The organism is Maribacter arenosus (genome assembly GCF_014610845.1).
GTDB classification, from domain to species: Bacteria; Bacteroidota; Bacteroidia; order Flavobacteriales; family Flavobacteriaceae; genus Maribacter_A; species Maribacter_A arenosus.
In genome coordinates this window covers 576,716-634,386 of record NZ_JABTCG010000001.1, presented here as the reverse complement: position 1 = coordinate 634,386, position 57,671 = coordinate 576,716, and the positions used below count along the sequence as shown (strand labels likewise).

The window sequence follows — 57,671 nt, the reverse complement described above, 5'->3', positions numbered from 1 at the left end:
ACCAGAATTGTGAACACCCATGTGGGGATAAATAGGTAGAAAAAGGACATCACATTAAAAGCATTCAATCCAAAACCGAAAATCAATCCTAATGCCCATGATGCGACAGCGGGCGTGCTAAACGTTAATTTACGGTAAGACGACCAATATCGGGTATATCCTATTCTGGGAAAAATCTGATGTTCAGCGAAGACAATAGCACCTACGGGTACCACTAATAGACCGGCATAGGTCAGTAAAGGAAGTATTTGAGAAAAAACAAAAGGAAAACATCCTATCGCAATCGTTAGCAAACCGACGGTAAGGGTGGTTTTTCGCCGGGAATGGTTGTAGAATATGGCCTGTGCCGCCAATCCAGCCCTGTACAGGTTGGTAATGGCGGTTGTCCAACCGGCAACGATTACAATAACAAATCCGGACCAGCCCAACGCATAGTATGCAACATCACCCGGGTCTAGTTCTACAATGGACTTTCCTAAAATAACTGCAGCTCCCGCACCCATAATACCAGCGGCAATCCATGCGACATAATGGCCAAACATCATTCCAGTACTTGTAGCCAGGCCATAAACTTTCTTTTTCGCAAATCGCAACAGGGCCATGTCGATCAAGCCGAAATGCGTTATGGTATTGGCTGCCCAAGCAAACCCAATTACCTCGATCAATCCGATGCCAGGTTCACCATTGCTGTCTATACCCGTCCATATCGACTGATTACCAAGGGCAATAAAATCATTCCATCCACTTGGTAAGGTCTTGCCTAAAACATCTATAGATAGGGCGGGCAGTAGTACCATAGCCCCGCTGGTAAACATTACGAAAAGCCAAGGAGCACAAATTCCCGAAAATTCGGAAACGGCATTAAATCCATACATTGCTATGAAGACTACTACAATACCGACGCTGATCACTATCAAGATAAACCATAGATTGGTAGGATACCAGTTAAGTTGTGCGGGAATGTCAAACGCAAACCGAACGGCTGTAGCCGAAACGGTCACCATTGCGGCCGATATTACCGAAAAGATGATGACATTCGCCCAATTATAAAGCTTGGTCATCGAATCGCCGGCAATCTTATTGAGATAAGTATATAAACTCAATCGCGTATCAACAGCAATTGGGGAGGTAATGAGCGTCCAACTAAGCACGGCCAATATGTTCCCGATCAACAAACCCAATAAAATGTCAATTGTTTTTGCGCCTAAGGCAACAAAAGTCGCCCCAATAACGAACTCGGTCGCAGCCACATGTTCGGCTGCATAGAGTCCGGCAAAATGAGTCCAATCGTGTAGTTTATGTTTGGCAACTGGTAATTGTTCTTCTTCAAGGTTTTCAAACTGTTGAAACTCTTTGGATGTGCCCATTTTTTTTTTGTTGGCGTTTGATTTTGGTTAATTGAAGATTCTAGTTCTTTTGGATTACCATGCAAATATAATCGTATTGGTTATGTGCACTAAAACCTTAAGATTTGAATCCTAATCTCCTGATGATTGGCCAAGTTAAGTTAACGAAAGCCAAGTTCGGTAATTCACTCTCGATAATCAAGATAAATAATACACGATTTATTAAGGGTTATTAACGAAAAAACAACCGATTCCTTCCCTAACTCCATTCAGGAAACTGGGTGCGATTCAGATCTAAGGTCGCTATGGTTTGCATATCCGCTTCATTCAACTCAAAGTCAAAAATATCCAAATTTTCAACCATATGGGCCTTTTGGGAGCTTCTAGGGATGGTAACTACATCCCTTTGGTAGTGCCATCGCAAACATACTTGGGCGTTGCTCTTGTTGTACTTTTTACCTATGCGAGCTAGTATAGGGTTGGTGAACATCCCATTACGTCCCGCCGCAAATGGCGACCATGCCTCCATTTGTACCTGTTTTTGTTTTAAATAGTCATGGGCTTTATGCTGCTGAAAGTAAACATGGCTTTCAATCTGGTTTACCGTAGGTTTAACTGTGGAATAAGTCAACAATTCATCAAGTTGGTCAGGTTCAAAATTACTCAGGCCAATAGCCTTGATCCTACCTTCTTTATAGAGGTCCTCCATGGCTTTCCATGTCCCTTTTACATCCCCTCTGGGTCGATGTATAAGATAAAGGTCTAAATACTCCAGACCCAACTTTGTTAAAGAGGTCTCAAAAGCTTGTTTTGTAGTCTCATACCCTGAATCGCTAACCCAAAGTTTCGAAGTGACGAACAGTTCATCCCTAGGTATACCACTCAGTTTTATTCCTTCCCCAACAAATTCCTCATTGCCGTAAACGGTAGCGGTATCAATCAGTCGATATCCCACTGAAATTGCTTCTGCAACACTTCGCACGCAAATATCGCCCTTCAAGGAATGGGTTCCTAAACCGATCATTGGCATGGAAAGACCGTTATTGAGGGTTGCTGTAGGCATTGTACTAATCGTTTTGCTACTGTCCTGGGCCGCGAGTATTTGATAACCGCTTAAAGGCAAAAAAATAGCGGTGGCTGCAAACAATGCCCCGGTCTGCATAAATTCACGTCGTTTTATACCGTTGGAATGTTTTTTTTCATTCATTTTAAGCGTGCTTTATTGAATAGAGCTTTTATGCTAACGAAGTTAGGTGTTTTTGGTCTCCTTACCAAAGACAATATCCATAATGGGTTATCCTAATATTCGGTGGTCAGTGATCTATAATCGATAGCGAATGTTTGATAAGACGGCCATCTAGTGCACAAGGAAGTTCAATGATTGACTCAAACCCATTAAAAACCTGTTCAGATTCCGTTTTGTCCCGGTTTTAGTGCGAATGGGTACGCTTTTTTATTTTCCACACATAATCCAAATCATCCTTTTTTAACATGATATAAACCGCCAAGGCTAAAATCAAGGAACATGGAAACCCAGAACCTATACCCAACGGTATTATGGCCAAAAGAAATAGAATTGCGCAAACACTGGCAACTTGTACCCACCAACCTTGAAGGAGCATGCCTAGAGCAATCAATCCCTGACCTACTGATATCACAGTGATTATACCGGTTATATGCCCCTTAAACCAATCATTGATAAAATCACGGACCCAAACAAATGGTGTCATGGAAGCATAATTTAAATAATCTTCCGGATGGTGATGGGCAGTGGTATAATTCAACCAACACGCCCATGCAAATAGCAGCGAGAAAACCAAGCGCGCCAGTTTTGGTCTGCGAAAGGAGGCAATCAAGAGTAGAATTGCAATGGTATTGGAGGCCATCCACTGGATAAAGTATTCCCTTAAAAGGTCCATATCAATTGATCAACTAATCGATAAAAATCAATAATCGGATCTACAAATACAATGATATCCGTCATCAGTAATCCTAAGTGTTGCCGATTACACTGTAAATAGAAACTTTATATCTGATTATCAGGGTATTTGTAAAACCATTGACATGAATTTTAATTAATTTTACCCAAATTAAAAGTAAGATTCCCGAAGTTTCAGGAGTTGCGATAAAAAGTGCTTTTTATGACCGTAAATATCGATGCAAGCTGGAAACAAGCCTTGAGCGACGAATTTGTTCAACCTTATTTTCAAAATTTGGTCAGTTTTGTGAAGTCCGAGTATAGTGATCATACCTGTTACCCACCGGGTAAACAAATATTTTCCGCTTTTGATCACAGTCCATTTGAAAGAACCAAGGTCGTAGTCATAGGGCAGGATCCCTACCATGGCCCTAGGCAGGCGAACGGACTTTGTTTTTCGGTACAAGACGGTATTCCCCATCCACCATCGTTGATCAATATTTTTAAGGAAATCGAAACCGATTTGGGAAAACCCTATCCACAAAGTGGTAATTTGGAGCCTTGGGCCAACCAAGGGGTATTGCTATTAAATGCCACATTAACCGTTAGGTCCCATATGGCCGGTAGCCACCAAGGGAAAGGATGGGAGGCTTTTACCGATCGCGTCATCAAAACTATTTCAGATGAAAAGGAAGGGGTTGTTTTTTTGCTATGGGGTGGTTTTGCCAAGAAAAAAGCCTCATTGATCGATAAGAACAAGCATTATATCCTTACCTCCGGACACCCATCACCTTTAAGTGCGAATCGAGGGTATTGGTTCGGGAATAAACATTTTAGTAAAACCAATGAAATTCTAAGGAAGTTGGGTAAAGCCCCTATTGATTGGTAGTATCGATTACGACAATCGCATCCTGAAAACCTCCGAGCCTTTCCGGTTCCGGAATGGGCTGAATTTCAGGTTTAATACGCATATATTCCTGCCAGCGGTACGATTCCAAAACATCGGCCATTTCAGCGGTTTCATGACTCGATACTCGCTTCAGTAATTCATACTTGGCCTTTGGCGACAGATTATGATCTTCTTCAACGGCTTTTTTCTTTACTAAAAATCGAGCTACGGTTTGTTGAAATTCTAGGGCCTGATCGGCACCCATGACTAATCTTGGTTGATATTCAGCGGTGATGTCGGCCGCCTTAAATCGAATGTTCCTGTCGATTTGTAAGGCATAATACGTTTGTCCCATGGCATTAAGGGTGACCATCATAAAGGAAATTGAAAGTATAAATCGTGTTATCGAAATGGTAAGGCTTTTCATGACAATACAGGATCAAATCAGAGTACAATTTATATTTTATCCTAAAGTTAAAAAGCTAACTTTTCTTTGTCAAGGCCTTAATTATTAAAATTTTCTAAAATTTCCGAAGGCTTTATTTTCCTGTCAATCAACTTTAAATAAAGTAATGTATCTTGTACTATTTCAAGTGTTTGCGTTTGTAACTGCGTTTGACTCCATCGTGTTATAGCGAGCCATTCTTGAATATTGGTCAATTTTTGTTCATAGCGATTGGCAAGGGTTCGGTCTATACTCGGAATCTGTTTGAACTCCGTGGTATACAGATTGATTATTTCTAGAATATGGTATAAAACGGACTGGTTTTCAGTGATGAATTTATCAGTTGCAGCAATCATAAAACAAGGCCAAGGCGTAGGGCAGTCGCCCAAGCGTCGAAAGGTACCATTATCTACCAAGGGTTTGGTCGTAAAATGTTCCCACATAAAATAATCAGCCCTGCCAGAGGCCAATGCCTCAACGGCGCCATCCAGATTGTTAATCACCTCAAAATCCAAATTATCGATATCCCAACCTTGATTTTTGGCATTTACGAAGGCCATAAGATGGCTGCCACTACCAAACCGGCTAATGGCTGCCGTAGTATTCTTTAAATCAGCGATGGCCTTAAAATCACTTTTAGCACCAACGTGAATACCCCAAAGCAGGGGAGTGGCGATATACTCCTGCACAATTTTGGCCGGATTACCTTCCGTGATGCTCTTTATAAGCCCTTCCGTTAATATTATCGCCAAATCAGTCTCATGATCTTCAAGCATTTGGCACATTCTACCGGTACCTTCGGGAATATCTGTCCATTCAAGGTCAATTCCTCGTGCTTCAAATGCCCCTTCTTCAATGGCTAAATGCCAAGGTAGATTGAAATGCTCAGGTACGCCGATGATTTTCACTTTTTTCATGGATTCAATGTTTCTGATTTAATATAAAGCTCTGACTAATCTTAATAATCCTATCAATCATAAAACCGATAATAATTTATCAGATTCCATTTAATAATATTTTAAGTACGTTGGGTTTGTTAATTGAGAATTAACCATCTGTTAATTTTTCCAGGGCATACCGGATCAAACTATCTATGGTTTGTAGCGGGTTTTTGGAAAATTCTCCCAGCACTCTATTGGCAATGATACAGTTAAGGGAAACGGCCTGGTGTCCCATTAATTTTGATAGTCCATAGATGGCAGAGGACTCCATTTCCAGATTAGTGATACGCAACTCCTTATACCTAAAGGAGGTTAGTTTGTTATTTATGGTGTTGTCTTGCAAGTCTAACCGTAGTTTACGGCCTTGTGGACCATAAAAACCACAATTAGTGATAGTTACGCCATATCGTATACGATTTGAGGAAAGCTTGTCGCGCAGCGAATCATCGCTTTTCACCAGATATGGCCACGGTTTCCTCGCAGACCATGAAGTATATTCTACAAAAGCCTTGGCGAAATCCTCGTCAAAAATTCCTTCACATTTATAAAAGTGTAAAACCCCGTCAAAACCAAGGGCATATTCACTTAGCACAAAAGAATCCACTGGGATATCCGCTTGAATGGCCCCAGACGTTCCGATACGGACGATTTTAAGCTGTTTGAATTCCCCTTTTATCGTCCTAGAATTAAAGTCGATGTTGGCCAGGGCATCCAATTCATTCAGGACAATATCAATATTATCGGCTCCGATACCCGTTGATAAAACAGTTATGAGTTTACCATTCAATAAGCCTGTATGGGTATAAAATTCACGTTTTTTTTTCTTGACTTCGATGGTGTCAAAATATTTAGAAACTTGGGCCACACGATTTTGGTCGCCCACGACGATAATTGTGTCCGCTATATCTTCTGGTAATAAATTAAGGTGATATATGCTGTTATCAGCATTTAGGATGAGCTCGGAAGCTTCTAACATACTATAATTTTAGTATTCTGCCTGATTCCGTGTTGTAAAGGAAATTATATTTTAAAGCGCCTCCCAAATAAGCATCATTATCTTGTATGCAGGCATAGTAACTTGTTTGTCCGTCGAGGATTTCTTTACCTTTTTTTGTCAACCGGACTGGATTGAACGAATGATATAACGGTTTTAAAGTGGTGATGATTCTTTCCACTTGGGTATCCCCATACCCATATACCCCTTGATTGGTTAAAATAGTGGATAATAATTGTCGCTTTGATTTGGGCTTCTCGTCAACCGATAACCGTAAAACGTTATTTTCAATATCATTTAACCCATTTTTAATGGAAGGAAATCGTCTTAGATGAGCCTTTATGACGTCGGAAAGATAATTAAAGCCGTAATTTTCAAAATCACTGAGGTTTTCCAATCGTATAGGATTATCACTGCAATATAATTGCCAAACATAATCGGCATACTCAATATCGTCTTGTTTTAATTCCGTTCTATTTTCGAAAAGTTGAACCAAGTAAGCATCATCCAATTCCCCAAAACCGTACAATTTATCGGTATCATCTTCATTACCACTGCATACCAAGGAAATATTAGCGTATTTACGGTGGGTCTTTAACCAGCTAATGACGGCCAACATATTGATCTGGCAGAAAAGGTCATACTCGAACCAAAGTACGATTTCATCCTGTTGCTTATGGTTGCAAAGCGAACGGTATTCCTTCAGGGTCTTTTCAATAAACCAAGATTTGGAAACCTTATAATTTTTATTCAGAAATTCAAAACGTGTTTTCCAAAAGGACTCACTCCCTACATTGGTCAATGTCTTACCTTCACAAAGCATTTCACGCCATGTGATAATATCGCCTTTTAAGTCCATGGACTTCAACCTATTGGTCAGGCTATCACCATTGGTTATATGTAATAGGGAACTCATCGTTAGGTGTGGTTTAGGTTTTGTCCAATAAAAGTAACATTTAATCGAAAATTACAAAAAAAATTAACAAATATTTACGCAACCCTTGAAAAAATAGCTAAACTAAAGGTCTTTTTATCCTCCCACCCGTTTTACATTAAACCCTTTATCTTGAAGTAATTGCATTATTCTATCACGGTAATCACCTTGTATGATGATACGGCCATCCTTAAACGTGCCGCCAACGCTTAATTTGGTTTTCAATTCTTTGGCCAGTTTCTTGAAGTCGCTATCGGCACCGTTATAGCCTTCCAAAATCGTAATGGGTTTGCCTTTGCGTTTCTCATACTTACAGATGATCGGGTCATCTTGAAGCCAAATATCCGGCTTTTTTGGGGTACTCGATTCTTCGGATGAAACGTGGTCAGGGAATAGGTTTTTTAATTGATCGTTTAAGTCCATGGTCTACTTTTTTATCAATCCCAATTCAATCAAACGTTCGTGCAAAAATTCCCCGGCTGTAATATCCTCGAATTGTTTGGGATGTTCCGCATCAATACAATTAACCAGACAGTTTAAGGGCATTTCACTGATTGGATGCATAAAAAACGGAATGGAATATCGGGAAGTGCCCCATAGTTCCTTAGGCGGATTCACTACTTGATGGATTGTGGATTTGAGTTTGTTATTGGTCAATCTAGATAGCATATCACCCACGTTTATCATCAATTGGTCGGGTTTGGCGATGGCATCGATCCATTCCCCCTTATGGTTCATGACTTGTAATCCACGACCATGGGCACCCATTAAAAGGGTAATCAAATTGATATCCCCATGGGCTGCCGCCCGAACGGCATTTTTGGGCTCTTGGGTAATAGGGGGGTAGTGGATGGGCCTTAGGATAGAGTTGCCATTTAGTATAAATTCATCAAAATAATATTCATCCAGCCCTAAATGCAATGCCAAGGCACGAAGTACATATTTAGCTGTTTTTTCTAACATTTTATAGGTTTCTTTGCCAACCACATTGAACTTTTCCAACTCTGTGACCATGACATTGTTAGGATATTCGGCTTCCAGTTTGGGGTTATCAACTACATATTGACCAAAATGCCAGAATTCCTTCAAGTCCCCTTCCTTTCTGCCTTTCGCATGTTCCTTTCCGAAGGAAGTGTAACCACGCTGCCCACCAATACCTTCGATCTCGTATTTATCCTTTATATCCTGCGGAAGGTTAAAGAAATTCTTTACTTCTGCATAAAGGTCGTCAACCAAGCTGTCCGGAAGAAAATGACCGCTTAAGGCCACAAACCCGATTTGCTCAAAGGCATTCCCTATTTCGGTAATGAATTTCTGTTTTCGCTGGGGGTCTCCAGAAACAAAATCCTGTAAATCCACACTGGGTATAGTATTCATAAGTTCTTTTTTAACTGAAGCCAAATTACAAATTTATGTTGGATTTAAAGGATGGCTCATTTGGTGTGCCTGCTTTCTTTTTTGTTACATTTATGCCACTTTTTAATATCCTCTGCATGACAGTTGACATGGACTATGGCAAATACACCCTGGATAATGGGTTAAAGTTGAAACTTTATACATCGATGTTAAAGCCTCGAATGATAGAGGAGAAAATGTTGATTTTATTGCGACAGGGCAAAATATCCAAATGGTTCAGTGGTATCGGACAGGAAGCGATTTCGGTCGGTGTGGCCATGGCAATGGATCCAAAGGAATATATTCTTCCCATGCATCGTAATTTGGGCGTTTTTACATCCCGCAACATTCCTTTGCATCGGCTTTTTTCACAGTGGCAGGGAAAGGCCAGTGGCTTCACCAATGGGCGTGACCGAAGTTTTCATTTTGGCACCCAGGAATATAAAATAGTGGGCATGATCTCGCATCTAGGCCCCCAATTGGGCGTAGCTGATGGTATTGCTCTTGCCGAATTATTAAAAAAAAGAAAACGGGTAACCGCTGTCTTTACTGGTGAAGGTGCAACCAGTGAGGGAGACTTCCATGAAGCATTGAATATTGCTGCAGTATGGGACTTGCCCGTACTTTTCTGTATTGAAAATAATGGATATGGCTTGTCTACGCCAACAAATGAACAATTCAAATGCGAACATTTGGCCGACAAGGGCATTGGCTATGGTATGGAGTCACATATTGTAGACGGAAACAATATTTTAGAGGTCTATACGAAGATCGGTGCGCTTTGTAAAAGTATACGGGAAAATCCACGCCCTGTTTTGGTAGAGTTCAAAACTTTTAGAATGCGGGGTCATGAAGAGGCCAGTGGCATGAAATATGTCCCACAGGAACTATTGGATCAATGGGCAGCCAAGGATCCTTTAGAAAACTATGTGCGATACTTGAATACTGAAAATATCCTATCAGCAGAAGCAGAGGAAACCTATAAAAAGGAAATCTTACATGAGATTGATGATAATTTGAAACTTGCATTTGCTGAAGAAGAAATTGAAGCGGATACGGGAAAGGAATTATTTAGTGTTTATAAGGAATATGACTATGAAGAGGTCAAACCCGGTGCCATAATAAAGAACATTCGATTGGTCGATGCTATTTCAGATGGGCTAAGGCAATCTATGGAAAGGCATGGTAATCTCGTGATTCTCGGGCAGGATATCGCCGAATATGGTGGTGTTTTTAAAATTACCGACGGGTTCATTAATACCTTTGGTAAAGATCGGGTTCGAAATACCCCGATTTGTGAATCGGCCGTGGTTTCGGCCGCCATGGGACTTTCGATAAATGGAATGAAAGCCGTTATGGAAATGCAGTTCGCCGATTTTGTAAGTTCCGGTTTTAATCCTATTGTCAATTATTTGGCTAAATCGCATTACCGATGGGAAGAGAATGCCAATGTGGTTATTCGTATGCCGTGCGGGGGTGGGGTAGCCGCAGGACCTTTTCATTCGCAGACCAATGAGGCTTGGTTTACCAAAACCCCTGGTTTAAAAGTGGTCTATCCTGCTTTTCCATATGACGCAAAAGGTCTTTTGGCCACGGCTATCAATGACCCTAATCCTGTATTGTTTTTTGAACATAAGGCATTATACCGTAGTATATATCAAAACGTGCCCACGGATTATTATACCCTTCCGTTAGGTAAAGCCAGCCTTTTGAAGCAAGGGGAAGATATAAGTGTCGTGAGTTATGGGGCCGGCGTACATTGGGCCCTGGAAACCTTGAAAGATAACAAGGACATTAGGGCAGACCTTATCGATCTACGCTGCTTACAACCTTTAGACATCGAGGCGGTATTCACTTCGGTAAAAAAGACAGGAAAGCTAATTATTCTTCAAGAAGACAGCCTTTTTGGCGGTGTCGCCAGTGATATTTCAGCTTTGGTTATGGAAAATTGTTTTGAGTATCTCGATGCCCCGGTAAAACGTGTTGCCAGTTTAGAAACCCCAATTCCATTCGCCAAGAGTCTGGAAGACAATTATTTGCCCAAAAAACGGTTTGAGGTCGCTTTATTGGAATTGTTGGCGTATTGAAACCATAAATGAAGCGATGATAGGGCAACTTATTAATTGAGTTAAATATTCTTCGAAAAATTACATCCAAGAACTTCTTGTTCACGTATATTTAAACGTAACCCAAAAATTCAAAAATGAAAAAAATAATAGTATTGTTTGGGGCGATAGGATTGCTTTTATCATCCTGTTCTGTCTCAAAAGTTGCCCGTGAAAAACGAAATCTTCTAAGTGGAACCTGGATTCTGGAGGATGTTTCTTATGAAAATAACACCGGGAATTTCTCGTCAATCCTTTTCAATGATGCCAAGGATATCTGTTTTGAGGGAAGTAATTGGTTTTTTAGGGATAATAATAGTACTGGTCGTTATACTATAGCCCCTTCGAGCTTATGCGCTGGTGGAGATCGTTATATTCGGTGGTCGGTGATCGATCGGGACGAAAATTATACCAGTCAATTGCAATTCAAATTTATAGATGCTAAGAACAAGGATATTTCGGGTGGATTGGGATATCGTCTTAATATTGCCTCATTATCCGCTACCGACATGACTTTAAAATCGAACAATCAAGTTGATGGTGAAAGCATTACCATCGTTTATAATTTTACCAAAAAATAGAACATGAAAAATTTAGCAAGAAACAGTGTTTATATAATCCTAAGCATGGTATTGATTACTGGGTGTAGTGCCACCCGTAATGCCAATAATAAGCAAAAAGGCGCGGTTATAGGGGCCAGTGGAGGTGCCGTTATCGGAGGGGTACTTGGGAACAACATAGGAAAAGGGAACAATACAGCTTTAGGCGCCATTATCGGTGCTGTCGTTGGTGGTGTTGCCGGTGGATATATTGGGGATCGAATGGACCGCCAAGCCGAACGCATCGAGGAAGAAATCCCAGGGGCGGAAGTAACCCGTGTAGGTGAGGGTATTAATGTAACATTTACCGAGGAGGCTGGAGTTTACTTTGACACCAATAAATCATACGTTAAAGGAACATCAGCCGCCACATTGGAAAAACTAGCCGGTATATTCAAAGAATATCCCAAAAGCAACATTCTCGTAGAGGGACATACCGATAGTGCCGGACCTGACGATTACAATATGAAGCTTTCGCAACAAAGAGCGGAATCGGTTACCAATTACCTTATATCCCAAGGTATAAGTGCGGATCGTTTTACTATTAAATGGTATGGCGAAAATCAGCCTAAGGCTGATAATTCCACCGCAGAAGGTAAATCAAAAAACCGTAGGGTCGAACTGGCCATTGTTGCCAGTGAGGAGCTCAAGCAAGAAGCCATCGAGAAAACCAAGGGGTAATAAGCAAAAAGTTTTAATAGGAATCCCGGCACATATTGCCGGGATTTTTTTATGGAATTATGTACCTTACCAAAAGTGTACGTACATGATATCATTATAATAGGAGGGGGCCTAGCAGGACTTACGGCAGCAATCGATTTATCCTGCCAGGGGTACGAAGTGGTTCTTTTTGAAACCAATACCTATCCTCATCATAAGGTTTGTGGGGAATATATTTCCAATGAAGTACGTCCGTACTTAAAACGATTGGGAATAGATCTATCAGCAGAAGGTGCCGTTGAAATTACCGACTTCGAAATAAGTACGGTCAATGGGTATAAGGCAGTGGCCCGATTGCCTTTAGGGGGTATGGGCATGAGCCGATATGCCTTCGACAACCTGTTGTACCAAAAAGCGATTGAACAGGGCGTTTCATGCAACTTTTTGAAAGTGACCGAAGTTGAATATAAAAACGACCGATTTAATATTAAGGCCGGTAATAAAATGTTTTATGCCAAAGTGGTCATTGGCGCATATGGCAAACGGTCGGTTTTAGACAAATCCCTAGGGCGTGATTTTAGTTTTAAGAAAAATGCTTGGTTGGCAGTCAAAGGGCACTTTTACCATCCAAGTTTTCCACAGAACTTGGTCGCACTTCATAACTTCGAAGGTGGATATGGAGGCCTATCAAGAACCGAGAGCGGTGCGGTTAACTTTTGCTACTTGGCCAATTACCAGAGTTTTAAAAGATATAATGATATTGCGAAGTTCAATCAAAATGTAGTAGCTGAAAACAAGTTTTTGAAACAATTCCTGAACGAAGCCCAACCCGTATTTGACAGTCCCAAAACCATCGCCCAAATTTCATTTCAAAAGAAATCGCCTGTTGTCAACAATATCTTGATGTGTGGTGACACAGCAGGACTCATTCACCCGCTTTGCGGTAATGGCATGGCGATGGCCATCCATAGTGCTAAACTTGCTTCAACGGTTATAGGCGAATATTTTGGTAAAGCCGCATACAGCCGCTCACAAATGGAGCATGACTATGCGAAAGTTTGGAATAGAACTTTTAAACAGAGATTGTGGTATGGAAGAAAACTACAATATTTATTACTGGGAAAAAGGTATTTTGAGGTTGGTGTAAGAATGGTAGGGAGTTCAAAAAACCTTTTGGGGTTCCTAATTCAAAAAACCCATGGGCAAATTATAGAATAATGAGCGATTTTAGAAACCGAAGCGACCGGAAAGAGCTACTGGATGACTACCAAGGAACGATAGAAGAACTGGCTATTGTTTTAAAGGATATAAATAGGGTGAATCGTTTGCTAGGTGGTTACTCCATTACACTAAACGCTGTATTGAGGCTGATTCAGGAATATCCGAAAAAATCATATACGATTTTGGATATAGGCTGTGCTGAAGGAAATATGCTCCGTGAGCTTGCAAAGACCGCCAAAAAGCGAAATATAAAACTACACTTGATTGGGGTGGACCTCAATAGCGATGCTTTGACCTTGGCAAGATCATCATCGGCAAATTTTCCGGAAATAACCTACCATGCAAAGGATATCCTTAGCGCAGATTTTTCCGATTTTGGCTGTGATATTGTAATTACCACCTTGACCATGCATCATTTTAAAAATCCTGAAATACTGAATTTTATCCAAAAGTTTACCCGGTTATCGACTATTGGGGTCGTTATAAATGACCTACAGCGCAGTGTCATTGCCTATTATCTATTTAAAGTTTTTAGCCTTATTTTTATAAAAACAAAAGTTGCTAGGATAGACGGATTGATCTCCATAAGGCGGGCCTTTCAGAAATCGGAACTTTGGGAACTGGCCAATTCGTTGCCCAATGTCGATCATGAAATTGCTTGGAAATGGGCTTTTCGATATGTCTGGATTCTAAGAAAGAAGCAACAATCGAGTTCCTATGAATAAATCACGAATTGTTGCCGTAACTAAAGAATTGCCGATATACTGCCGGGAAACAAAGGATATATTGCCATTTGTTGAAATATGGTTGCAAGGACAGGATCCGCGATTTAAACGTAAGGTGGTTAAAATATTTGAAGGTGCTGCCGTGGATAAGCGATATGGTATTATGCCTATAGAAGAGGTATTTCTATCTACTTCTTTGGAGGAGAAGAACGCTATTTATATTCGTGAAGTTAAGAATTTGGGAACAACCGTATTAAAAAAAGCCTTGGAAAAGGCAGATTGGCGACCAGATTCATTAGATTATATCATTACGGTAAGCTGTACTGGCATCATGATACCTTCGCTGGATGCTTATTTGATCAATGCCTTGGATTTGCGACAGGATATTGTTCGGTTGCCTGTAACGGAAATGGGCTGCGCCGCTGGGGTTTCAGGTTTGATTTATGCCCATAATTTTCTAAAATCAAACCCAAACAAAAGAATTGCTCTGGTATCCGTGGAGAGTCCAACAGCTACGTTTCAATTAAATGATTATTCAATGGCAAATATGGTAAGTGCGGCTATATTCGGTGATGGCGCGGCCTGTGTACTTCTGTCTTCCGAGGACAATGCACAAGGCCCACGTATTATAGGGGAGGAAATGTACCATTTTAAGGATGCCACCCATCTCATGGGTTTTGATTTGACCAATCACGGATTAAAAATGATATTAGATCCCGCGGTACCAGAGACGATTGCGCAACACTTTCCGGCTATAGTACACCCTTTTCTAGAGAAAAATGGAAGTGACATTAATCGAGTAGACCATTTGATCTTTCATCCAGGGGGCAAGAAAATAGTCAAGACCGTTGAAGAACTTTTTGGTGCACTGGGTAAGAATATTGATGATACCCGAGAGGTGTTACGACTTTATGGTAATATGAGCAGTGCGACCGTGCTCTATGTTTTGGAACGCTTTATGGCAAAAGAAATACCCAAAGGCGATCAGGGACTTATTTTGAGTTTTGGGCCCGGTTTTTCAGCCCAAAGGGTACTTCTGGAGTGGTAACGTTATAGTACAGGAATAAACAAACATAAAATGAAGAAAGATTGGGCACTTATATTGGGAGGGAGTAGCGGTTTAGGATTGGCTACGGCTAAAAAATTGGCTCGTCATGGTTTTCATATCATTGTTATTCACCGGGATAGAAGAGCGGATTTGGAGGAAATTAACATTGAATTTAATAAAATATCCACGTTTGGGGTTCAATGCAAGGCATTTAATACGGATGCCGTCCAAAGCGATAAGCGAAAGGAACTGATCCATGAGATTCAGGCCTTGCTTCCTGAAGGTCATAAAATCGGGGTGTTGGTGCACAGTATAGCGAAAGGAAGTTTAAAACCTATGTATGCAGACAGACCCCAAGCCTTGAACGATCAAGACTTAAAAATAACCTTTGAGGCTATGGCCTTGAGTCTATATGACTGGACAAAAGATTTGGTGTATGCCAATTTGTTTTCAGCGGACACCCGCATTATATCCTTTACCAGTGAGGGCAATACACGGGCACTACCGGGTTATGGTGCGGTATCGGTGGCCAAGGTGGCATTGGAAGCACTTACACGAAACATTGCTTTGGAATTTGCGCCAATTGGCATTAAGGCCAATTGCATTCAAGCAGGAGTTACCGAAACCAAGTCCTTTGCAATGATTCCAGGCCATCAACAAATCAAATCCAAAGTATTGGAACGTAATCCCAACAAAAGGCTGACCACCCCTGAGGATGTTGCCAATGTAGTCTATTTGCTTACCATGGATGAAGCTAAATGGATTACAGGGACTACTATAAAGGTTGATGGGGGCGAAAGCTTAAGATGAATTAACTCAATACCCTATGAATACAGATTTAATCGTAGACCAACTGCCTTATGTAGCTCCTTTCCTTTTTGTCGATACCGTGGAGCGTATCGATGATATGGGCGTAGAAGGGAATTTTACGTTTCGAAAGGAATTGGATTTTTATAGAGGCCATTTTAAGGACAACCCCGTGACACCAGGGGTTATCCTGACCGAGTGTTGTGCCCAAATAGGTTTGGTCTGTTTAGGTATCTTTCTTTTGAATGGGTCAAAAGGAACACCAAACTTAAAAATTGGGCTTAGTAGTTCCCAAATGGAGTATTATAAACCTGTAATGCCAGGGGAGAAAGTAAAGGTGGTTTCAAAAAAAATCTATTATAGATTCCATAAATTAAAATGCGATGTACGTATGTACGATTCAAAAGAAAGTCTGGTATGTAAAGGAATATTGGCAGGAATGTTAAAGAGGGATGTTGATGAATAGGCGCGTAGTAATTACGGGATTGGGGGTATGTGCTCCCAATGGGGTAGGACTATTCGATTTTACCAATGCCTTAAGGGATGGTAAAAGCGGTATCCGGTTTCAATCAAAACTGGAAGAATTGGATTTTGGATGCCAAGTTGCTGCAGAGCCTTTGGTGAAGGATAATATATTGAACAATTATTTCACCCCATTACAACAAAGAGGGTTGAACGCAACAGGAATTGTGTATGGTGTGATTGCAGGCGTTGATGCTTGGTTGGATGCAGGGTTGGATAAAAACACCACCAATGAACCTCGTTGGGAACACGGTGTGCTCTTCGGTACAGGTATTCTTGGGGTAGATAAGTTTCGCGAATCCATACACCTTGTAGATGATAAACAGGTGAGGCGACTTGGGAGTACTACGGTATTGCAGACCATGGCAAGTGGAATAAGTGCGTACCTCGGGGGCATTTTGGGCTGTGGAAATCAAGTTACCACGAATTCCTCTGCCTGCACGACGGGAACAGAAGGGGTATTAATGGCTTATGAACGCATTGCTGCAGGAAAGGCAGACATTATGCTTACAGGTAGTTGTAGTGATAGTGGCCCTTATGTTTGGGGCGGCTTTGATGCCATGCGTGTATTGCCCCGAACGTATAACAAGACTCCGTCCAAAGCAAGCCGACCTATGAGCGCTTCAGCAAAAGGATTTGTTCCTGGCAGTGGGGCAGGGGCCATGGTACTGGAATCTATGGAAAGTGCTGAAAAAAGAGGTGCCAGGATTTATGCAGAGGTCTTGGGAGGCGAAATCAATTGTGGTGGTCAAAGGGGTGAGGGATCAATGACCGCGCCCAATTGTGTTGCTGTACAACGTTGTATCAGCAATGCGATTAAAAATGCTGGAATAACTTCAAATGATATAGACGTTATCAATGGACACTTGACGGCCACTTCAAAAGATGCGGTTGAAATTGGGAATTGGAGCGCTGCCCTAGAACGGAAAGGATTTGATTTCCCTTATATCAACTCCTTTAAAGGTACCATAGGGCATTGCTTGGCCGCCGCTGGGAGTATAGAATGCGTGGGTACTGTATTGCAGTTTAAAGAAGGTATGATTTTTGGGAACGTAAACTGTGAGGATGTCCATCCTGAGATCCTCGATGTCATCTCGGAGACTAGAATTCCACATAAATCGATGCCCCTACATCCCAAGATCATCGCTAAGGCCAGTTTTGGTTTTGGGGATGTCAATGCTTGTGTTATATTTAAGGAGTTTCAATAGTGTATTGTACTAAGAGGCTAGGTTTGAAAAAATGTGAGGTCAATTCAGTACCATGCCTCAAACTTTATTAACCAAAAAACTGCTGTTATGGGGGAAGAAACCAAATTTCATATCTTAAGGGACATTATAAAAGTGTACCTACCGGAAGACTTATCGGTTGATGCAATTGTCCCAACTAGTAATTTCTTAGATGAATTGAATATAAATTCGGCCCATTTGGTGGATATCGTATTGGATGTGGAAGACGCCTTTGATATACAATTGGAAAATGAGGATATGGATCGGATGCAAACTGTTAATGATGCCCTTGATATTATTGCCAAGAAAGTACAAGCTAAATTGACCTAACCAATAGATACTGGATTAGTCTTTTACAATCCATGGCCTTTGGGGTTTTAAACGTATACCTTTTATTCGTTTACGGATTTTTCAGGTATAAGCAAGGAAGCCATAATTCCAACTACCAGGGAAACCGAAATAACGGTCAAGGAAACCCATTCTGGTAATTCGATGTTGTGGGAAAACAACATTTTGAGTCCCACGAAGGCCAAGATCACCACAAGGCTATAATTGATAAAACGGAACTTCGCCAACATTCTTGAAATAAGGAAATACATGGAGCGGAGTCCAAGTATCGCTAAAATATTGGAACTAAAAACAATAAATGGATCTGCGGTTATCGCCAAAATTGCGGGAATACTATCCAAAGCGAACAATACGTCGGTCAGTTCGATGATGATGAGCGCTACAAATAAAGGGGTAGCGGCGGTGATGCCCATCCGTTTTACAAAAAAGTGATTGTCCTTAATGGTACTGGTAATAGGGTATATCTTTTTGATTTGCCTAAAGACCCAGGATTTCTTTGGTTCGAAATGCGAATCGTCAGATCTCAACATTTTAAACGCCGTATACAACAGGAATACCCCAAAAACATAAATGATCCAATCGAATTTGGTGATCAGTGCCACCCCAAAAAGAATCATTAACCCTCGAAATACGATGGCTCCAAGAATACCCCAAAACAAAACCCGATGTTGGTATAGTGGTGGAATTTTAAACGCCTGGAAAATAACGGCAATGACAAAAACATTATCGATACTCAGGGACAGTTCAATAAGATAGCCCGTTATATATTTAAGAACGGCATTGTTCGGTGTAAGCCCCGTAGGATTATCCACCATTCCTGATGAAAACAACCAATAGATCACTCCACTGAATGATAATGCCACCGTGACCCAAATGGCGGTCCAAATACCGGCTTCCTTACTTTTGATAACATGTTCCTTTTTATGGAAAACACCTAAATCCAATGCAAGGAAAACAATAACCAAAGAGATGAATAATATCCAAACCCACATAACTCAATCCTAAATTTAGAAGGCACGAAGTTAAGTAGTATTTTTGAATTGGAATAATGAACTTTTTCGAGAAGTTTCTTATTTGGCCCAAAAATTGCAATAGCAATAAAAAAGGCAGAATCGCTGCCATAATAAACCGATTTTTTTTACCTTTTCAGGAATTAAAAAGACTTTCATCAAAGCATGTTCATTAAAAAATAAAAATATGAAACGAATTATTTTACTTTTCACGGCAATGTTATTAACCCAAATAGGTGCCGCCAACACTTTTCCACAGGAAGGTGATGGTGTCATTAAGGCCAAGGCTAAGGAATTGACAAAAAAATATACGGCTGAGGTTGGACTGGAGGCCGATCAATTGGAAGTTTTTGAGCAAACCCTTACCGGATATCTTATGAAAAGGGCAAAAGTGGGGAAATTGAATGTTTCGGATACGGATAAATTGGTCATGTTAAAACAATTGGCTTCCCAAGAGAATGAGGATATGGAAGCATTGCTTTCCAAAGGGCAGTATAAGAAGTATATCAAGGCCAAGACAAAGTTACAACCTTAAACCACTTTTTATTTTAGGCTAAAAGAACCGATAGGACCATATTCCTTTGTAAATGGTCTTATCGGTTTTTTTGTGTGATTTTAACTCGTTTAATGTAGAAAACTCGGATTAGATTCGTCGTACAAATTACGAACAGACCCGAGCAAGGATGATTTTGTCGATAAATAGGCCGATATACTCGTTAAATGCGATATTGAGGTCGTAAGGCCCAAACCCCATTTTTTGTATATTGGAGGATGGGAAAGCATGGTATTAAAATGAAAAACACCAGATATGGGATAGTTGGCTGCGTAATCTTTCTTATGGGATTTAATCATGTAATCGCACAGGAGTACCAACCTTCAAAAATCGAGGTAAAAAAACATACGGTCATGGAACTGTACGAGCCAGATTTGGTTTTAAGCGTTGATGAGCGTAAACAGTTAAAGAAGAAACGCAAAAATACCTTGGAGCGTCGAAAACGTATTTTGGATACCTTGACCATTACAGAGCGACGCAGACAACGACTTTTGAAGGCACTCCATAAAAATCCATTCTCAAATCAATTGAACAAGGCTTTGGCCGATATCGAATTTGAGGAAGAAGGCATGGATAATTAGCCATTTAAAACTAGCTCGAATTAAACAAAACCTCTAAAATATCAGAGGTTTTTTTTATACTTTAAAGGGAAATCTTACTTTTAATAATTGCTAATAAACCGTTAAATATTGATAATGTGCTCTTTAGAATGTAGATGAAAGCAAATTAATTTGTAACTTAATGCATCAAAGAAATAGTTTTTGTTTAACCCCATAAATCAAATCCTATGAACGCACGCTCTCACACTGTAAGTTCTACAAGCCTTGAACCCAAGGAAAATATGCTGGTTATTCAATTGGAACGTAACTTGATGGATGTTGACCAATTACGCAACAAGCTGAACGCGTACTATTGTGAACCTCAAACTTATAGTCATTTTGAACGGATAGAATCGTTGAAAAACGGATTGGAATCCATCAGAATGACGAACAAAGAAATTATTAATTCCCTAAAAGGACATAAGGAATCGGTTAAGGGTTATTTGGATAAGGTAAAAGAACAATATGCCAACTTCAATGAGCTTAGACAAGGGGTTGAGGAATATTTAGGATTGGTACAATCCAGATATGCACATTAAATGGGGCAATTATACTATATAAAAAGCCCTGACGGTAACGTCAGGGCTTTTATTTATTTTACTTATAACCCAAATTATCCTAAATAGGTTTTTAAAAGTTTGCTTCGGGAATTATGACGTAACTTTCTAATGGCCTTCTCCCTTATTTGGCGTACACGCTCTCGGGTAAGGTCGAATGTTTGGCCAATTTCGGCCAAGGTCATTGATTGCTGGTCACCAATACCGTAATAGAGTTTCACAACATCGGCCTCCCTTGGAGACAAGGTATCCAGCGCCCTGTTGATCTCGGTATTCAGTGACTGTTGCAATAATAACTTATCGGGCCTTGGTGATTCCCCGGAACGCAACACATCATAAAGATTGGAATCTTCCCCTTCCCTTAGTGGGGCATCCATGGAGACGTGTCTCCCCGAATTTTTAAGCGATTGCTTAACTTCGGTAACGGTCATTTCAAGTTCTTTGGCAATTTCCTCAGGGGAAGGTGGGCGTTGATGGGCCTGTTCCAAATAAGAAAAAGTCTTTTTTATTTTATTTATCGATCCTATCTTGTTCAGAGGAAGTCGAACCACCCTTGATTGTTCTGCCAGGGCCTGCAAGATAGACTGACGTATCCACCAGACGGCATAGGAGATGAATTTAAACCCTCGGGTCTCATCAAAACGTTTAGCGGCCTTAACGAGTCCTAAATTGCCTTCATTGATCAAATCGGGCAGTTTTAGACCTTGGTTTTGATACTGTTTGGCTACCGAAACTACAAATCGTAAATTGGCCGTGGTCAATTTTTCAAGGGCAACTTGATCCCCTGTACGTATTCGTTGTGCCAATTCTACCTCTTCCTGAGCGTTTATCAATTCAATTTTACTGATATCCTGCAAGTATTTATCCAATGATTTTGACTCTCTATTGGTTACCTGCTTGATGATCTTAAGTTGCCTCATATGTGTGTGATTAGTGTTTTAAATTGAACATTATACAAGAGTTCATAATACATTAAAATTCTGTCTTTTCCAAAGGATACCGTGAATGTTATACAATATTTATGAGAAGTTTTTGATTTTAGGTCGAACTGGACTGTTGTTTTCTAAGAGCAAAGTGTATTTTTGAAATCCAAGAACATGGTATGAGTAAAAGAGCTCTTAAAAAATATTTGACAGATCTGAAAAAGAAAGAGCTAGAAGCACAGCTCATGGATCTTTATACCCGATTTCCGGTAGTAAAAGAATATTACGATTTCATTTTCAATCCGAAAGAGGACAAAATGATCCAAGAGGCCAAGGCTAAGATTTCGAACGAATATTTTCCTTTAAAAAGAAGGCGGCCCAAAGCACGCCGTTCCGTGGCGCAGAAATATATTAAACATTTCATCAAATTGGGAGTGGAGTCACACTTGGTGGCCGATCTTATGTTATATAATCTTGAAGTGGCCCAAGCCTTTTCTATGGATCGCAATGTACCAGATTCGTTTTATAAGAGCATGCTGAATTCGTTCAACGAAATGGTCCGTTATATTTCTTTAAATGCTTTATTACCTAATTTTAGGGATAGGATCGTCAAAACATACAATTTTACGCAAGAAAACAAGTGGGGTAACGAGGAAGGTTTTTCCCGGGCTCTTGATATTTTGGATTGATATGGGAATAGTAATTATTAGACAAGACGACAAAATAGGTATGTGGAAGGAAGCATTGCAATTATATGCACCCCAAATACCTGTTTATAGTTATTTGGAAGACCACCCAAGGGAAGCCATAAAAATGGCGTTGGTCTGGAAACATCCTAAAGGCACTATCGTGGGGTATCCCAACTTGGAATGTATCGCATCTAGCGGTGCGGGGGTAGATTTCTTATTCGAAGATCCACAGTTGCCTTCCCATATTCCAATAACGCGGGTGGTTGATGAATACTTGGCGATGGATATGTCCGAGCATGTTATTGCCTTGATCCTTGCCCAGTTAAAAAATTTGTATCACTATAAGGTGGATCAAGGTAATACGATTTGGAAACCTATCGCGTACAAGCGCATTGCCGATATGACCGTCGGAATAATGGGACTTGGGGCCTTGGGATCGGTACTGGCCAAGGATTTGGTCCGTTTTGGTTTTAGGGTCCAAGGCTGGTCCGGTTCAGAAAAGAATATAAAGGGAGTCAAGACATTTACGGGTTCCCACGCACAGGCGGAATTTCTGCAATCGACCCAGATCTTGGTATGTTTGTTACCTTTGACCCCTTCAACTACGGGTATCCTGAATGCTGAACTTTTTAATCAATTACCAAAAGGGGCGCACGTTATCAATGTGGCCCGCGGTGGTCATCTTGTTGATGAGGACCTTCTGAAAATGCTCGATAATGGTCATCTAGCGGGGGCTTGTTTAGATGTGTACCATCAAGAGCCTTTGCGTTCGGATCATCCTTTTTGGGAACACCCCAAGGTTCATATGACCCCGCATTACGCCAGCGTTTCAGATACCAATTCGGTGGTGCCCCAAATCATTGAGAATTACCGTAGGCTAATCAGTGGCGAAGCCTTATTGAATCGGGTATCCGATACCAAAAAGTATTAAAATATACTGGACTTGACATCCCGAACGGTGATTGGTGTGAAACAATGCGGTTTTGGATTGAGTTTATACCCATTGACTTATTCTCACCTGCGATCACCATCCTAAAGGAAACGACAGGATCGTCTTTTCGAGGCTTCAACTTGGTTCAGGTCAAACACCGGCAAGAATCCAATTTCAATTAATCGTTGTAGTTTAAGGGTTAAATCGTTCTTCATCAACCATGTAGAGAAATTCTTTCAGAATGCCGTTTTTATTTTTCGAGAATTTCCGCTTTTAAATTTCGTGCAGGTATTTATTTCTGTTAATTTTGCAAAATTGGACTTTGCCGAAGCGAAAAGGAAATCCAGTATAAGAATTACAAAAATACCTGTTTGGAGATACAAAAAAATACAACGGAAAAGACGCTATACGATTATCAGCTGGAAGACCTCAATACGATTTTCGATTATTTGGAGGAAGCACCTGATAATGTTAATCTGCTATACCAATTGCCAACGGGTGGGGGCAAAACGGTTGTTTTTTCTGAAATAGCCAAACGGTATATCTCCAAAACCAATAAAAAGGTCGTTGTACTAACACATCGCATAGAATTAAGCCAACAGACTTCCCGCATGCTCAGTGGTTTTGGGGTCAAGAACAAAATCATCAATAGTGAGGTAAAGGAGCTGAGAGACCAAAACAAGTATATGTGTTTTGTGGCCATGGTAGAGACCTTGAACAATCGTTTACAGGACGATAAGGTTGAAATCAACAATATAGGCCTTGTGATCATCGATGAGGCCCACTACAACTCGTTCCGCAAGCTCTTTAAATATTTTGAGAATGCTGTCATTTTAGGGGTTACAGCAACGCCATTAAGTTCCAACATCAAACTCCCGATGAAGGACAATTATAAAAAGTTGATCGTGGGCGAGTCTATTGCCTCATTGATAAAAAGAAAGTTCTTGGCGAAGGCCAATATGTATAATTATGATGTGAGCCTGCAGGGTCTAAAGCTTGGGATTAACGGGGATTATACGGTAAAGTCATCGGATGAACTCTATGGTAACCAAAGCATGTTGGGCAAACTGTTGAGTGCCTATAATGAGATTTCGAAAGGGAAAAAGACCCTTATTTTCAACAATGGTATCAATACCTCGATCTATGTGTATGAGACCTTCAAAAAAGCCGGTCTCCCCATTAGGCACTTAGACAATAAAAATTCAGCTGCAGAGAGGAGGGAAATTCTAAAATGGTTTTCAGAGACCCCTGATGCCATTCTCACCTCGGTCAGTATTTTGACCACTGGTTTCGATGAACCTACCGTTGAAACCATAATGCTAAATAGGGCTACCCGTTCCTTGACCCTATACTTTCAAATGATCGGTCGGGGCTCTAGGATATTGCCTGACAAGGAGGAATTTACCGTGGTAGACTTAGGAAATAATGTCGCCCGTTTCGGGATGTGGAATGCGCCTATCGATTGGCAGGAAATCTTCCATTTCCCTGATTTCTATCTTGAAAACATAAAGAACGATGAGGAAATTGAACGGGAGTTCGTTTACGAGATGCCACAAGAGTTACGTGAAAAATTTGCAGCTTCCAAAAATATTGAGTTCGATGTAAAGGCCGAATACAAAAAGATCTTTGCCCAAGGTTTAAAATCAAAACTTGTTTTGGAAAACAGTATAGAACAACATGCCAAAATTTGCGTTGAAAATGCCGAGGATGTCTTTGATGCCCGTATACTGGCCAAATCCTTGAAAGAGGAAATCGCCTATCGGGTACGTCAATATTCCTATTGCATAATGAACAACACCAAGAATTACAAAGAATGGTTAGAAGAGGATTATGAACGTAGATTACGTTCAAGGATTTCCAAACTATTCGCTGAGCGGATGTGATCCAGGCCTAAGTAAAGTTGGTGATTCGAAATGCAGCGAACAATGGACCAAAAAGTACGGTCCATGATTGCTGTAGCCATTCAATACATCGATAAACCCTATAAATCCGATGCCGGAAATACCAAAACAACTCCTTATTATCGGCTATACTTGGCCTGAACCTATTACAACGGCGGCCGGTAGACGTATGATGCAATTAATACGCATTTTTCAGGAACAATTGTATGACATTACCTTTGCCAGTACGGCAACGAAAACCAAATATTCGACAGATCTGGAGGCCCTCGGGATTAAAGTGCAAAAAATATTTTTGAACGATTCCGGTTTTGATACGTATGTAAAAGAGTTAGCCCCCAACATAGTTTTGTTCGACCGTTTTTTTACTGAGGAGCAGTTCGGTTGGCGTGTCACGGAATTCGCCCCGAATGCCCTGAGGATCCTCGATACCGAAGACCTACATTCCCTACGGCAAGTAAGGGAGCGGCATTTTAAAAAGAATATCCGCTTTACGGTTGAAAAGTGGTTGCGGAACGATATGACCAAACGTGAAATGGCTGCTATCTATCGTTCTGACCTTTCTTTGATCATCTCCACCTATGAAATGAAGCTGTTGCAACAAGCGGTTAACATCGACAAAAAATTGTTGTTGCATCTACCTTTTCAATTGGATCCCATTACCGATTCCAAAATGGCCAATTGGCCAGGCTTCAATGCCCGAAAGGACTTTGTCTGTATCGGTAATGGCAAGCATGCCCCCAATATTGATGCGATGGTTTGGTTAAAACAAGAGATTTGGCCCTTGATCCGAGAGGCCTTGCCCGATGCCAAGATACATGTATACGGTAGCTACTTTCCGCAGCAGTTGCAAGAAATGCATCATCCGTCATCAGGATTTTATATCGAAGGCTGGATTGAAAGTGTGGAAGAGGTTATGAAAAAACACAGGATCAATTTGGCGCCCTTGCGTTTTGGCGCTGGGATTAAAGGGAAATTGATAGATGCCATGGGCTACGGTACGCCCAGTATTACCACCAGTATCGGAGCAGAGGGGATGCATGGGGATTTACCTTGGAGTGGTTGGGTTACTGATGATGCCGAAAGTTTTGCCAATGCTGCTGTTGCCCTATACAACCATGCATCCGACTGGCGGCAATCACAAGAAAACGGGGTAGCTATCATCAACACATTCTATAACAGAAAAGTATTGGATAAAAGGCTTTTGGACAACATTGAATCCCTTGAAAACAACCTAGTAAAGCTCCGGGAAGCAAATTTCTTGGGAGCACTATTAAGGCACCAAACACTGAATAGCACTAAGTATTTGTCTAAATGGATCGAGGAAAAAAACAAGGAATAGGTTGGTTTATGAGCGATTTTATGGATTAGCACTTTTCTTTCTGAACATGACCACCGCGCTCAGGGATAAGCCAAGATAATAATCGTTTAGGATTCTCGTAAATAACCTAGACCTCGGTACCCTCCCGAACGACTTTGACAGGATAGTCACTTATAGCTATCATAGCTTAGCGGATTGTTATTTAGTTTTAAGACTAGCGTAGAACTCCTTTTCAAAGAGTCGATAAAAACCATAAGATGTTTTATCGTTAAAAGGGAGAAACTGCGTAAAATAAACGATCGCAATCCCTTTATCATTATCCAACGTGTAATAGGAATTAGCAACTCCTGCCCAATATGCCGAGCCTTTCGTGCGCACCATCTCATTATCGCTATTTTCAATTGCCCAAGCTAAACTAAAGGTGTCCGATTCATCTAGAAAATGCCCTACTGTATCCGGCAGTCCGCCTTCTGGGATATCAAAATTGAGGGTAAGGCCGTTGGGAAGCGCATTTTTGAACAATAACCCAACTGTTTCAGGTTTAAGGATTTGACCACCTTCATATTTACCTTTATTCATAATGCAAGTAAGAAATGTGAGGTAATCTTTAGGACACCCGAATAAACCTTCACCACCAATAAATTCCGTAACGGGCACTGCTGGAATGCGAGGGTATTCTTTAAATCCAATGGAATCTCTCATTCCCCAGGAAACAATCTTTTCTTTCAAGTTATCAGGAACATTAAACCAAGTACTATTCATTTTTAATGGTCCAGTAATATTCTTCCTTAAGTAATCTTCGAGGTTATCCCCACTTATTTTTTCAATAATTTTTCCTACCCAATCTGTATTTCTTCCATAATGCCATTGTTCACCGGCTTCGAACAATCTTGGTAAGTCATCGTGTTCCCATCCTGTTTTATCAAAGGTTTGCAGACGCTCATCAAATAAATCATATCCAAATCCGGCAGTATGGTTTAGTAGATGTCTTAAAGTTATGCTTTTACTGGCTTCAACAATATCCCCTTCTATTGTTAATATCGGTATAGAGGTCATTTCTGGCATTAACTCATCCAAAGGCTCATCTAGATCTATCAAACCTTGTTCAACGAGTTGTAATGCAGCAACAGACGCAATAGCCTTCGTCATTGAATAGATTCTAAAGATATTATTTTCATGTATCGTGTCTTTTCCACCCCATACCGATGGACCATATGCATACCAGCCCATTTTTCCGTCCTTAGTGCTATAACCCATAATTGCAGCAGGAAGATTGCTTTTTTGAAAATAGGCATTCAGGGGTGATGAATCAACTACAATTTTACTTTGTTGTTCCTGGGTTTTACATCCGGTTAATATCGAAATGATAATCAGTGAAAAAAGTAATCGCTTCATAATTTAGTGGTTATAGGTTAGCATAAATGTTTGCCAATGTATTAGGATAGGAATCGGTTTTAATCATTTATATCCACCGATGTTGAAACAAGTTCAACACGGGTAACGAAGTTAGTAGAAATTTCGGTCATGCTAAGTACGTAAGAATAGGGAGTTATCAATGGTTTTCAACAACACTGATTTTGCTCCTTTCTGGTTGTAAATATCCTCTCTTTATGGCATAGTAGAAATCCGATATGATTACCTTTGTGGGATACTGGAATAAAAATAATACAATGAAAAAGGGGCTAAGAATTACATTGATTTCGTTGGGTTCATTGATAGCTTTAGCGTTGATCTTGGCGCTCATAGGATGGATCTATATTAAATCCTCCTTCCTCACATTTGAAAAGGACTTTGTTGAAAATAAAGACCTTCAGGAGATAACCATAGATGGTTACACGTTCATTGACCGAAATAACAATGGGGCTTTGGAAATTTATGAAGACGATCGAAGGTCTACCGAAGAACGGGCATCTGATTTGCTTTCCCAAATGACCATAGAGGAGAAAATACATCTGCTTAAAGGTTCGGGTATGGCATCTGGAGTAGGAATGGTTGAGCCGGGTGAAGGAATTCCCGGAGCTGTTGGGACTATTGTGCCAACCCCGAGATTGGGTATCCCTACAGTTTACCTTTCCGACGGACCAGCTGGACTGCGTATTGAGCCTTCTCGCAAGGGGGAAGAGCGGTCGTATTATGCAACCGCATTTCCTATAGGAACGTTGCTTTCTTCCACATGGAATGTTGACCTCGTCGAAGAAGTGGGTAGAGCAATGGGGAATGAAGCCAAGGAATATGGGGTTGATGTAATTCTGGGACCTGGAGCGAATATTCATCGGCATCCACTTTGTGGCCGGAATTTTGAATATTATTCCGAAGATCCCGTGCTGACCGGGTTTATCGGTGCGGCCATGGTCAATGGAATAGAATCTAACGGTGTAGGTGCTTCGGTGAAACACTATGTGGCCAACAACCAGGAAACCAACAGGAATTTCAATGATACCAAGATATCTGAAAGGGCCTTACGAGAGATTTATTTGAAGGGATTTGAGCTCATTGTAAAAAAGTCCCAACCATGGACGGTCATGTCATCCTATAACATGGTGAATGGTACCTATACTTCCCAAAGCAGGTATCTGCTTACCGATGTTTTAAGGGACGAATGGGGATTTAATGGTCTGGTAATGTCAGATTGGTTTGGGGGTCAAAATGCTGTTGAACAGATCAAAGCCGGGAACGATTTATTGGAACCCGGTACCAAAAAACAGTGGAAAGCATTGTTGAATGGCTATAAGGATGGGGCATTGTCCGACGAGGTAATCGATACATCTGCAAAACGTATTTTGAAACTTGTGATTGAATCACATAAAATGGATAATTCCGAATACACCAACAATCCCGATCTTGCAGCCCATGCACAAATTACCAGGCTATCTGCTTCAGAAGGCATGACGCTATTAAAGAATGATGGCGTTTTGCCGATTACCGAAAATGTCAATGTAGCACTATTGGGCTCAACTTCGTATGACTTCATAGCAGGGGGAACCGGTTCTGGCGATGTGAATGAGGCGTATTCCATTTCTTTGGAGCAAGGCTTGTTGAACGTTGGCGCAGAGCTGAAATCCATGTCGCTTGAAAGCAAGGCCATTATGGGGCAAGGCCAGCAAAATGTCGGATTTGAAATCAATGAAAAGGCTAAGGGTATTTTTGAAGAATTCAAAGGATTGCACGAGGAAGAATTTGTTAAACCCGAGGGTTTTTCTGCCATGTTGACGCCTTACAGCCCACCACAGATCGATTACACAACGGAACAATTGAATGAGATTGCAAGAACTTCCGATATGGCCATTATATCAATAGGTAGAAATGCGGGTGAAGGAGGGGACAGGGTTGAAGCGGATGATTTCTTGTTGACGGAATTAGAAAGTAGGTTGATAAAACGTACTTGTGAGATTTACCATGCAGCTAGTAAGAAGGTGGTGGTTATACTCAATATTGGTGGAGTCATAGAAACAGCTTCATGGAAAAATCAACCTGATGCCATTTTACTGGCCTGGCAAGGTGGACAGGAAGGCGGAAACTCGGTAGCTGATATTTTAGCAGGAAAAGTGAATCCAAGCGGGAAGCTACCTATGACCTTTCCAATCCATCTTGATGACCATGCCTCCAATGCCAATTTTCCTTTGGATGGGGAACCCATGAAGGTTGTGGATATGTTCTTAGGAAAGGAAGAAAAGCCTGAACATAAAAAAATAAGAAACAAAGATTATACAGTATATGAAGAAGGGGTTTATGTGGGGTATAGGCATTTTGATAAAGCCAAAATAGAGGTGTCCTATCCTTTTGGATATGGCCTTTCCTATACCGATTTTGAGTTTAGCGATATAGAGGCTAATAAGGAGAATGGTATGATTACAGTTACTTTGAAAGTTAAGAATATCGGTAATCTACCTGGGAAAGAAGTAGTGCAGTTTTATGTTTCCAAACCGAATTCGACAATAGATCGTCCAATCCAAGAGCTAAAGGCCTTTTGGAAAACCCCTACGCTAGAATCTGAAGAAATCGTTGACGTGATGGTACAGATACCTATATCCGAATTGCGATACTGGGATGAGGATAATATGGGTTGGTCGATCGAAAAGGGTAACTATACCATACGTGCGGGTTCTTCCTCTAGGGATTTGCGACTCTTTACGGAAATCGAACTCTAAAAGTAGCCGTTGGCGACCTTGTCCGATGAACACCTCCCATATCTTGCGAAAAAAAAGTAACTTTATCGTATAGGCCATTAATTTCCAACATGATCATCTTTAAAAAAATCTGGGATTATCTATCATACATACTGTTCATGGTCATGGTCGTTTTTATGGGTTGCGAGACACATGATACCATGGGTTCGGCAAATAATGTTTCCACCGATGAAATAAATTTTATCAGTGAAACGACAGCAATTGGCGGAGGGCGTGTTTATAATAGCGGTAGGGCAGTAGTGAATTCGAAGGGCATTTGTTGGAGCACTGAACCGATGCCCACGACACAGCATAAGAAGACGGTGGATGGCACAGGCGATGGTAGTTTTGTGAGTGAGCTTACCAATTTATCCCCAGGCACTACCTACTATGTCAGGGCCTATGCCAGTAATACAGATGGTACTTCTTATGGGGATGAGGTATCCTTTATCACCAAGAATTCAGACCTTCCCTTACTACGCACGAGCCCTATTTCAAATGTAACATCAACCTCAGGTAAAAGTGGGGGTACGATTACTTTTGAAGGAAAAAGCAGTGTAACGGCAAGAGGGGTTTGTTGGAGTGTGAACAACCTACCAACACTTTTGGACCATAAAACTTTGGATGGGCAGGGAAAGGGCGATTTTACAAGTAAGATTACCGGTATGGATCCTGATAGCACCTATTATGTCCGGGCGTATGCAACAAATAGCGAAGGCACCGCCTATGGTAACTCAGTCTATGTAAAGCCCTATAAAAGAACCGTTTCGGATGTAGAAGGGAATGTATATGCTACAGTGACAATCGGAACACAGGTATGGATGGCCGAAAACCTGAAAACCACATCCTATCAAAATGGAGATCCCATCGAAAACATTTCGGACAATGGGTTATGGAATACTACGAAAACAGGTGCCTATTGCAACTATGACAACAATGCCGAACATGTCGACTCCTACGGGCGACTTTATAACTGGTATGCGGCCAGTGATCCAAGAAATATTGCGCCAAAAGGATGGCATGTCGCCACCTATGCCGATTATCAGGTATTGATCGATGAACTGGGTGGGCCATTTAAAGCAGCGGAAAAAATGACTATGGGGGTTTTTAAAGGATTACCAGGCGGAAAACGCAATAGGGATGGCGTTTTCTATGACATAGGAATATACCCTTATTTTTGGACCGCAACCGAATATCATGAGGGCAGCGCATGGGCCCGGTATATTCTACTAGATCCGGGGGAGTTGGATATCATCAATCTTAGTAAAAACTACGGATTTTCGGTGCGTTGTGTTCGGGATTGAACCTATTTTTAAAAAGGGATCACAGAGCTTTGGAATGGTTTTCATCTTAAATGTACCTTGGAAGAACATCCTGAACAAGATAGGTTGTCGCTGGACAAACAGCCACCAAACCATGGCAAATACCAAATAATTATCGAGATTTATTGAAGAAAACAAAAAACAGCGTACCAATTCTTCGTTTTTATACCGATGAAATACGCCTTTTTTCGGTAAGCTGTTTTTGAGGGACTTCCCGTTTATCGAGGGAATTTTGCACTTAATCCTAATTTTGGTCAAATAACGATAAATAGGGGCATTCAGCGATTTGCTACCCTGTGAAATGCACTTGTTGCTGTTATAATTATATAACAAAACAAGTCATGAAAGCAATAGCAACCATCATCTTTATCATCTTCTTCGGAATCGTTGCCCAAGCGCAAAACAATACCCAAGAGGTTAAGGTTGAAACTATTGAAATGACAATCGTGAATACTACGGCCAAGGAAACTACTACTGAAGTTGCCCGCTTATACAAATTCAAAAACTCTAGAATTAAAAAAGAACTTTCTTTTACCACTAAAAGAAACAAGGCTAAAATGGCATAAGCGATTCAAAGAAGGCTTATTTATTCTAAAGGATTGGAAAAAGAAATGGGGAAGTTTCAATATCGATATATATTGGAATGATAGCCTTAGGTGGTACTCAAATCTTTCAATTCACAAAAAGTAATTCTGATTACAGCCCATTAACATAACTATATCCCTGCTTCCGTTAATATAATTTAATGGATGCTAGACCTTATTTTCGATGGAATAATTTTGCGATATTCTTTCCTATTTCATCAAGTTTTTCGATTGGCTCAGTTAAAGAGGGATTGTTTAAGTCGATTATCTCATTATCAGTAATTCCAATTTGTTTTGGGTATACGAGAATAAAACTATTTGATTGGAAATATTTGTTCAGGTATCCTGGAATGTTTGCCATATTTTCATCGTAAGAGGGCTTATTGACCCTACTCATAACAATAATTAGATTATCATCTATTTTAATATCACGTGAAATAAGTTCGAGATCATTCCAGTTTTCCAAGTGTTTAAAATCTGCATCAATTGGATTTATTGATTGTATTTTCTTCATTAGTTTTATAGTTGCATCGTTTGCATAAAAAACAAGTTTTGAACCTGTATTTTTAGAAATGTTCCAAATCTTCGAAAGCCAGAATGGAAAACCGATTACTTTTTCGGCATTCGCAGGAACTATAATAATATGCCTTTTAATCGTCGAAATGGGCTGAACAGGTTTATATATAAAAGTAGTAGTGTTACATTTTGATAATATGCCTTCGGATAGATTGCCAAGAAATGAATCTGAAATCCCTTTTTTAATATGTAGGCCTAAAACCAAATCCGTAATATTTTGCTCTTTTATGACCCCTGTAATACCATTGGCAATATTCATATCATATCTCAACAATTTATTTAATTGAATATCTGCAGCCGAGGCGGTCATTACAGCTCTTTCTAGTATTTTATTCGCCTTTATGTCATGATTTTCATCAATGGTGTCATCATTTATAATTGTAAGGGCGAATAACCCTTTATTATCCTTCGATTTTATGATGGTGCTTAATTGAATTAATTCTTCAATTGTATCAGGATTGCCTAAGGGTATTAAAATTCTTTCAACCATGTCATTATCAATGCTTGAAATAATTGATGATTCATCCAATGAAATGTTTCTTCCCCCTTTCTGTGCTGCCAAAGTTGCAATAGTACATGTAATCAGAATCATGATAACCGTTCCATTTAAAATACTTTCGCTTAACAACCTAATGGGTTCTCCTGCTACCGTTTCTCCAATGGTAATATTATACCCAACAATCACCGCTGCAAGTGTTGCTGCGGCTTGGGCATTGCTTAAACCAAAAATCAATCTTCTTTCATCGGAGGTAAATTTAAATGACTTTTGAGTTAACCATGCGGCAATAAATTTTGCTGATGTAGCAATAATGGTCATGACCAATGCAACTTTAATGGTTTCAAAATCGGTTATAAATGCACGGTAATCTACTAACATACCAACGCCGATTAGAAAAAATGGAATGAAAATAGCATTTCCAACAAATTCAATCCTATTCATTAAAGGGGAGGTAGCTGGTATTAATCTGTTTAGAGCTAAACCAGATAGAAATGCTCCAATAATAGCCTCAATTCCAGCTGCTTCTGCAAGTACTGCTCCAAGAAAAACCATGGTAAGAACGAAAATGTATTGGGAAGTTTTATCTTCGTACCTCTTTAAAAACCATCGTCCTATTATCGGAAAAAGAAATAGTACTGTTAGACCAAAAATCAAAATGGAAATAGATAGACTTGTCCAAAACGCGGTATTTACCTCACCTTTGGTCATACCAACTATGACCGCTAAAACTAAAAGCGCTAGGGTATCGGTTATCATGGTGCCCCCAACTGTGATAATAACCGCGCGATTTTTAGTAACTCCTAAATGGCTTAGTATCGGATAGGCAATCAATGTATGGGAAGCATACAAACTGGCAACCAATACAGATGAAAGTATAGAGAGATTTAAAATATAAATACTTGACAATATTCCTAATATCATTGGTATTAAAAAGGTATACAGACCAAACAATAAACTTTTCGAACTATTTTTTTTAAATTCAGATATATCCAAATCCAATCCAGCTAGAAACATGATATAGAGTAAACCTGCCGTTCCGGATAAAATGATACCACTATCTCGTAAAAGAATATTAAAACCGTTTGGACCAACTATTGCACCAGCTATTATAAGCCCAAGAATATGAGGGATTTTAAGTTTGTTCAGGAGAATAGGGGCAAATAAAATAATCACCAGTATTACTAGAAATTTAAATACCGGATTTGTTAATGGTAAAGTTGTTTCAAAAATCGTTAGTAAAATCATAATTAAACAATTCTAGAATTATAATACAAACATTCCGAATTCCTTGGGTGAGCACTTTGCGCCCAACAGAAAAGGACAAGAATTGGTTTTACCATGTATACCCAAATATCATCAAGTTAGCTCAAAAGCTTAAATGATTTCATTGTAAATCTATGCCATATTTAGAGAAGTTTTAAATAAATAAAACCGTAAGCTCTTTTCAGGGAAGTATGCTTTATAAGCCAGGGGTCAATTAATATGTAATCGTACAAAGGCGAACTAATTATTTCAAATTGTAGTATTTTGCACTATAAAATAAAAGACCAACATGATGCAAAAAGCGAATTGGAAAACTGCCCAGGAATTTGAGGATATCACTTATAAAAAATGCAATGGCGTCGCCCGTATCGCATTTAATAGGCCCAACGTACGCAATGCCTTTCGGCCCAAGACCACCAGTGAACTTTACAAGGCATTTTATGACGCCCAGGAGGACACTTCGATAGGAGTGGTATTGCTATCTGCCGAGGGTCCTTCGACCAAAGATGGGGTATACTCTTTTTGTAGTGGGGGCGATCAAAAGGCCAGGGGCCATAAAGGCTATGTAGGTGAAGATGGTATGCACCGTTTGAACATTCTTGAAGTACAACGCTTGATCCGTTTTATGCCCAAAGTGGTTATTGCCGTGGTACCCGGCTGGGCCGTAGGGGGCGGACATAGTCTTCATGTGGTTTGCGATCTCACCTTGGCCAGTAAAGAACACGCCCTTTTTAAACAGACCGATGCCGATGTCACCAGTTTTGATGGGGGATACGGTTCCGCTTATTTGGCAAAAATGGTAGGTCAGAAAAAAGCTCGGGAAATATTCTTTCTGGGTAGAAGTTACACGGCCCAGGCGGCCTATGAAATGGGTATGGTCAATGCCGTAATCCCTCATGAGGAGTTGGAAGAAACCGCCTACGAATGGGCCCAGGAGATTTTGGAAAAATCACCGACCTCCATAAAAATGTTGAAATTCGCTATGAACCTTACCGATGATGGCATGGTGGGGCAACAGGTCTTCGCGGGTGAAGCTACGCGCTTGGCCTACATGACCGAAGAAGCCAAAGAAGGACGCAATGCCTTCTTGGAAAAACGCAAGCCTAATTTCGGAAAGAACAATTGGATTCCGTAAGTAAATAAAATCCAGTTATTTCTGAGGAACAAAGTAATCGGAAAATTGTACTGGAAATCCAGTATTCAAAGCTCAGTTCCCATCTTATGCAGGGCAGTATACCGCTAATCACGCTATAAGTCCTAAACTAAAAAGGGTCTTACCGTTTTACCGACAAGACCCTTTTACGAGAACACTATATGAAAATGAAAAAATTATTTACTTGATTATTATGATATAAATGTATTACCCATACGCTGCAAAAACGAATAATTGTTGTGAGTTTAGGCAGAAATGTGGTGAACTCCCTTAAAAAAGATATTTTAAGGATAAACACGTATCATTTTTGATCAGCGATAAGCAAAAGGTAACTAGTTAATTGCCCCGATAACCTCGCTTAAAAAGCCGTTCACATCAAAATCCGGCGACTCAGCCAATCCGGTACGCACCACTACCAAATCTTTTGAAGGTATGATGAAGACGTGTTGCCCTTGGTACCCATTGGCAGAATAAAGGTCTCTGGGAACATCGGGATATTTACCTTCCGCATTGAGCCAAAAGTGGGCTCCGTAGGTACCGTTGGAATGTAGCGTAGGTGTGGTTACATAGTCGACCCAAGCCGAATCAAAAAGTTGCTCCCCGTTCCAATTTCCCTTATTTAAATAGAGTATTCCAAATTTGGCCCAATCCCTTGTATTGGCCCATCCATATGAGGACCCTACAAAGTTCCCCTTCATATCCGCTTCAATGATCATAGAACGCATACCTATCTTATCGATCAAAGCGTTGTATGGAAAGTCTAAATATTCTTGGTGCGTTTCAAAAAGATCTCGTAAAATTCCAGAAAGTAAATTAGAGGTACCCGAGGAATAGTTCCAAATTTCGGTAGGACGTGCGAGGGGTTCCTTTTTTTCTTGGGCAAGGGTCATATCGGCATCCAAAAATAACATCCTAGTAACATCCGAAATCCCCGAATAATCCTCATCCCAAGCCAGACCGCTTTGCATACGCAGTAAATGGTTCAGGGTAATGTTCTTACGTTCGTCATCTTGCCAAGATGCGATTGGAGCGGGTTGGTCCAAATCGATTTTCCCCTCAAAATCCAAAATACCAAATAAGGTGGCCAAAACACTTTTGGTCATTGACCAGCCCAATATGGGTGTGTCTTTGGTAAAACCATCAATATATTTTTCTGCGATAATATGATTTTTATAAGCAACCAGTACGGTTCGTGTTTTTTGTACCTCGGCATTGGCAAAAGCCCCATCAATCGCTTTTTCTAATTGTTTATAGTCCACATTCCCGAAGAGGGTGTCTTTTGGTTCAAGGTTACCAAAGGGGAAGGATACTTCGCTTTTATTTTGAATTCGATTGGGTGTATAGTCGTATGTTCTAGGATCAAAATCATCATTGATAAGAATACATCCCACTCCTTCTTTACAAATAGCTTCACGTTCCATAAGCCCATATACCGTGGCAGCCGCACCTTTCTCAATTAATTCAACATCTGCCATTTTGATCATGGGTACGTTATGATCGTTAGAAGTGACGGTTTCTAAACTACGATGCGCAATAAACTGGTTCGAGGCCATGTTTTTGGCAGCAAAGCCCGAAATGATATTCAATTTAGGATAATTTATATACACGAGTACCGCCAAAATAACAAGTACGATAAGAAGAATGCGTTTTAATGATTTCATGCCTTTGGTGCTGTTAATGGCCAAATATAATATTAAGATTTGTTTTTACCCTTTTCTTTATACAAACCCGTACTACCTAAAACATATTTTATAAATTGCCTTACTATAAGAAAAACATCAAGTTCACCAAGAAGTGAAATTGGGCTTTTTTACATTTCCCGATAGGAGCTATAAATATTTTAAATTTCAGAAAAATCAAGCCAAATCAATGCGCATAACTCAATGTATCCTGCTCTTATCTTTATTCGTTACCTTTCTATACTCCTGCGCTGAGAACAAAGAGAAAAAGGCCTTGGAGTTGTACGATACAAACTGTTCCTCTTGTCATTTAAGACCATCGATACAATCTTTACCCAAAGCACTATGGAAAAACAGGGTATTACCTGAAATGGGCGCGAGAATGGGTATGCGTGATTCGGCTTATAATCCATACGCTGGTCATTCCTTTAAGGAACAGGAAGCCATGATGAAATCTGGAATCTTTGCTTTGTCGCCCCTATTGGAACAGGAAGAATGGCAATTGTTAAAGGACTACATTATAGAGCAGGCACCCGATTCCTTAATGATGCCCCATAAAAGAATCGCACATGATCATCTAGAAGGCTTTATACCCCGACCAACAACCTTTGATACCCTGTCGGGATTAATGTTCACCTTCTTAAATTTTGATGCCCATACGCAAAAGATTGAATTAGGGGATATTTCCGGTCGAATTTTGACGTACGATTTCCGTCAAAAAAAACTGGCAGCTATGAATCATTTTCCACGACCGATAACCTGGTTTAGCAAGTCTAGAAATGCTGCCTACGTCACCACAGTGGGTAAATTGAATCCATCAGAAACCGCTTCTGGTCGCATTTTTATGGAAAAAGAAGGAGTATTTACCGAAATCCCGGAAATCTTGCATAGGCCGGTTCATACCGCTGTTGAAGATCTTAATGGAGACGGAAAGGATGAATTATTGGTCAGCGAGTTTGGGTATCTCACGGGAAAGCTAACCTTATTGAAACAGAACGATGCCATGGAATTTGAAAAGCAAGTACTCTTAGGTCTTCCCGGCGTGATTCGTACAGTGGTTAAGGATATCGATGGGGATGGAAAAAAGGATATTGTCGCTTTATTTTCCCAAGGGGATGAAAATATTTCCATATTCTATCAAATGGATGGATTGAAGTTCCGGCTGGATAAGGTCATTCGTTTTAGTCCTATTTATGGCAGCAGTTGGTTTGAGCTGATCGATTTTGATAATGATGGGGATGATGACATCGTTACCGTACATGGGGATAATGCCGATAAAACGTATATTCCCAAACCCTATCATGGTCTGCGTTTGCATATCAATGATGGCAACAATCAATTCGAAGAAAAATATTTCTACCCCATGAATGGAGCCACAAGGGTCGTCGCCAAGGATTTTGATCAAGATGGGGATGTTGATTTTGGCTTGTTATCAACCTTCCCAGACTACGAAAACCCTAAGGAATCCCCATTTGTTTATTTGGAGAATAAGAATGCCGCTGATTTTACTTTTGAGGATTCTAGTTTAGAGGAATCCAACTATGCCCGATGGTTACTTATGGATACAGGTGATGTGGATGGGGATGGGGATGAAGATATTATCCTAAGCTCCTTTTCATACGCGTTTACCCCGGTTCCAGAGGAGAAAACCAATTTTTGGAGGGAAAAAGGCATTGACCTCCTAATTTTGGAAAACAAAACAAGATAAGTTCATGAAAGACAATGCTTTTATTGGGTTTCTTATAATGGCGCTACTTATTGGCTGTAAGGAAGAAAAGAAAAACGACCCCTACATATGGATTCCTTTGGAAGTTACCGCAACCGCCTACAATTCGGTGCAATCACAAACCAATGAAGATCCTACTATTACAGCTTGGGGAGATACATTGGTGCCGGGAATGAAATCTTTGGCGGTCTCAAGGGATTTAATAGTGAAGGGGTTAAAACATGGAACCATGGTACGTATCGAAAATTTTCCTGATACATTCTTTGTCAACGACAAGATGCATCATAGATGGCGGAACAAAATCGACATCTACATGGGAAAAGATAGAAAAAGAGCAAAGGAATGGGGTAGAAGGAAAGTTTGTATAGAATACGCCGTATTGAAAGAAAATAGAGAACCTTCAAGCAAGGCCACTAAGTTAAAACAGGGAGTTGAAAATGAATATTAATACTAATTACACCTCGGTCCAGTTGAAAACTTATACGCAAATGAAACGATTATTCATCTTTTTGATGGTTACAATGCTGATGTCCTGTTCATCCAAAATAAAGATTGTGGACAAACCCATTTTATTCAATGATGAACGCGAATCCCTTACCTTGAATTATCTAAGTGATAGGTATGGCCTAAATCAAGAAGCTCCGACCATTGCACCTAAAATGGTGGTTTTGCATTGGACGGCCATTCCGACGTTGGAAAAATCTTTTGATGCATTTCACGATCCGAAATTACCGAACTGGCGATCTGACATAGAAAGTGTCAGCGGGTTGAATGTATCCGCCCATTTTTTGGTCGATCGCAATGGTACTATTTATAGATTGCTCCCAGAAACCATCATGGGTAGACATGTAATAGGGCTGAACCACTGCGCCATTGGAATAGAAAACGTTGGCGGTACCAAGGAAGCTCCGCTAACCAAGGCACAGTTAAGATCGAATATTTGGTTAGTTACCTATTTAACCAATAAGTATGATATCGAATATGTCATCGGACATCATGAATACACCTTATTTGAAGGCCATAGATTATGGCTCGAGAAAGATGAAGGCTATCGAACGAAAAAATCAGATCCGGGGGATGAATTTATGGCCAAGGTCCGAAAAGCAACGAAAAACCTCGATTTTAAGCCACTTCCCCACAAAAACATATAATATGAAATCAAAAGTAATCACCCTATACCTTATTTTCTTTTGTGTCTCACATACCCAAAGTCAGGACTTAACATCCAAGCTGTACGGTTCGTACGATACGTATAAGGAAAAAGAACTGGATAAACGGCGTATAAAACATCGCGATCTACAACCCTTACTTGCCCAATATGAGGCCAATCCACTTTTCGGTATTACTAAAGTGGGGGAGTCCATTGAAGGGCGAGACCTTGATTTGATCAGTATCGGTACGGGTAACACCCATGTACTCTTATGGTCCCAAATGCACGGGGATGAACCTACGGCAACACAAGCTATTTTTGATATTTTCAAGTTTTTGGAGAGTGACGATTTCAAGGAGGAGAAAAAAGAAATCCTCAGCAACCTAACCCTACATTTTTTACCTATGCTAAACCCTGATGGGGCCGAGCGGTATCAACGTAGAAACCTTCTAGGCGTCGATATCAATAGGGATGCCTTACGTTTACAGTCCCCTGAAAGCAAGGTCTTAAAGCGGGTTAGGGATAGCTTACAAGCCGATTTTGGGTTTAACCTGCACGATCAGAGCACCTATTACAATGCGGAGCGAACTGAAAAACCCGCAACTATTTCCTATTTGGCACCTGCCTATAACTATGAAAAGGATATTAATGAAAGTAGGGGAGATGCCATGAAGATCATTGTTTATATGAATAATATTATTCAAAAATATGCCCTGGGCCAGGTAGGGCGGTATAACGATGATTTTGAACCAAGGGCGTTTGGTGACAACATCCAAAAATGGGGTACGAGTACTATACTCATCGAGTCTGGCGGCTATGCAAATGATATTGAAAAACAGGAAATCAGAAAACTGAATTACGTTTCCATTCTTTCTGCGATCTATACAATTGCCAAAGGGAATTATAAGGATATACCCATTGAGGCATATGGCGAAATTCCAGAAAATGACCGAAAATTATTCGATTTAAAAATTACCAATTTAACTTACAATCTATTGGGCACCGATTATATACTCGACTTGGGCATCAACCGCTTGGAAGTAGATAAGCAAGGGAATACCGATTTTTGGTACAGCAGTCGGGTCATTGATCAGGGAGATCTCTCAACCTATTATGGATACGAAACCCTCGATGCGAACGGTTTAAGTATAAAACAAGGAAAAGTATACCCTAAAACCTTAGCAACCATTTCCGATGTAAAACAGCTAGATCTAATGCAATTATTACGTGAAGGTTATACCTATCTTCGTCTGGAGAAGATTCCGTTGGCTATGTTAGAATCGCCAATTCCCCTAAATTTAGTGGGAAGCACCTATGAACTTCCCAAACTTCAACTACAGGTGGGTATTAATCCCACTTTTCTGATAGAGAAGAACGGAAAACCGGTGTATGTGGTAATAAATGGATTCTTATTCGACCTAAGCACAGGAAAGGGCAGTTTTAAAAATGCGATGATTTATCGATAAAAGACGTAATTTAATTTATAGTCACTGGTATTTAGTGAGGAGTACTTGATTCTTCGCATTGGATACTGACTACTAAAAATGGACAAGCGTATCAATACCCAAATCGTATCGTCATTTCAGGCCCGTAAACAATAAGTACTACAAGCATTGTGAGCAAAACCGATACAATTGTTGCAAATAGCAAAAGGACTGCACTCTTAAGGCCTTTTGAAAGAAGTCCGGCTGGACTGTTTTGAATAATTTCGTTGATTACATCCATGATTTTCAAATTTTAAATTAAGTACTATCATAGTTTTTAGGATGTAGGTATTCAATATAAATGGGGTTGTTACTTATGAAACAGTTATGTTTATAAAAACCCTACTTTTTATATATGAAAAACACTTTCGGTAGTGTGCATAAAAAAAGCGTCCAGAATTAGGACGCTTTTTTTTGGTACTGATTTTGTCGCATTTTATTCACAGCCCCCGGTGAATCCGTTTGCACTGAATTCTGTCTGTACCGCACCTTTTTGGTTGCCATCAACTACCTGGATGACGAGATTATTATCCCCGCTTCCATCACGTTTAGGGCTGCAATATTCAAAAAGATAAAAACTATTTGCCCGTTCCGAAATTTTGATCGAGATGTCGTTAAACGTATTTTCCAATTCCTCTGCATTCCCTGCGAACACACTGTAGGTCTTACCGATATCGGTCAGTACCTGCGTATCTATCTCGGCTCCCAGACCAATAGTGAAAAACGATATATTCGCACTTGCATCATTTACTTTCTTCAATGCATCCGCTTCTGTATATCGCGAAGCCTGGTCGGTGCCATCTGTGAAAACGACCACGGAGGCAGCACCGATAATTTCATTCTTTATACTCTCCTTTAATAAGTCTTCAGCAATTGTAGTGGACTTTATCACCGCACCGTAAAGGTCGGTAGATGGGTCATTACTGATATTTTCAGTAATCGAATTGATTGCATCGACCAACTCCTGTTTAGAACTGGTCAAATCGTTCAAAAGGTGTAATTCATCTTCCCCATCGAACCAATAAATGGCCATTTTATATGACTCCTCAGATGCAGTCGGCATCACATTGTTCACAAAACTAACCGATGCCATCTTCAGTTCATCAAGACTACTGCTCAAAACACTGTTGCTTAAATCCAAGACCAATATGGTGTTTGCATTGAATATTTGGGAATTGGATGAGATTCTAGCTTGTGATTCCGATTGTGAAATGGTATTAAAACATGCATCATTTCTTCCTTGCTCATAAATCGTAAATTGATTGGCGGTCAATCCTGCAACTGGGCTGCCATCGGTATCGGACACTTTAAACAAAATGGAGACCTTGCCCGGCAAGGTAGTATACTGTTCTTGTATGCTTAGCACAAGGTCGCTTTCACCTAAGGCAAGACAATCATCAACCGGTTTACCCTTTCCGAGGCCATCTCCGAAATTTAAGTCCAGGTTTATATCGTCATCGGCATTACCACATGAAAAGGCTAAAAAAAGCATTGTAAAAACGCTGAAGTATCTAAAAGAGGATTTCATTTTCATTATTTTGAGGTTCAACACACAGAACGTACAATTGGATTTAAAATTATACACCTATAGAAAAAGTTTGTTAAATCTTGTTAAAGTGAAATCCATTGGGTTTTTTATGGATTAAATTAGAAGGGAATACCTTTTAGCCTTTTGAAATAGCATTTTTGGATGTACTTTTATGTTTCATTCTATTTCATTCCAAAACAAGAGTAACATTACTCACAATTTAACATCATGACCCACGAGTTCAAGGCTATCGTAAAAGCTTATATTTCAGCGAAGGAGCAGCATTTAAAATCAGTACTGGCAACGGTTGTGGACCTCGACGGTTCTTCCTATAGACGACCTGGGGTTCGAATGTTGATCATGGAGAATGGTAAGGCCATCGGAGCCGTGAGCGGGGGTTGTGTCGAAAAAGAAGTGATCCGACAGGCCCAAAGCGTATTTAATGATGGAATTCCGAAAATGATGACCTATGACGGGCGATACCGTTTGGGCTGCGAGGGCTTGTTATATATTCTGATTGAACCTTTTATGCCTAATGACGAATTTCTTATTTCGTTTGATGAACATCTAAAAATCAGGAAACCTTTTAGTGTTATATCCTACTTTTCACATAATGAAGGCGTAAATAATTCCATTGGATCGGCGATCCGTTTGGATAACACAACCCATTCCCTCGGTAATAAAGCGCTATCAAAAAAGGGATTGCAGGTTTTTACTCAGGAGATGAAGCCATGTTTTAAATTAATCATCCTAGGGGCCGAGCACGATGCCGTCCAATTAAGCCGTTACGCGTCATTAATGGGTTGGGAAGTTACCGTTGTGGCCGCACCCTATGAAAGTAAAACCCTAGTAGATTTTCCTGGAGCCGAGGAACTGATCTGTATAGAAGCAGAAAACCTGGAAGTTAATCTTATTGATGATCAAACCGCTGTGTTGGTCATGACCCATAATTATGTAAAGGATTTGAAATTTCTCCTTAGGATCATGAACATACGGCCTGCCTATCTTGGTATTTTAGGTCCTGCAAAACGGCGTGAAAAATTATTGGGCGAATTGATCGAACGGCATCCCGAAATCGATGACTCTTTTTTCGATAGTATCTATGGTCCTTCAGGATTGAACATAGGCGCTGAAACCGCCCAGGAAATATGTATTGCCATTCTCGCTGAAATTTTGGCGGTGGTACGCAACCAAAATCCAATAATGCTTAAACATAAATCGAGTCCCATACATTGCTAATGGGTAAAAAGAATCAAATAGCAGTGATTGTCTTGGCCGCCGGGGAATCTTCCCGCATGCAACAGCCAAAACAATTGCTGCCTTGGGGCGAATCCACGCTCCTAGGCCATGCCATTGAAATAGCCATGAATAGTATGGCCAATGAAGTCTATGTGGTATTAGGAGCCAATGCAGCAAAGATCCAAGAACAAATTGACCTATCCAAAATCAAATGCATGGTCAATAAAGATTGGAAGAAAGGCTTGGGTTCTTCAATTGCACATGCGGTACAATACTTGGCGAAATCGGATAAGCACTATGATGGTTTGCTTTTTATGCTTTGCGATCAACCCTTGATCGATACCAATTATCTTAATTCCATGATCAGCACTTTTACCGATGGGGTTAAAAACATTGTAGCTACGGCCTACAAGCAAAGGAACGGCGTACCTGTGCTTTACCATAAAAAATATATACCGCTATTAAGTACGTTGGATGGTGATTCGGGTGCCAAGGAAATCATAGCAAAAAACCGCGAAGATGTGATTGCCCTATCGGCAGAGGGAAAAGAGATAGACCTAGATACCTATGCAGCGTACCAACATATGATACAACAATCAAAAAATAGATAAACCAATGGGTTCTAAATACTTTTTCATAGTGATGCTAGCGATTGTTACGCCATATTCTATCATGATTGGCCAAGATATGGGATTTGAGTCGTATAATCCAAAATCAACCTTAGTAGTTCCAGAACATAAGGTGAAAAAGGCAAAATTTCCTTTTATAGACGTACATAGCCACCAAAGGGATATGTCGGCTGAAACTTTGGCTACTTTGATTAAGGATATGGACACCCTCAATGAGGGCATTATGGTAAATCTAAGTGGAGGTTCGGGTGAGCGATTGAATACCATGCTGCAAAACATAAAGGCAACATACCCCAATCGTTTTGTTGTTTTCGCCAATGTGGATTTTGACGGTGTAGGCTCCAACGGCTGGTCCGAAAAGGCCGTTGAACAATTGGAAACCGATATAAAAAATGGAGCAAAAGGATTGAAAATCTATAAAAGTCTAGGATTGAGGTATAAAGATACCAATGGCAAACGTCTGGCTATCGATGACCCAAGATTAGATCCTATTTGGGCAAAATGCGCGGAAATGGGCATTCCGGTACTTATACATGCCGCCGATCCAAAATCGTTTTGGGATCCTATGGACAGTGATAATGAACGATGGTTGGAGTTAAAGACCCATCCCCGCAGAAAAAGATCGGACACTGATCCCGCGCCTTGGGAACAGATCATACAAGAACAACACAATATGTTCAAGAATCATCCGAATACCAAATTCATCAATGCCCACATGGGCTGGTATGCCAATGACCTGAAAAAATTAGGCGAATTATTGGATACTATGCCGAATATGTATGTGGGTATAGCAGCCGTTATTGCAGAATTGGGGAGGCAGCCGAAATTTGCCCGAGCGTTCTTCATTAAATACCAAGACCGAATTCTATTTGGGAAGGATAGTTGGAAACCGGAGGAATTCCCCACCTATTTTAGGGTACTTGAAACCGAGGATGAATATTTTCCCTATTATAAGAAATACCATGCCTTTTGGGCCATGTATGGTCTCGGTCTACCCGATGAAGTATTGAAAAAAGTATATTATAAAAATGCATTGCACCTTATTCCAGGTTTGGATAATGGTTTGTTTCCCAAAGACTAACCGATTAAATTATTTGGGTTAAGGTTTTGGTATTTAATAGAAAAGATTGGAACTTTAATGATTAGATCATAAGGGCTTTTTTACTGCACTGATGCCCTAGTTTATGTACAATTATGGAACCTGAATCGAATTCCTTTGATGCGATAGTTGTTGGATCCGGCATTTCCGGTGGGTGGGCCGCCAAGGAATTGTGTGAAAAAGGACTGAAGACCCTTGTACTTGAAAGGGGCAGGGAGATTGAACATCTCAAAGACTATCCTACGGCACATCTGCACCCTTGGGAATTTAAATATCGAGGGCGGATGAGTAAGGAATTCAATGATAAGAATCCACTAATTACAAAAGCAGCAGGATTCGATGCTAGTACGGCCCATTTTTTTATAGAGGATGATGATCACCCATATGTACAGGAAAAACCATTTGATTGGATACGGGGTTACCAGGTCGGTGGCAAATCGTTAACGTGGGGTAGGGCGTGTCAACGCTGGAGTGATTATGAGTTTAAAGCTCCTAGTAAATATGGGTACGGAATCGAATGGCCTATTTCCTATGAGGATGTTGCCCCATGGTATTCCCATGTCGAAAAATTTATTGGAGTGTGTGGCAATAAAGATGGAATCGATGCCATGCCCGATGGTGAATTTTTACCTCCATTCGATTTCAATTGTGTTGAGCAACATATGAGTGAAAAGATATCCGAGCACTATCCTGATAGACATTTGGTACAAGGCAGGTGGGCACAATTGAGCGAACCTCGGGAAATTCATTTGGAACAAGGCCGCGGAAAGTGCCAAGCACGTAATTTATGTATGAGGGGATGTCCTTTTGGAGGTTATTTTAGTTCAGTTTCCTCAACACTACCATGGGCCGATAAGACTGGGAACCTCACCATACGTCCTTTTTCCGTAGTGCATTCCATAATATATGACGAAGCGACCGGCAAAGCATCGGGCGTTATGGTAATCGATACCCAGACGCATGAGAAAATAGTCTTTACGGCACGAATAATTTTCGTAAATGCTTCGGCATTGAATACCAATTTGATTTTACTCAATTCAAAATCATCCCGATTTCCGAATGGTTTGGGTAATGATAATGGACTTTTGGGAAAGTTTATTTGTTTTCATATTTATAGGGGTTATGCAGGAGGAAAAATCGATGGATTTGAAGATAAATATGTATATGGCAAAAATCCGACCGAACCCATTTTGGCTAATTACCGTAATTTGAAGGAACAGGAACTGGATTATGTCGGCGGCTATACGACCTTCTGTGGTGCGTATCGGGTGCGAAAAAATGAACTCCCGAATAGTGAGATCCAGATTGGGGCCGATTTTAAGCATGCGATCAGTGAAGCTGGTGATTGGTACATTTATATGTATATGCAAGGGGAAACTGTACCCAAAAGGTCCAACTCGGTATATCTGAGTGCCGAAAAGAAAGATCAATGGGGAATTCCTCTTCTTGTTACCGATGTGGACTATGATCAGAACGATGAGAGCATGGTACTAGATTTTTTGAATCAGAGCAAGGAAATGCTGGAGAAAATAGGGTGTACGGAAATCTATGTTGAAGATAACAAACAACCACCGGGATTGGATATTCATGAAATGGGAGGGGTAAGAATGGGCCGAGATCCCAAAGACTCCCTCTTGAATCAATGGAATCAAATGCATTTGTGTAAAAATGTATTCGTTACCGACGGGGCTTGTATGACCAGTACGGGAAACCAGAGTCCCTCTATTCTATATATGGCCCTTACAGCTAGAGCTGCAAATTATGCCGCTAAAGAATTCAATAAAGGAAATTTATAATTTAAATAAAAAAATGGAAAAAAAGGTTGGTGTAGGACTTATTGGTTCACAATTCATTTCATCCATTCATGCAGAAGCCTTAAAATCGGTTTCCGATGCGGAAATCATTGCCGTAATGTCACCGACTCCTGGTAATGCCAAGGCGTTTGCCGCCAAACATGGGATCCCAAATCATTTCAGCGACCTCGATGAACTATTGGCCATGGAAGAAATTGATATGGTGGTTATCGGGGCGCCCAATAATGTGCATTGTGAAATCGCCTTAAAAGCTGCAAAGGCCGGGAAACACATGGTCGTGGAAAAGCCATTATGCCTGAACCTGACGGAGGCAGATCTAATGATCAACGCCTGCAAAAAAGCGAATGTCAAATTAATGTATGCTGAGGAGTTATGTTTTACCCCTAAGTATGTACGACTTAAGGCATTGTTGGATGAAGGGGCCTTGGGCCGTCCAGTTTTATTCAAACAATCCGAAAAACACGATGGTCCCCATGCGGATCATTTCTGGGATGTCGAAAAGTCTGGTGGTGGAGTCACCATGGATATGGGTTGCCATGCCATTGAATTTTTTAGATGGTTGAATGATAGGAAACCCATAAAATCGGTGTATGCACAAATGACGACCAGTGTACACCAAGATAAAACCATAGGGGATGATAATTCGATCATTATCCTGGAATTTGAAAATGATGTTATCGCCATGGCGGAGGAGAGTTGGACAAAACTAGGGGGTATGGATGATCGGGCAGAAATCCATGGTTCAGAAGGGGTAGCGTACGCCGATGTACTTCAAGGAAACTCCATTCAAACCTATAGTAAGAAAGGGGTAGGCTATGCGGTAGAAAAAGCGGGGAACACCGTCGGATGGAGCTTCACTATGTATGAAGAAATTTGGAATTACGGTTTTCCCCAAGAGTTCGCCCATTTTGTAGATTGTGTTAAGAACGACAAAAAACCGGCCGTGACGGGAGAAGATGGGAGAGCAGTGTTAGAGGTTATTTTCGCTGCCTACGAATCGGCGGGAACCAATAAGAAAGTTTTCCTGCCATTTAAGTCAGCCGTGGATAAGCCCTATAAGCTTTGGAAAAAACGAAATTAATTGCCTAACTATGGATAGAAGAAAAGCTCTTATACTTACGACCAGTATCATGGGTAGCACGCTTATTGGTGCTGAGTTTTTTCTATCGGGATGTAACCGAAAGATAACAAACAAAACGCTTTTCTCCGATTCAGATACTTCCTTCTTGGATGAGGTTGGTGAAACGATTTTGCCAGAAACCGATGGTTCCCCAGGAGCAAAGGCAGCTAAGATAGGTGCATTTATGGTTGCCATCGTGACAGATTGTTATGATAAAAAAGAGCAGGTGATTTTCAAGGAAGGAATGGATACTATAGAGCAAATGGCCCATACGACCTATTCCAGTAGCTTTTTAGAACTTGATCAAAATCTACGGCAGGATTTATTGGTACTCTTGGACAAAAAAGCCAAAGCCATATCCGAAGGGGAACCTCCTCATTTTTTTTCCATGATGAAACAACTTACGATTTGGGGATTTTTCACTTCGGAACCGGGGGCTACAAAAGCATTGCGATATCTTCCGATACCGGGAAGTTTTAAAGGATGTATCCCTTATGTCAAGGGTGATAAAGCATGGGCCTAACATGAACTTAAAATATTGTGCCGATTATAATGAAATGAGCCAAAGTGCTTACGAATCCATTATTATAGATTTAAAAGAACATCCAAGTCAATTGATCTGCACGGCAACAGGAAATTCCCCGACAGGTATCTATGAACGGCTTACTAGGCATTTCGATAAGGACCCCGAGTGTTTCAAGAATCTAAGTATTATAAAACTAGACGAGTGGGGAGGGATAGATTCAAAAGAACCAAGCTCTTGTGAATCCTATATTCAGGAAAAATTGGTACAGCCCTTGCGTATACCCCGAGCACGATACATTGCATTTGATTCGAATCCGGTTTCCCCGGAAGAGGAATGCCGAAGAATCCAATCGGAAATCGAACATAAAGGTCCCATCGATATATGTGTTTTAGGAATTGGTCAGAATGGCCACATAGGATTCAATGAACCCGCAGATTCATTAATACCATACAGTCATTTGGCCAAGCTTGCTCCGGAATCCTTAAACCATCAAATGATAAATGAATTGGGGGGGGAACCTAGCTATGGCTTAACACTGGGTATGGCCGATATACTACAATCCAAGAAAATAATCCTATGTATTACGGGAGCGCACAAAAAGGAGGTCATTCAAAAATTCCTCTCCAAAAAAATATCGACTTGGTTACCCGCTTCTTTCCTATGGCTGCATTCGAATGTGACATGTTATATCGATTCTAAGGCTATCTGAGGATTGGATAGGAGTTTCGTAACAAAATTGAAAGAGGGCGGTTTGATGCCTGCGTTTTTTTCAAGGTCGCAAGAGTTTAGTCCAGTTCATTGGAATCACTTGTTTTCCCATTCTGTTTTGGATTGGAATAACCCGATCCATAATCTTGAAAAATTCCACAAGAATTGACTCTTTTGGCCAATGGGGCTTCTTCTTTTATTTTCTTTTTTGACAAGGCTTCGATTTGGGGCGACAAGAAGTTCATAGTTTTTCTTTCAAAGACATTATTACTATTTAAACGCATAAAAAGTCATTTTCATATGGCCTTTATAGATTTACCTTATTTTATTCTTATACCTGTGATTTTATTGAGCAGTCAAAAAGGATTATATAAACCGAAGTTGCTTTTGAATATAATCCAGTATGAGCATCCAGTTCATTTTTAATATGAGCGCGGCAGTGGGCACATTGTCGTCCTCAATGGCCGAAATTATACCATCATGTTGGTTGTCTGACTTTGCATAAATAGAATCATCGGACATAAAGGCTTTTTCATAAAATATAATACGTGTTTTTAAATCGGTCATGAATTGTTGGGCAAGGGCATTTTTATAATGTTGGGTTAGCACCTTGTGAAACTCAAGCTTTGCATGAATACGGGACAATGTATCCTTGGCATTTTTAAATTGGACCTGAATTCGTTTTAAGGCGTCTATCGATGCTTCGTCAAATACCGAGTTTTCTAAGGCCAAGACTTCCAAATCGGCTACAAGTTCATATAAGTCCTTGGCTTCGGAATAGTTTAAATCGGCAATGATAAAACCCCTATTAGGGATAGCCTTGATGAGCATTGATTGTTGCAATTGGGTAAGTGCTTCCCGTATTGGGGTTACACTCACGTCGAGCTTGCGCGACAAGGCCGCCAAATTTATGGTCTTTCCAGGTTCTAACTTACCCAGGGTCATTTGATTTAACAGGTGTTCCCGTACTTGATCACGTAATATTACTTTTGAAATCATGTGCAAATATACTATATCGTATACGATTTAACGCAAAATCTTTCATATTGGTATGGTACATACGTAAAAATGACCATTCACCATATTTAAAATTGCCAAATTATCGCCGATAATAGTCGATATTTTACAAGTCTTTTTCTTAATTATTAACTACATTAGTTCTTTGTATGAGAAGCCAATTTACCGCCATAATATTCATCATTGTTTGTTTTTCGGGCTGGGCACAAAAAAAGAACGAATCGTTTCGCTTACATATCAAAAGGGCAACTTCACCCATTGAAATCGATGGAGTGGCGGATGATCCCGCTTGGCAAGATACCGACGTAGCCGATGATTTTTTTATGGTTTTACCCATGGACGGACGGAAGGCCAATGAGAAATCGGAAATTCGCATGGCATATGATGATAAGCATATCTATCTTGTCGCTACTTTTTTCAATGCCACTAAAGGGAAGAATTTCGTGGAATCCCTACGAAGGGATTTCAGCTTCGGTAAGAATGATAACTTTTTGCTCTTTTTAGATCCCTTCAACAATCAAACAACAGGTTTTTCCTTTGGTTCAAATGCTGCAGGTGCCCAATGGGATGGTACCATGTACAGTGGAAGTGGTATTGATCTTAATTGGGATAGCAAATGGATATCCAAGGTAGTACGCGACGAGGAAAAGTGGGTCTTTGAAATGGCGGTTCCCTTCAAATCGATTCGGTATAAGGATGGGGTAAAGGAATGGGGTATCAATTTTAGTCGTTTGGATTTAAAAGCAAGTGAAAAATCGAGTTGGACCCCCATCCCTCGACAATTTCCCACATCTTCATTGGCTTATACCGGAGTTTTGGTCTGGGACACACCCCCACCATCGCCTGGAACCAATATATCCTTGATACCTTATCTATTGGGAAGTGTAATCAATACCGAAGAGGGATCTACGTATGACAAAAAGGTGGGAGGCGATGTGAAGGTCAGTCTTACCTCGTCTTTAAACCTTGATTTGACGGTAAATCCTGATTTTTCCCAAGTAGAAGTTGATCGTCAGATCACCAATTTAGATCGGTTTGAACTGTTCTTTCCTGAAAAACGACAATTTTTTCTGGAAAACGGTGATTTATTTGCAAATTTCGGATATTCCAGCATTCGCCCTTTTTTTTCAAGACGTATCGGTTTGGGTGTACCGATCAGGGCAGGGGCAAGGGTCAGTGGTAACCTGAATGAAAAATGGCGATTGGGACTTATGGATATGCAAACCGCCGCTGTTGATGAAACGGGGTTGCCCAGTCAGAATTTCGGGGTGTTGTCGCTTCAACGTAAAGTTTTCAGTAGATCGAATATTGGTTTCATGCTGGTGAATATGGAATCAATCAACTATCCGCAAGAAAGCGATTCCTTAACCACGCTGTATCCGAAATTCAATCGTAATCTAGGAATGGAATATAATTTGGCCTCTTCGAATAATCTATGGAATGGAAAGGCTTTCATATTGAAATCCTTCTCACCCAGTAACCAGGGTAATGGTATAACCCAGGCAGCACACTTGGAATATAAAAGCAGAAAATGGAATTGGCGTATCCAAGAAGAATCCGTAGGGGAAAGTTATAGGGCCGAGGTGGGTTATGTCCCTAGAAATGGGTATATAAAGCTCCAGTCTTATTTAGGATATCTATTCTTTCCTAAATCCGGTAAAATATTAAGCCATGGGCCCACTTTGAACACCGGTTATTATTTCGACCAAAGTTTTGCCCGAACAGACAATACGAGTTACTTACTTTATTCCTTTGATTTTCGTAATCGGAGTAGCTTCAATTTTTTTATCTCTGATGACTTTGTGGAATTACTATCGCCATTTGATCCAACTAGATTAGGGAAAGAGGAGCTACCCACCGGGACCAAACATCAATGGAATGCATTTGGGTGGATGTACGCATCCAAACCCCAAAGTTTATTCACCTACACCTTTGATTCCCGTTTTGGTGGATATTATGAAGATGGCAACAGAACAAGTCTAACCACGGAATTGGGATACAGGTTTCAACCTTATGTAAGCCTAAGTGCAAATTTGAATTACAATCGTATAAAAATGCCGGCTCCATGGAATACCAATGAATTCTGGCTTATTGGATCGGAAGTGGATATCACCTTTACCAATACGTTGTTCTTTTCCAATCTTTTTCAATACAATGAACAATCCAAGAATTTTAATTTGAATTCAAGATTCCAATGGCGCTATAAACCGGCTTCGGACCTCTTCATAGTCTATACAAATAATCATCTATTGTCACCTTATTCCGGAAGAACATGGTCCCTTACTTTGAAACTCAATTACTGGTTCAATCCCTAAATAATACCCCACATGTTCAGAATTGTCCAGACTCTTTCCAAAAGTGCCCAATACACATTTAGCCCTTAAGTATTCTGCAACAAGGTCCTCTTTGATCGGTTTTTATAAATACAGTGGATTTAACGTATGATTTCAAACCATTTTAGTATTTTTAAGAGATACTTTATCTGTTTATATACCAAAATCCAACCTAGGGTCTCCTTACCTAGAGAATACAACAATATTTAGGTATAAAAACTAACAAATGTCATGTTATTCGAATGAATGAAATTCTAGATTTGTAAGACAACTAAAAACCAATACTCCATGAAGATATACGATGATAAACACATAAAAAATGTAGTTCTTGTAGGGGCCCATAATGCCGGTAAAACGACACTGGCAGAAACTATGCTTTTCGAGGCCGGATTGATCAATAGAAGAGGTACCGTTGAAAATTTTAATACCGTATCGGATTATCATGAAATTGAGCATGAAAGGGGAAATTCAGTTTTTGCCACACCTATGCATACCGAATGGCGACAGTACAAGATCAATATCATGGATACTCCTGGATTGGACGATTTCATCGGTGAGATCATAGCCTCAATCCGTGTGGCAGATACTATTGTGACCGTCATCAACGGACAACATGGTGTCGAGGTCGGCACAGAGATTATATGGAATTATGTAGATAAATATCAAAAGCCAACCTTATTTGTAATAAATCAAATAGATCATGAGGGCCTAAAGTTCGATCAAAGCTATAATAGTCTTAAGAATTTGGTAGGTAACAACCTAGTTAAGATACAATATCCGATAAAAGTCGATGGTGCCCAGTGTATCATCGATGTTTTAAAGATGAAAATGTACAAATTTGGGCCTGAGGGAGGAAAACCGGAAAAACTTCCTATTCCTGATGACCAGAAAGAATTAGCAGATTTACTGCACAATGAGTTAGTTGAGAAAGCGGCAGAAAATGATGAGGAATTAATGGAACTTTTCTTTGATAAAGGCACCTTGAACGAAGATGAAATGCGACAGGGTATCAAGGTAGGCATGCTCAACCATGAAGTTTTCCCAGTATTCTGTACCTCTGGGCTAAATGACATGGGTAGTGGTCGACTTATGGGGTTCATTGACAATGTCGCCCCTTCAGCCGCTGATTTAAAACCAGAACAAAGTGTAGAAGGAAAAACCGTAGAACCCAAAAAGGAAGCCCCGACTTCACTTTTCGTATTTAAAACCATACACCAACCCAATTTGGGACAGATTACTTTTTTTAAGGTGAAATCGGGAGAAGTCAATCAAAATGATAAATTGGTGAATTCAAGAAATGATGAAACCGAGATCTTGAACCAGCTCTTTATCATGGATGGTAAAAAACGGGAACCCGTTTCAAAATTAACCGTTGGTGATATCGGGGCTACGTTAAAGCTGAAATACACCGAAACAAACGATACCTTACATGAAGCGGGCAATCCCTTAACTATTAAACCGATCCAATTCCCAGAACCAAGAACAAAAAAATCGGTATCTGCGGTCAATAAAAAGGAAGAGGAGAAATTGAGCGAAGCCTTAAAGAAAATCCATAGCCAGGATCCAACGGTCGTCATATCGTATTCAAAAGAGCTGAAGCAAGTAATTTTAGGTTGCCAAGGAGAACTGCATTTGGCCACCATTGATTGGGTATTAAAAAATATCTACGGTATAGAGGCTAAATTTGAACGTCCTAAAATTGCTTATCGTGAAACAATACAACGATCGGCAAATGCAAGTTATAGGCATAAAAAGCAATCTGGTGGTGCAGGACAATTTGCGCAGGTACATCTAAAAATAGAACCTTGGTATGAAGGCATGCCAGAACCCGAGGGATTCAATATAAGGGGAAAAGAAGAGGTCGATTTACCATGGGGAGGTAAGCTCGTTTTTTATAACTGTATTGTCGGTGGGGTTATAGATACACGTTATTTACCATCAATAATGAAAGGGATTTTGGAAGTAATGGAAACTGGCCCTTTAACAGGTTCGTATATACGCGATGTCAGGGTAATGGTCTATGATGGAAAAATGCACTCTGTCGATTCCAATGATATTTCATTTAAAATAGCCGGTGCCCACGCCTTTAAGGAGGCTTTTCTGAATGCCAATCCGAACTTATTGGAACCCGTTCAGGAATTGACCGTGAAAGTACCTGAGGAAATGGTAGGCAATGTTATGACCGACCTGCAGTCAAGACGTTCTATTATCCAGGGCATAGATACACAGGACCATTCCCAAATTTTAAAATGCATGGTTCCTGCGGCCGAACTTTACGGCTATTCGACCAATTTAAGATCAATGACACAAGGTAGGGCTACCTTCAAGTCTGTTTTTTCATCCTTCCAAGCCGTTCCATCGAATGTGCAAAAAAGTTTGGTTCAACAGTCAGAATCGTAAATTGCTAACCAACCTAAGTAGAGAGGGCCCTGACAATTCTGTCAGGGCCCTCTTGTTTTTTACTTTAAGGTTTCGATGCATGATCTAAGTTACTTAAAGTGGCGATGTGTTGCCCAATGTACCCTTTTACTATTCTTGAAATTCGAAAAATAGGAATGCTTTCTAGCTTCGGTGGGTGTCTGTAAGGTGATTATTGTTCTCATGATATTTTGTTTTTATGTCCTGAAGTTATTCAGGTTCTAGTTGTTGTTTGTTGTTTTTTAATGGTGCTATCTAATATAGCTTCTGTATTCTGCCCAACGTACGCGTTTACTGTCCTTGAAATTGGAAAAATAAGTATACTTTCTGGCCTCTGTTGGTGTTTTGCTTAATGTTGCTTTCATGATTTCTGTTCTTTACGACCCAATTAATGATTTCAGGTCTGATTATTTTTTGATTTGATGATGTTGGTTCTACTAGCGGTTAAAATTCCGATACCCTGCCCATTGAACCCTTTTAGTGTCTTTTAAAGTGGAAAAGAATGAATTAACCCTTGTTTCCGTTGCTGTTCTTCTACTTGATGCTCTCATGATTACTTTTTTTAGTTGTTGTTTGTATTGTTTTTAAGTTTTATATCGTATAACCAATCGGTATTCCAACCGCTGCCTATTTCAAAATATATTCTAGGTCTTAATTGATGTGGATGTAACGTTTCCATTTTTGTTGTTTTTGATTGACTTACACTATACAGACGAGAAGGTTGCAGTTTTGTTACAGTACTATGTATAAAAAGGTACCATTTTATATAATATTTAACAAATATGTATAGATAGAGTAGTGGATTTATTTATCTAACAAACTGATTATTAGGTTTTTATTGTTAATTTAAAATTGTTGGTATAAACTGTTAAATTTTAATTGGGTTGACCTAAGTCATTGCAGAACTGCAGTGTTTCAATATAATTTTGCCTAAAATATTTGATGTTAGTGTCGATAATCCTCCTGGTCATAAGCGCAATTATTGTATATCTATTATTTGTGCAACTCGTTCTTTATATAGATACGGGCACCAA

54 protein-coding genes (2 of these 54 running past the window's edge) are annotated in these 57,671 nt (G+C 40.3%); 36 read left to right on the top strand and 18 right to left on the bottom strand.

Annotated features, from left to right (window positions below):
* The 3 genes from HPE63_RS02845 to HPE63_RS02835 all read right to left on the bottom strand — a co-directional run.
* Positions 1-1,367 carry the 5' portion of a purine-cytosine permease family protein gene (locus HPE63_RS02845; protein WP_188312709.1) on the bottom strand. 355 nt of this gene lie to the left of the window's left edge, so the window shows 1,367 of its 1,722 coding nt (coding positions 1-1,367); it begins with the start codon at positions 1,365-1,367; its stop codon lies off the left edge, out of view.
* 238 nt (positions 1,368-1,605) lie between these two features.
* On the bottom strand, positions 1,606-2,553 hold the full coding sequence (locus HPE63_RS02840; RefSeq protein ID WP_188312708.1) for an aldo/keto reductase: 948 nt from the start codon (positions 2,551-2,553) through the stop codon (positions 1,606-1,608).
* Between the two features lie 223 nt (positions 2,554-2,776).
* A complete protein-coding gene (locus HPE63_RS02835) occupies positions 2,777-3,265 on the bottom strand; it encodes a hypothetical protein (protein ID WP_188312707.1) in 489 nt (162 codons plus the stop codon).
* A gap of 222 nt (positions 3,266-3,487) precedes the next feature.
* On the opposite strand from HPE63_RS02835, the gene ung reads away from it, so the two are divergent.
* Positions 3,488-4,153, top strand: a complete 666-nt coding sequence (gene ung, locus HPE63_RS02830) for a uracil-DNA glycosylase (RefSeq protein ID WP_188312706.1) — start codon at positions 3,488-3,490, stop codon at positions 4,151-4,153.
* Here ung and HPE63_RS02825 read toward each other — a convergent pair.
* From HPE63_RS02825 to HPE63_RS02800, 6 genes are all read right to left on the bottom strand, one after another.
* Entirely contained in the window at positions 4,140-4,580 is a 441-nt protein-coding gene (locus HPE63_RS02825; protein ID WP_188312705.1) for a hypothetical protein, read from the bottom strand. The two genes, ung and HPE63_RS02825, sit on opposite strands and share 14 nt — an antisense overlap.
* A gap of 77 nt (positions 4,581-4,657) precedes the next feature.
* Positions 4,658-5,515: a substrate-binding domain-containing protein gene (locus HPE63_RS02820; protein WP_188312704.1), complete on the bottom strand. Its 858-nt coding sequence runs from the start codon at positions 5,513-5,515 to the stop codon at positions 4,658-4,660.
* A gap of 130 nt (positions 5,516-5,645) precedes the next feature.
* Entirely contained in the window at positions 5,646-6,515 is an 870-nt protein-coding gene (locus tag HPE63_RS02815; protein WP_188312703.1) for a nucleoside phosphorylase, read from the bottom strand.
* Position 6,516: 1 nt separating this feature from the next.
* Positions 6,517-7,449 (bottom strand): DUF1835 domain-containing protein, encoded by a 933-nt coding sequence (locus HPE63_RS02810; RefSeq protein ID WP_188312702.1) that lies wholly within the window; start codon positions 7,447-7,449, stop codon positions 6,517-6,519.
* Positions 7,450-7,563: 114 nt separating this feature from the next.
* Entirely contained in the window at positions 7,564-7,890 is a 327-nt protein-coding gene (locus tag HPE63_RS02805; RefSeq protein WP_188312701.1) for a translation initiation factor, read from the bottom strand.
* Positions 7,891-7,893: 3 nt separating this feature from the next.
* A complete protein-coding gene (locus HPE63_RS02800) occupies positions 7,894-8,844 on the bottom strand; it encodes an isopenicillin N synthase family dioxygenase (RefSeq protein WP_188312700.1) in 951 nt (316 codons plus the stop codon).
* 128 nt (positions 8,845-8,972) lie between these two features.
* Between HPE63_RS02800 and HPE63_RS02795 the strand changes: the two genes are divergently transcribed.
* The 10 genes from HPE63_RS02795 to HPE63_RS02750 all read left to right on the top strand — a co-directional run bounded on the left by HPE63_RS02795 (position 8,973) and on the right by HPE63_RS02750 (position 18,105).
* A complete protein-coding gene (locus tag HPE63_RS02795) occupies positions 8,973-10,949 on the top strand; it encodes an alpha-ketoacid dehydrogenase subunit alpha/beta (RefSeq protein WP_188313146.1) in 1,977 nt (658 codons plus the stop codon).
* Between the two features lie 116 nt (positions 10,950-11,065).
* Positions 11,066-11,548: a lipocalin family protein gene (locus HPE63_RS02790; protein WP_188312699.1), complete on the top strand. Its 483-nt coding sequence runs from the start codon at positions 11,066-11,068 to the stop codon at positions 11,546-11,548.
* 3 nt (positions 11,549-11,551) lie between these two features.
* Positions 11,552-12,247 carry an OmpA family protein gene (locus HPE63_RS02785; protein ID WP_223198031.1) on the top strand — a complete coding sequence of 232 codons (696 nt, stop codon included), beginning with the start codon at positions 11,552-11,554 and terminating at the stop codon, positions 12,245-12,247.
* Positions 12,248-12,298: 51 nt separating this feature from the next.
* Positions 12,299-13,444 (top strand): NAD(P)/FAD-dependent oxidoreductase, encoded by a 1,146-nt coding sequence (locus HPE63_RS02780; RefSeq protein WP_223198030.1) that lies wholly within the window; start codon positions 12,299-12,301, stop codon positions 13,442-13,444.
* On the top strand, positions 13,444-14,172 hold the full coding sequence (locus HPE63_RS02775) for a methyltransferase domain-containing protein (protein ID WP_188312698.1): 729 nt from the start codon (positions 13,444-13,446) through the stop codon (positions 14,170-14,172). The genes HPE63_RS02780 and HPE63_RS02775 overlap by 1 nt, the downstream gene beginning before the upstream one ends.
* Positions 14,165-15,220: a type III polyketide synthase gene (locus HPE63_RS02770; protein ID WP_188312697.1), complete on the top strand. Its 1,056-nt coding sequence runs from the start codon at positions 14,165-14,167 to the stop codon at positions 15,218-15,220. Before HPE63_RS02775 ends, HPE63_RS02770 begins: the two co-directional genes overlap by 8 nt.
* A 30-nt stretch (positions 15,221-15,250) precedes the next feature.
* A complete protein-coding gene (locus HPE63_RS02765) occupies positions 15,251-16,030 on the top strand; it encodes an SDR family oxidoreductase (protein WP_188312696.1) in 780 nt (259 codons plus the stop codon).
* 16 nt (positions 16,031-16,046) lie between these two features.
* The gene (locus HPE63_RS02760; RefSeq protein WP_188312695.1) at positions 16,047-16,493 is read left to right on the top strand and encodes a 3-hydroxyacyl-ACP dehydratase FabZ family protein; all 447 of its coding nucleotides are present in this window, start codon (positions 16,047-16,049) and stop codon (positions 16,491-16,493) included.
* Complete coding sequence (locus HPE63_RS02755) at positions 16,486-17,757, top strand: beta-ketoacyl-[acyl-carrier-protein] synthase family protein (RefSeq protein ID WP_188312694.1); 1,272 nt, start codon at positions 16,486-16,488, stop codon at positions 17,755-17,757. The genes HPE63_RS02760 and HPE63_RS02755 overlap by 8 nt, the downstream gene beginning before the upstream one ends.
* Positions 17,758-17,844: 87 nt before the next feature.
* Positions 17,845-18,105, top strand: coding sequence for a phosphopantetheine-binding protein (locus HPE63_RS02750; RefSeq protein ID WP_188312693.1), 261 nt, complete (start codon positions 17,845-17,847; stop codon positions 18,103-18,105).
* A 62-nt stretch (positions 18,106-18,167) separates the two neighbouring features.
* Here HPE63_RS02750 and HPE63_RS02745 read toward each other — a convergent pair whose 3' ends face one another.
* Positions 18,168-19,115 carry a TerC family protein gene (locus tag HPE63_RS02745; RefSeq protein ID WP_188312692.1) on the bottom strand — a complete coding sequence of 316 codons (948 nt, stop codon included), beginning with the start codon at positions 19,113-19,115 and terminating at the stop codon, positions 18,168-18,170.
* A gap of 205 nt (positions 19,116-19,320) precedes the next feature.
* On the opposite strand from HPE63_RS02745, the gene HPE63_RS02740 reads away from it, so the two are divergent.
* The 3 genes from HPE63_RS02740 to HPE63_RS02730 all read left to right on the top strand — a co-directional run bounded on the left by HPE63_RS02740 (position 19,321) and on the right by HPE63_RS02730 (position 20,824).
* Positions 19,321-19,668: a hypothetical protein gene (locus HPE63_RS02740; RefSeq protein WP_188312691.1), complete on the top strand. Its 348-nt coding sequence runs from the start codon at positions 19,321-19,323 to the stop codon at positions 19,666-19,668.
* A 257-nt stretch (positions 19,669-19,925) separates the two neighbouring features.
* Entirely contained in the window at positions 19,926-20,267 is a 342-nt protein-coding gene (locus tag HPE63_RS02735; protein ID WP_188312690.1) for a hypothetical protein, read from the top strand.
* A gap of 206 nt (positions 20,268-20,473) precedes the next feature.
* Complete coding sequence (locus HPE63_RS02730) at positions 20,474-20,824, top strand: hypothetical protein (RefSeq protein ID WP_188312689.1); 351 nt, start codon at positions 20,474-20,476, stop codon at positions 20,822-20,824.
* A 74-nt stretch (positions 20,825-20,898) separates the two neighbouring features.
* Here the strand turns inward: HPE63_RS02730 and HPE63_RS02725 are convergent, their stop codons facing one another.
* Positions 20,899-21,762 (bottom strand): sigma-70 family RNA polymerase sigma factor, encoded by an 864-nt coding sequence (locus tag HPE63_RS02725; protein ID WP_188312688.1) that lies wholly within the window; start codon positions 21,760-21,762, stop codon positions 20,899-20,901.
* 182 nt (positions 21,763-21,944) lie between these two features.
* Between HPE63_RS02725 and HPE63_RS02720 the strand changes: the two genes are divergently transcribed.
* The 4 genes from HPE63_RS02720 to HPE63_RS02705 all read left to right on the top strand — a co-directional run bounded on the left by HPE63_RS02720 (position 21,945) and on the right by HPE63_RS02705 (position 26,625).
* Positions 21,945-22,454 carry a DUF6155 family protein gene (locus HPE63_RS02720; protein WP_188312687.1) on the top strand — a complete coding sequence of 170 codons (510 nt, stop codon included), beginning with the start codon at positions 21,945-21,947 and terminating at the stop codon, positions 22,452-22,454.
* 1 nt (position 22,455) lies between these two features.
* Positions 22,456-23,385, top strand: a complete 930-nt coding sequence (locus tag HPE63_RS02715; protein WP_188312686.1) for a 2-hydroxyacid dehydrogenase — start codon at positions 22,456-22,458, stop codon at positions 23,383-23,385.
* Between the two features lie 371 nt (positions 23,386-23,756).
* Complete coding sequence (locus HPE63_RS02710) at positions 23,757-25,268, top strand: DEAD/DEAH box helicase (protein ID WP_188312685.1); 1,512 nt, start codon at positions 23,757-23,759, stop codon at positions 25,266-25,268.
* Positions 25,269-25,377: 109 nt separating this feature from the next.
* Entirely contained in the window at positions 25,378-26,625 is a 1,248-nt protein-coding gene (locus tag HPE63_RS02705) for a glycosyltransferase (protein WP_188312684.1), read from the top strand.
* Positions 26,626-26,802: 177 nt separating this feature from the next.
* On the opposite strand, the gene HPE63_RS02700 is transcribed toward HPE63_RS02705, so the two are convergent.
* Positions 26,803-27,999 carry a serine hydrolase domain-containing protein gene (locus HPE63_RS02700; RefSeq protein WP_188312683.1) on the bottom strand — a complete coding sequence of 399 codons (1,197 nt, stop codon included), beginning with the start codon at positions 27,997-27,999 and terminating at the stop codon, positions 26,803-26,805.
* Between the two features lie 275 nt (positions 28,000-28,274).
* Here HPE63_RS02700 and HPE63_RS02695 point away from each other — a divergent pair, with 275 nt between their 5' ends.
* From HPE63_RS02695 to HPE63_RS02685, 3 genes are all read left to right on the top strand, one after another.
* Positions 28,275-30,752 carry a glycoside hydrolase family 3 C-terminal domain-containing protein gene (locus HPE63_RS02695; RefSeq protein ID WP_188312682.1) on the top strand — a complete coding sequence of 826 codons (2,478 nt, stop codon included), beginning with the start codon at positions 28,275-28,277 and terminating at the stop codon, positions 30,750-30,752.
* Between the two features lie 89 nt (positions 30,753-30,841).
* Positions 30,842-32,074: a fibrobacter succinogenes major paralogous domain-containing protein gene (locus HPE63_RS02690; RefSeq protein WP_188312681.1), complete on the top strand. Its 1,233-nt coding sequence runs from the start codon at positions 30,842-30,844 to the stop codon at positions 32,072-32,074.
* A gap of 359 nt (positions 32,075-32,433) precedes the next feature.
* A complete protein-coding gene (locus tag HPE63_RS02685; protein ID WP_188312680.1) occupies positions 32,434-32,658 on the top strand; it encodes a hypothetical protein in 225 nt (74 codons plus the stop codon).
* Positions 32,659-32,851: 193 nt separating this feature from the next.
* On the opposite strand, the gene HPE63_RS02680 is transcribed toward HPE63_RS02685, so the two are convergent.
* The gene (locus tag HPE63_RS02680; RefSeq protein ID WP_188312679.1) at positions 32,852-34,996 is read right to left on the bottom strand and encodes a cation:proton antiporter; all 2,145 of its coding nucleotides are present in this window, start codon (positions 34,994-34,996) and stop codon (positions 32,852-32,854) included.
* Positions 34,997-35,306: 310 nt separating this feature from the next.
* Here HPE63_RS02680 and HPE63_RS02675 point away from each other — a divergent pair, with 310 nt between their 5' ends.
* The gene (locus HPE63_RS02675) at positions 35,307-36,149 is read left to right on the top strand and encodes a 1,4-dihydroxy-2-naphthoyl-CoA synthase (protein ID WP_188313143.1); all 843 of its coding nucleotides are present in this window, start codon (positions 35,307-35,309) and stop codon (positions 36,147-36,149) included.
* A gap of 350 nt (positions 36,150-36,499) precedes the next feature.
* Here HPE63_RS02675 and HPE63_RS02670 read toward each other — a convergent pair whose 3' ends face one another.
* Positions 36,500-37,828: a serine hydrolase domain-containing protein gene (locus HPE63_RS02670; RefSeq protein WP_188312678.1), complete on the bottom strand. Its 1,329-nt coding sequence runs from the start codon at positions 37,826-37,828 to the stop codon at positions 36,500-36,502.
* 208 nt (positions 37,829-38,036) lie between these two features.
* On the opposite strand from HPE63_RS02670, the gene HPE63_RS02665 reads away from it, so the two are divergent.
* Genes HPE63_RS02665 through HPE63_RS02650 form a run of 4 tightly spaced genes read left to right on the top strand, consistent with a single transcriptional unit; the run spans position 38,037 to position 42,188 of the window.
* Positions 38,037-39,554, top strand: a complete 1,518-nt coding sequence (locus HPE63_RS02665) for an FG-GAP repeat domain-containing protein (protein WP_188312677.1) — start codon at positions 38,037-38,039, stop codon at positions 39,552-39,554.
* Positions 39,555-39,558: 4 nt separating this feature from the next.
* A complete protein-coding gene (locus HPE63_RS02660) occupies positions 39,559-40,020 on the top strand; it encodes a 3D domain-containing protein (protein ID WP_223198029.1) in 462 nt (153 codons plus the stop codon).
* Positions 40,021-40,060: 40 nt separating this feature from the next.
* Positions 40,061-40,723, top strand: coding sequence for a peptidoglycan recognition protein family protein (locus HPE63_RS02655; RefSeq protein ID WP_188312676.1), 663 nt, complete (start codon positions 40,061-40,063; stop codon positions 40,721-40,723).
* A 1-nt stretch (position 40,724) separates the two neighbouring features.
* Positions 40,725-42,188 carry a M14 family metallopeptidase gene (locus HPE63_RS02650; protein ID WP_188312675.1) on the top strand — a complete coding sequence of 488 codons (1,464 nt, stop codon included), beginning with the start codon at positions 40,725-40,727 and terminating at the stop codon, positions 42,186-42,188.
* A 91-nt stretch (positions 42,189-42,279) separates the two neighbouring features.
* On the opposite strand, the gene HPE63_RS02645 is transcribed toward HPE63_RS02650, so the two are convergent.
* Together HPE63_RS02645 and HPE63_RS02640 are read right to left on the bottom strand one after the other, a co-directional pair.
* Complete coding sequence (locus tag HPE63_RS02645; protein WP_188312674.1) at positions 42,280-42,447, bottom strand: hypothetical protein; 168 nt, start codon at positions 42,445-42,447, stop codon at positions 42,280-42,282.
* A gap of 195 nt (positions 42,448-42,642) precedes the next feature.
* Positions 42,643-43,740 (bottom strand): vWA domain-containing protein, encoded by a 1,098-nt coding sequence (locus tag HPE63_RS02640; RefSeq protein WP_188312673.1) that lies wholly within the window; start codon positions 43,738-43,740, stop codon positions 42,643-42,645.
* A gap of 222 nt (positions 43,741-43,962) precedes the next feature.
* On the opposite strand from HPE63_RS02640, the gene HPE63_RS02635 reads away from it, so the two are divergent.
* The 7 genes from HPE63_RS02635 (at position 43,963) to HPE63_RS02605 (ending at position 50,870) form a co-directional block, all read left to right on the top strand.
* Positions 43,963-44,973: an XdhC family protein gene (locus HPE63_RS02635; protein ID WP_188312672.1), complete on the top strand. Its 1,011-nt coding sequence runs from the start codon at positions 43,963-43,965 to the stop codon at positions 44,971-44,973.
* The gene (locus HPE63_RS02630) at positions 44,973-45,584 is read left to right on the top strand and encodes a nucleotidyltransferase family protein (RefSeq protein WP_188312671.1); all 612 of its coding nucleotides are present in this window, start codon (positions 44,973-44,975) and stop codon (positions 45,582-45,584) included. Before HPE63_RS02635 ends, HPE63_RS02630 begins: the two co-directional genes overlap by 1 nt.
* Positions 45,585-45,588: 4 nt before the next feature.
* Complete coding sequence (locus HPE63_RS02625) at positions 45,589-46,683, top strand: amidohydrolase family protein (RefSeq protein ID WP_188312670.1); 1,095 nt, start codon at positions 45,589-45,591, stop codon at positions 46,681-46,683.
* A gap of 113 nt (positions 46,684-46,796) precedes the next feature.
* The gene (locus tag HPE63_RS02620; RefSeq protein ID WP_188312669.1) at positions 46,797-48,497 is read left to right on the top strand and encodes a GMC oxidoreductase; all 1,701 of its coding nucleotides are present in this window, start codon (positions 46,797-46,799) and stop codon (positions 48,495-48,497) included.
* Between the two features lie 13 nt (positions 48,498-48,510).
* The gene (locus HPE63_RS02615; RefSeq protein ID WP_188312668.1) at positions 48,511-49,596 is read left to right on the top strand and encodes a Gfo/Idh/MocA family protein; all 1,086 of its coding nucleotides are present in this window, start codon (positions 48,511-48,513) and stop codon (positions 49,594-49,596) included.
* A gap of 10 nt (positions 49,597-49,606) precedes the next feature.
* Positions 49,607-50,158, top strand: coding sequence for a gluconate 2-dehydrogenase subunit 3 family protein (locus HPE63_RS02610; protein ID WP_188312667.1), 552 nt, complete (start codon positions 49,607-49,609; stop codon positions 50,156-50,158).
* A gap of 1 nt (position 50,159) precedes the next feature.
* Positions 50,160-50,870 (top strand): galactosamine-6-phosphate isomerase, encoded by a 711-nt coding sequence (locus HPE63_RS02605; protein WP_188312666.1) that lies wholly within the window; start codon positions 50,160-50,162, stop codon positions 50,868-50,870.
* Between the two features lie 76 nt (positions 50,871-50,946).
* On the opposite strand, the gene HPE63_RS02600 is transcribed toward HPE63_RS02605, so the two are convergent.
* Positions 50,947-51,153: a hypothetical protein gene (locus tag HPE63_RS02600; RefSeq protein WP_188313168.1), complete on the bottom strand. Its 207-nt coding sequence runs from the start codon at positions 51,151-51,153 to the stop codon at positions 50,947-50,949.
* A gap of 82 nt (positions 51,154-51,235) precedes the next feature.
* Positions 51,236-51,868, bottom strand: coding sequence for a GntR family transcriptional regulator (locus HPE63_RS02595; RefSeq protein WP_188312665.1), 633 nt, complete (start codon positions 51,866-51,868; stop codon positions 51,236-51,238).
* A 167-nt stretch (positions 51,869-52,035) separates the two neighbouring features.
* Between HPE63_RS02595 and HPE63_RS02590 the strand changes: the two genes are divergently transcribed.
* From HPE63_RS02590 to HPE63_RS02580, 3 genes are all read left to right on the top strand, one after another.
* Positions 52,036-54,201: a DUF5916 domain-containing protein gene (locus HPE63_RS02590; protein WP_188312664.1), complete on the top strand. Its 2,166-nt coding sequence runs from the start codon at positions 52,036-52,038 to the stop codon at positions 54,199-54,201.
* Positions 54,202-54,507: 306 nt separating this feature from the next.
* A complete protein-coding gene (locus HPE63_RS02585) occupies positions 54,508-56,619 on the top strand; it encodes an elongation factor G (protein WP_188312663.1) in 2,112 nt (703 codons plus the stop codon).
* A gap of 960 nt (positions 56,620-57,579) precedes the next feature.
* Positions 57,580-57,671, top strand: partial view of a hypothetical protein gene (locus HPE63_RS02580; protein WP_188312662.1) — the beginning only. The gene runs 409 nt beyond the window's last position; only the first 92 of its 501 coding nucleotides appear in the window; its start codon is at positions 57,580-57,582; its stop codon lies off the right edge, out of view.

Bases quoted from the DNA above. Each gene is read 5' to 3' on its own strand.
- HPE63_RS02840 (WP_188312708.1), bottom strand. From the start codon at position 2,553: ATGAATGAAAAAAAACATTCCAACGGTATAAAACGACGTGAATTTATG.
- HPE63_RS02835 (WP_188312707.1), bottom strand. From the start codon at position 3,265: ATGGACCTTTTAAGGGAATACTTTATCCAGTGGATGGCCTCCAATACC.
- ung (WP_188312706.1), top strand. From the start codon at position 3,488: ATGACCGTAAATATCGATGCAAGCTGGAAACAAGCCTTGAGCGACGAA.
- HPE63_RS02825 (WP_188312705.1), bottom strand. From the start codon at position 4,580: ATGAAAAGCCTTACCATTTCGATAACACGATTTATACTTTCAATTTCC.
- HPE63_RS02820 (WP_188312704.1), bottom strand. From the start codon at position 5,515: ATGAAAAAAGTGAAAATCATCGGCGTACCTGAGCATTTCAATCTACCT.
- HPE63_RS02815 (WP_188312703.1), bottom strand. From the start codon at position 6,515: ATGTTAGAAGCTTCCGAGCTCATCCTAAATGCTGATAACAGCATATAT.
- HPE63_RS02810 (WP_188312702.1), bottom strand. From the start codon at position 7,449: ATGAGTTCCCTATTACATATAACCAATGGTGATAGCCTGACCAATAGG.
- HPE63_RS02805 (WP_188312701.1), bottom strand. From the start codon at position 7,890: ATGGACTTAAACGATCAATTAAAAAACCTATTCCCTGACCACGTTTCA.
- HPE63_RS02800 (WP_188312700.1), bottom strand. From the start codon at position 8,844: ATGAATACTATACCCAGTGTGGATTTACAGGATTTTGTTTCTGGAGAC.
- HPE63_RS02795 (WP_188313146.1), top strand. From the start codon at position 8,973: ATGGACTATGGCAAATACACCCTGGATAATGGGTTAAAGTTGAAACTT.
- HPE63_RS02790 (WP_188312699.1), top strand. From the start codon at position 11,066: ATGAAAAAAATAATAGTATTGTTTGGGGCGATAGGATTGCTTTTATCA.
- HPE63_RS02785 (WP_223198031.1), top strand. From the start codon at position 11,552: ATGAAAAATTTAGCAAGAAACAGTGTTTATATAATCCTAAGCATGGTA.
- HPE63_RS02780 (WP_223198030.1), top strand. From the start codon at position 12,299: ATGGAATTATGTACCTTACCAAAAGTGTACGTACATGATATCATTATA.
- HPE63_RS02775 (WP_188312698.1), top strand. From the start codon at position 13,444: ATGAGCGATTTTAGAAACCGAAGCGACCGGAAAGAGCTACTGGATGAC.
- HPE63_RS02770 (WP_188312697.1), top strand. From the start codon at position 14,165: ATGAATAAATCACGAATTGTTGCCGTAACTAAAGAATTGCCGATATAC.
- HPE63_RS02765 (WP_188312696.1), top strand. From the start codon at position 15,251: ATGAAGAAAGATTGGGCACTTATATTGGGAGGGAGTAGCGGTTTAGGA.
- HPE63_RS02760 (WP_188312695.1), top strand. From the start codon at position 16,047: ATGAATACAGATTTAATCGTAGACCAACTGCCTTATGTAGCTCCTTTC.
- HPE63_RS02755 (WP_188312694.1), top strand. From the start codon at position 16,486: ATGAATAGGCGCGTAGTAATTACGGGATTGGGGGTATGTGCTCCCAAT.
- HPE63_RS02750 (WP_188312693.1), top strand. From the start codon at position 17,845: ATGGGGGAAGAAACCAAATTTCATATCTTAAGGGACATTATAAAAGTG.
- HPE63_RS02745 (WP_188312692.1), bottom strand. From the start codon at position 19,115: ATGTGGGTTTGGATATTATTCATCTCTTTGGTTATTGTTTTCCTTGCA.
- HPE63_RS02740 (WP_188312691.1), top strand. From the start codon at position 19,321: ATGAAACGAATTATTTTACTTTTCACGGCAATGTTATTAACCCAAATA.
- HPE63_RS02735 (WP_188312690.1), top strand. From the start codon at position 19,926: ATGAAAAACACCAGATATGGGATAGTTGGCTGCGTAATCTTTCTTATG.
- HPE63_RS02730 (WP_188312689.1), top strand. From the start codon at position 20,474: ATGAACGCACGCTCTCACACTGTAAGTTCTACAAGCCTTGAACCCAAG.
- HPE63_RS02725 (WP_188312688.1), bottom strand. From the start codon at position 21,762: ATGAGGCAACTTAAGATCATCAAGCAGGTAACCAATAGAGAGTCAAAA.
- HPE63_RS02720 (WP_188312687.1), top strand. From the start codon at position 21,945: ATGAGTAAAAGAGCTCTTAAAAAATATTTGACAGATCTGAAAAAGAAA.
- HPE63_RS02715 (WP_188312686.1), top strand. From the start codon at position 22,456: ATGGGAATAGTAATTATTAGACAAGACGACAAAATAGGTATGTGGAAG.
- HPE63_RS02705 (WP_188312684.1), top strand. From the start codon at position 25,378: ATGCCGGAAATACCAAAACAACTCCTTATTATCGGCTATACTTGGCCT.
- HPE63_RS02700 (WP_188312683.1), bottom strand. From the start codon at position 27,999: ATGAAGCGATTACTTTTTTCACTGATTATCATTTCGATATTAACCGGA.
- HPE63_RS02695 (WP_188312682.1), top strand. From the start codon at position 28,275: ATGAAAAAGGGGCTAAGAATTACATTGATTTCGTTGGGTTCATTGATA.
- HPE63_RS02690 (WP_188312681.1), top strand. From the start codon at position 30,842: ATGATCATCTTTAAAAAAATCTGGGATTATCTATCATACATACTGTTC.
- HPE63_RS02685 (WP_188312680.1), top strand. From the start codon at position 32,434: ATGAAAGCAATAGCAACCATCATCTTTATCATCTTCTTCGGAATCGTT.
- HPE63_RS02680 (WP_188312679.1), bottom strand. From the start codon at position 34,996: ATGATTTTACTAACGATTTTTGAAACAACTTTACCATTAACAAATCCG.
- HPE63_RS02675 (WP_188313143.1), top strand. From the start codon at position 35,307: ATGCAAAAAGCGAATTGGAAAACTGCCCAGGAATTTGAGGATATCACT.
- HPE63_RS02670 (WP_188312678.1), bottom strand. From the start codon at position 37,828: ATGAAATCATTAAAACGCATTCTTCTTATCGTACTTGTTATTTTGGCG.
- HPE63_RS02665 (WP_188312677.1), top strand. From the start codon at position 38,037: ATGCGCATAACTCAATGTATCCTGCTCTTATCTTTATTCGTTACCTTT.
- HPE63_RS02660 (WP_223198029.1), top strand. From the start codon at position 39,559: ATGAAAGACAATGCTTTTATTGGGTTTCTTATAATGGCGCTACTTATT.
- HPE63_RS02655 (WP_188312676.1), top strand. From the start codon at position 40,061: ATGAAACGATTATTCATCTTTTTGATGGTTACAATGCTGATGTCCTGT.
- HPE63_RS02650 (WP_188312675.1), top strand. From the start codon at position 40,725: ATGAAATCAAAAGTAATCACCCTATACCTTATTTTCTTTTGTGTCTCA.
- HPE63_RS02645 (WP_188312674.1), bottom strand. From the start codon at position 42,447: ATGGATGTAATCAACGAAATTATTCAAAACAGTCCAGCCGGACTTCTT.
- HPE63_RS02640 (WP_188312673.1), bottom strand. From the start codon at position 43,740: ATGAAAATGAAATCCTCTTTTAGATACTTCAGCGTTTTTACAATGCTT.
- HPE63_RS02635 (WP_188312672.1), top strand. From the start codon at position 43,963: ATGACCCACGAGTTCAAGGCTATCGTAAAAGCTTATATTTCAGCGAAG.
- HPE63_RS02630 (WP_188312671.1), top strand. From the start codon at position 44,973: ATGGGTAAAAAGAATCAAATAGCAGTGATTGTCTTGGCCGCCGGGGAA.
- HPE63_RS02625 (WP_188312670.1), top strand. From the start codon at position 45,589: ATGGGTTCTAAATACTTTTTCATAGTGATGCTAGCGATTGTTACGCCA.
- HPE63_RS02620 (WP_188312669.1), top strand. From the start codon at position 46,797: ATGGAACCTGAATCGAATTCCTTTGATGCGATAGTTGTTGGATCCGGC.
- HPE63_RS02615 (WP_188312668.1), top strand. From the start codon at position 48,511: ATGGAAAAAAAGGTTGGTGTAGGACTTATTGGTTCACAATTCATTTCA.
- HPE63_RS02610 (WP_188312667.1), top strand. From the start codon at position 49,607: ATGGATAGAAGAAAAGCTCTTATACTTACGACCAGTATCATGGGTAGC.
- HPE63_RS02605 (WP_188312666.1), top strand. From the start codon at position 50,160: ATGAACTTAAAATATTGTGCCGATTATAATGAAATGAGCCAAAGTGCT.
- HPE63_RS02600 (WP_188313168.1), bottom strand. From the start codon at position 51,153: ATGCGTTTAAATAGTAATAATGTCTTTGAAAGAAAAACTATGAACTTC.
- HPE63_RS02595 (WP_188312665.1), bottom strand. From the start codon at position 51,868: ATGATTTCAAAAGTAATATTACGTGATCAAGTACGGGAACACCTGTTA.
- HPE63_RS02590 (WP_188312664.1), top strand. From the start codon at position 52,036: ATGAGAAGCCAATTTACCGCCATAATATTCATCATTGTTTGTTTTTCG.
- HPE63_RS02585 (WP_188312663.1), top strand. From the start codon at position 54,508: ATGAAGATATACGATGATAAACACATAAAAAATGTAGTTCTTGTAGGG.